Annotated in this window: 48 protein-coding genes and 6 tRNA genes (2 of these 54 cut by a window edge); 28 read left to right on the top strand and 26 right to left on the bottom strand. The window is 65.4% G+C overall.

From position 1 onward, the window contains the following. The 7 genes from ABGX75_RS03885 to betI form a co-directional block, all read right to left on the bottom strand. Positions 1–594: the 5' end (the start) of an acyl-CoA dehydrogenase gene (locus tag ABGX75_RS03885; RefSeq protein ID WP_347410948.1), read on the bottom strand. It extends 1,854 nt beyond the left edge of the window; 594 of the gene's 2,448 nt are visible here — the first part of the coding sequence; its start codon is at positions 592–594; its stop codon lies beyond the left edge, outside the window. A gap of 130 nt (positions 595–724) precedes the next feature. Next, positions 725–3,823, bottom strand: a complete 3,099-nt coding sequence (locus ABGX75_RS03880) for an efflux RND transporter permease subunit (protein WP_179152070.1) — start codon at positions 3,821–3,823, stop codon at positions 725–727. After that, complete coding sequence (locus tag ABGX75_RS03875; protein WP_347410949.1) at positions 3,820–6,948, bottom strand: efflux RND transporter permease subunit; 3,129 nt, start codon at positions 6,946–6,948, stop codon at positions 3,820–3,822. Before ABGX75_RS03875 ends, ABGX75_RS03880 begins: the two co-directional genes overlap by 4 nt. Beyond that, a complete protein-coding gene (locus tag ABGX75_RS03870; RefSeq protein ID WP_347410950.1) occupies positions 6,945–8,159 on the bottom strand; it encodes an efflux RND transporter periplasmic adaptor subunit in 1,215 nt (404 codons plus the stop codon). The genes ABGX75_RS03875 and ABGX75_RS03870 overlap by 4 nt, the downstream gene beginning before the upstream one ends. A gap of 243 nt (positions 8,160–8,402) precedes the next feature. Next, positions 8,403–10,085 (bottom strand): choline dehydrogenase, encoded by a 1,683-nt coding sequence (betA, locus tag ABGX75_RS03865; RefSeq protein WP_347410951.1) that lies wholly within the window; start codon positions 10,083–10,085, stop codon positions 8,403–8,405. A 78-nt stretch (positions 10,086–10,163) separates the two neighbouring features. Next, on the bottom strand, positions 10,164–11,648 hold the full coding sequence (betB, locus tag ABGX75_RS03860; protein ID WP_035410069.1) for a betaine-aldehyde dehydrogenase: 1,485 nt from the start codon (positions 11,646–11,648) through the stop codon (positions 10,164–10,166). Between the two features lie 41 nt (positions 11,649–11,689). Beyond that, positions 11,690–12,298, bottom strand: coding sequence for a transcriptional regulator BetI (gene betI, locus ABGX75_RS03855; RefSeq protein ID WP_179152067.1), 609 nt, complete (start codon positions 12,296–12,298; stop codon positions 11,690–11,692). A gap of 229 nt (positions 12,299–12,527) precedes the next feature. On the opposite strand from betI, the gene ABGX75_RS03850 reads away from it, so the two are divergent. The 5 genes from ABGX75_RS03850 to ABGX75_RS03830 all read left to right on the top strand — a co-directional run bounded on the left by ABGX75_RS03850 (position 12,528) and on the right by ABGX75_RS03830 (position 14,172). Then, the gene (locus ABGX75_RS03850; protein WP_035410066.1) at positions 12,528–13,478 is read left to right on the top strand and encodes a choline ABC transporter substrate-binding protein; all 951 of its coding nucleotides are present in this window, start codon (positions 12,528–12,530) and stop codon (positions 13,476–13,478) included. Positions 13,479–13,573: 95 nt separating this feature from the next. Further along, positions 13,574–13,650 (top strand) — tRNA-Met (locus ABGX75_RS03845). Between the two features lie 244 nt (positions 13,651–13,894). Further along, positions 13,895–13,970, top strand: a tRNA-Asn gene (locus ABGX75_RS03840). Positions 13,971–13,992: 22 nt separating this feature from the next. After that, a tRNA-Asn gene (locus ABGX75_RS03835) sits at positions 13,993–14,068 on the top strand. 28 nt (positions 14,069–14,096) lie between these two features. Further along, positions 14,097–14,172, top strand: a tRNA-Asn gene (locus ABGX75_RS03830). Here the strand turns inward: ABGX75_RS03830 and ligB are convergent. Both ligB and ABGX75_RS03820 read right to left on the bottom strand, forming a co-directional pair. After that, positions 14,131–15,912: an NAD-dependent DNA ligase LigB gene (gene ligB / locus ABGX75_RS03825; RefSeq protein WP_347411444.1), complete on the bottom strand. Its 1,782-nt coding sequence runs from the start codon at positions 15,910–15,912 to the stop codon at positions 14,131–14,133. The two genes, ABGX75_RS03830 and ligB, sit on opposite strands and share 42 nt — an antisense overlap. 303 nt (positions 15,913–16,215) lie before the next feature. Then, positions 16,216–18,312 (bottom strand): carboxy terminal-processing peptidase, encoded by a 2,097-nt coding sequence (locus tag ABGX75_RS03820; protein WP_224114463.1) that lies wholly within the window; start codon positions 18,310–18,312, stop codon positions 16,216–16,218. Positions 18,313–18,606: 294 nt separating this feature from the next. Here ABGX75_RS03820 and ABGX75_RS03815 point away from each other — a divergent pair, with 294 nt between their 5' ends. Then, on the top strand, positions 18,607–19,905 hold the full coding sequence (locus ABGX75_RS03815) for a M18 family aminopeptidase (protein WP_035410057.1): 1,299 nt from the start codon (positions 18,607–18,609) through the stop codon (positions 19,903–19,905). Between the two features lie 108 nt (positions 19,906–20,013). On the opposite strand, the gene ABGX75_RS03810 is transcribed toward ABGX75_RS03815, so the two are convergent. The 9 genes from ABGX75_RS03810 to ABGX75_RS03770 form a co-directional block, all read right to left on the bottom strand. Further along, positions 20,014–20,090, bottom strand: a tRNA-Met gene (locus ABGX75_RS03810). An 87-nt stretch (positions 20,091–20,177) separates the two neighbouring features. After that, positions 20,178–21,269 carry a redox-regulated ATPase YchF gene (ychF, locus tag ABGX75_RS03805; protein WP_347410952.1) on the bottom strand — a complete coding sequence of 364 codons (1,092 nt, stop codon included), beginning with the start codon at positions 21,267–21,269 and terminating at the stop codon, positions 20,178–20,180. 113 nt (positions 21,270–21,382) lie between these two features. Continuing rightward, positions 21,383–21,967: an aminoacyl-tRNA hydrolase gene (pth, locus tag ABGX75_RS03800; protein ID WP_011506821.1), complete on the bottom strand. Its 585-nt coding sequence runs from the start codon at positions 21,965–21,967 to the stop codon at positions 21,383–21,385. Positions 21,968–21,988: 21 nt separating this feature from the next. Further along, positions 21,989–22,636, bottom strand: coding sequence for a 50S ribosomal protein L25/general stress protein Ctc (locus ABGX75_RS03795; RefSeq protein WP_011506822.1), 648 nt, complete (start codon positions 22,634–22,636; stop codon positions 21,989–21,991). Between the two features lie 139 nt (positions 22,637–22,775). Continuing rightward, entirely contained in the window at positions 22,776–23,717 is a 942-nt protein-coding gene (locus ABGX75_RS03790) for a ribose-phosphate pyrophosphokinase (RefSeq protein ID WP_011506823.1), read from the bottom strand. A gap of 63 nt (positions 23,718–23,780) precedes the next feature. Next, positions 23,781–23,856: transfer RNA gene (locus tag ABGX75_RS03785), tRNA-Gln, on the bottom strand. Positions 23,857–23,903: 47 nt separating this feature from the next. Next, positions 23,904–24,800, bottom strand: a complete 897-nt coding sequence (gene ispE, locus ABGX75_RS03780; protein ID WP_035410048.1) for a 4-(cytidine 5'-diphospho)-2-C-methyl-D-erythritol kinase — start codon at positions 24,798–24,800, stop codon at positions 23,904–23,906. Next, positions 24,800–25,444 (bottom strand): lipoprotein insertase outer membrane protein LolB, encoded by a 645-nt coding sequence (gene lolB / locus ABGX75_RS03775; protein ID WP_035410046.1) that lies wholly within the window; start codon positions 25,442–25,444, stop codon positions 24,800–24,802. The genes ispE and lolB overlap by 1 nt, the downstream gene beginning before the upstream one ends. After that, the gene (locus tag ABGX75_RS03770; protein ID WP_258305814.1) at positions 25,441–27,207 is read right to left on the bottom strand and encodes a tetratricopeptide repeat protein; all 1,767 of its coding nucleotides are present in this window, start codon (positions 27,205–27,207) and stop codon (positions 25,441–25,443) included. The genes lolB and ABGX75_RS03770 overlap by 4 nt, the downstream gene beginning before the upstream one ends. Before the next feature lie 256 nt (positions 27,208–27,463). Between ABGX75_RS03770 and hemA the strand changes: the two genes are divergently transcribed. The 6 genes from hemA to ABGX75_RS03740 all read left to right on the top strand — a co-directional run bounded on the left by hemA (position 27,464) and on the right by ABGX75_RS03740 (position 32,977). Next, positions 27,464–28,738, top strand: coding sequence for a glutamyl-tRNA reductase (gene hemA, locus ABGX75_RS03765; protein ID WP_011506827.1), 1,275 nt, complete (start codon positions 27,464–27,466; stop codon positions 28,736–28,738). Next, a complete protein-coding gene (gene prfA, locus ABGX75_RS03760) occupies positions 28,735–29,820 on the top strand; it encodes a peptide chain release factor 1 (RefSeq protein ID WP_110061936.1) in 1,086 nt (361 codons plus the stop codon). Before hemA ends, prfA begins: the two co-directional genes overlap by 4 nt. Beyond that, the gene (prmC, locus tag ABGX75_RS03755) at positions 29,820–30,680 is read left to right on the top strand and encodes a peptide chain release factor N(5)-glutamine methyltransferase (protein ID WP_347410953.1); all 861 of its coding nucleotides are present in this window, start codon (positions 29,820–29,822) and stop codon (positions 30,678–30,680) included. Before prfA ends, prmC begins: the two co-directional genes overlap by 1 nt. A 186-nt stretch (positions 30,681–30,866) precedes the next feature. Then, positions 30,867–31,364 carry an Lrp/AsnC ligand binding domain-containing protein gene (locus tag ABGX75_RS03750; protein WP_011506830.1) on the top strand — a complete coding sequence of 166 codons (498 nt, stop codon included), beginning with the start codon at positions 30,867–30,869 and terminating at the stop codon, positions 31,362–31,364. Positions 31,365–31,415: 51 nt separating this feature from the next. Next, positions 31,416–32,186, top strand: coding sequence for a HesA/MoeB/ThiF family protein (locus ABGX75_RS03745; protein ID WP_035411460.1), 771 nt, complete (start codon positions 31,416–31,418; stop codon positions 32,184–32,186). A gap of 245 nt (positions 32,187–32,431) precedes the next feature. After that, on the top strand, positions 32,432–32,977 hold the full coding sequence (locus ABGX75_RS03740) for a glycine zipper 2TM domain-containing protein (protein ID WP_347410954.1): 546 nt from the start codon (positions 32,432–32,434) through the stop codon (positions 32,975–32,977). Positions 32,978–33,090: 113 nt separating this feature from the next. On the opposite strand, the gene ABGX75_RS03735 is transcribed toward ABGX75_RS03740, so the two are convergent. Further along, on the bottom strand, positions 33,091–34,350 hold the full coding sequence (locus tag ABGX75_RS03735) for a 6-phosphofructokinase (protein ID WP_011506833.1): 1,260 nt from the start codon (positions 34,348–34,350) through the stop codon (positions 33,091–33,093). A 142-nt stretch (positions 34,351–34,492) separates the two neighbouring features. Between ABGX75_RS03735 and mpl the strand changes: the two genes are divergently transcribed. From mpl to ABGX75_RS03720, 3 genes are read left to right on the top strand one after another with little or no spacing between them, the layout of a single operon-like run. Continuing rightward, positions 34,493–35,863 (top strand): UDP-N-acetylmuramate:L-alanyl-gamma-D-glutamyl-meso-diaminopimelate ligase, encoded by a 1,371-nt coding sequence (gene mpl / locus ABGX75_RS03730; protein ID WP_301968431.1) that lies wholly within the window; start codon positions 34,493–34,495, stop codon positions 35,861–35,863. Then, complete coding sequence (locus ABGX75_RS03725; protein WP_011506835.1) at positions 35,853–36,479, top strand: flavin prenyltransferase UbiX; 627 nt, start codon at positions 35,853–35,855, stop codon at positions 36,477–36,479. The genes mpl and ABGX75_RS03725 overlap by 11 nt, the downstream gene beginning before the upstream one ends. Continuing rightward, a complete protein-coding gene (locus ABGX75_RS03720) occupies positions 36,476–37,099 on the top strand; it encodes a LysE family translocator (protein ID WP_347410955.1) in 624 nt (207 codons plus the stop codon). Before ABGX75_RS03725 ends, ABGX75_RS03720 begins: the two co-directional genes overlap by 4 nt. A gap of 28 nt (positions 37,100–37,127) precedes the next feature. On the opposite strand, the gene ABGX75_RS03715 is transcribed toward ABGX75_RS03720, so the two are convergent. Genes ABGX75_RS03715 through ABGX75_RS03705 form a run of 3 tightly spaced genes read right to left on the bottom strand, consistent with a single transcriptional unit; the run spans position 37,128 to position 40,334 of the window. Next, positions 37,128–38,537, bottom strand: a complete 1,410-nt coding sequence (locus ABGX75_RS03715; RefSeq protein WP_011506837.1) for a bifunctional DedA family/phosphatase PAP2 family protein — start codon at positions 38,535–38,537, stop codon at positions 37,128–37,130. Beyond that, positions 38,534–39,469 carry a diguanylate cyclase gene (locus ABGX75_RS03710; RefSeq protein ID WP_128690526.1) on the bottom strand — a complete coding sequence of 312 codons (936 nt, stop codon included), beginning with the start codon at positions 39,467–39,469 and terminating at the stop codon, positions 38,534–38,536. Before ABGX75_RS03710 ends, ABGX75_RS03715 begins: the two co-directional genes overlap by 4 nt. Beyond that, complete coding sequence (locus tag ABGX75_RS03705) at positions 39,462–40,334, bottom strand: hypothetical protein (RefSeq protein ID WP_128690527.1); 873 nt, start codon at positions 40,332–40,334, stop codon at positions 39,462–39,464. Before ABGX75_RS03705 ends, ABGX75_RS03710 begins: the two co-directional genes overlap by 8 nt. Positions 40,335–40,460: 126 nt before the next feature. On the opposite strand from ABGX75_RS03705, the gene ABGX75_RS03700 reads away from it, so the two are divergent. The 11 genes from ABGX75_RS03700 (at position 40,461) to lipB (ending at position 50,710) form a co-directional block, all read left to right on the top strand. Continuing rightward, positions 40,461–41,747, top strand: coding sequence for a glutamate-5-semialdehyde dehydrogenase (locus tag ABGX75_RS03700; protein WP_347410956.1), 1,287 nt, complete (start codon positions 40,461–40,463; stop codon positions 41,745–41,747). Continuing rightward, positions 41,734–42,393 (top strand): nicotinate-nucleotide adenylyltransferase, encoded by a 660-nt coding sequence (gene nadD, locus ABGX75_RS03695; RefSeq protein WP_301968437.1) that lies wholly within the window; start codon positions 41,734–41,736, stop codon positions 42,391–42,393. The genes ABGX75_RS03700 and nadD overlap by 14 nt, the downstream gene beginning before the upstream one ends. Before the next feature lie 127 nt (positions 42,394–42,520). Beyond that, positions 42,521–42,892 (top strand): ribosome silencing factor, encoded by a 372-nt coding sequence (rsfS, locus tag ABGX75_RS03690; protein WP_011506842.1) that lies wholly within the window; start codon positions 42,521–42,523, stop codon positions 42,890–42,892. Beyond that, positions 42,889–43,356, top strand: coding sequence for a 23S rRNA (pseudouridine(1915)-N(3))-methyltransferase RlmH (gene rlmH, locus ABGX75_RS03685; protein WP_084075544.1), 468 nt, complete (start codon positions 42,889–42,891; stop codon positions 43,354–43,356). The genes rsfS and rlmH overlap by 4 nt, the downstream gene beginning before the upstream one ends. A gap of 63 nt (positions 43,357–43,419) precedes the next feature. Further along, complete coding sequence (gene mrdA, locus ABGX75_RS03680; protein WP_011506844.1) at positions 43,420–45,321, top strand: penicillin-binding protein 2; 1,902 nt, start codon at positions 43,420–43,422, stop codon at positions 45,319–45,321. A gap of 34 nt (positions 45,322–45,355) precedes the next feature. Then, positions 45,356–46,453, top strand: a complete 1,098-nt coding sequence (rodA, locus tag ABGX75_RS03675) for a rod shape-determining protein RodA (protein ID WP_083831090.1) — start codon at positions 45,356–45,358, stop codon at positions 46,451–46,453. 70 nt (positions 46,454–46,523) lie between these two features. Further along, positions 46,524–47,546: a lytic murein transglycosylase B gene (mltB, locus tag ABGX75_RS03670; RefSeq protein ID WP_256985080.1), complete on the top strand. Its 1,023-nt coding sequence runs from the start codon at positions 46,524–46,526 to the stop codon at positions 47,544–47,546. Next, entirely contained in the window at positions 47,543–48,415 is an 873-nt protein-coding gene (locus tag ABGX75_RS03665; protein ID WP_011506847.1) for a septal ring lytic transglycosylase RlpA family protein, read from the top strand. The genes mltB and ABGX75_RS03665 overlap by 4 nt, the downstream gene beginning before the upstream one ends. Positions 48,416–48,562: 147 nt before the next feature. Then, a complete protein-coding gene (locus ABGX75_RS03660) occupies positions 48,563–49,642 on the top strand; it encodes a D-alanyl-D-alanine carboxypeptidase family protein (RefSeq protein WP_011506848.1) in 1,080 nt (359 codons plus the stop codon). Positions 49,643–49,751: 109 nt separating this feature from the next. Next, entirely contained in the window at positions 49,752–50,048 is a 297-nt protein-coding gene (locus ABGX75_RS03655) for a DUF493 domain-containing protein (protein ID WP_011506849.1), read from the top strand. Continuing rightward, entirely contained in the window at positions 50,048–50,710 is a 663-nt protein-coding gene (gene lipB, locus ABGX75_RS03650; RefSeq protein ID WP_301968439.1) for a lipoyl(octanoyl) transferase LipB, read from the top strand. Before ABGX75_RS03655 ends, lipB begins: the two co-directional genes overlap by 1 nt. A gap of 94 nt (positions 50,711–50,804) precedes the next feature. Here lipB and lipA read toward each other — a convergent pair whose 3' ends face one another. From lipA to ABGX75_RS03635, 3 genes are all read right to left on the bottom strand, one after another. Then, positions 50,805–51,854: a lipoyl synthase gene (gene lipA, locus ABGX75_RS03645; protein ID WP_035409999.1), complete on the bottom strand. Its 1,050-nt coding sequence runs from the start codon at positions 51,852–51,854 to the stop codon at positions 50,805–50,807. Between the two features lie 195 nt (positions 51,855–52,049). Continuing rightward, entirely contained in the window at positions 52,050–53,072 is a 1,023-nt protein-coding gene (locus ABGX75_RS03640) for a zinc-binding alcohol dehydrogenase family protein (RefSeq protein ID WP_347410957.1), read from the bottom strand. Between the two features lie 87 nt (positions 53,073–53,159). Continuing rightward, entirely contained in the window at positions 53,160–54,134 is a 975-nt protein-coding gene (locus tag ABGX75_RS03635) for a LysR family transcriptional regulator (protein WP_011506853.1), read from the bottom strand. Positions 54,135–54,307: 173 nt separating this feature from the next. Between ABGX75_RS03635 and ABGX75_RS03630 the strand changes: the two genes are divergently transcribed. Both ABGX75_RS03630 and oadA read left to right on the top strand, forming a co-directional pair. After that, entirely contained in the window at positions 54,308–55,723 is a 1,416-nt protein-coding gene (locus ABGX75_RS03630) for an acetyl-CoA carboxylase biotin carboxylase subunit (protein WP_011506854.1), read from the top strand. Positions 55,724–55,734: 11 nt separating this feature from the next. After that, complete coding sequence (oadA, locus tag ABGX75_RS03625; protein ID WP_347410958.1) at positions 55,735–57,549, top strand: sodium-extruding oxaloacetate decarboxylase subunit alpha; 1,815 nt, start codon at positions 55,735–55,737, stop codon at positions 57,547–57,549. An 84-nt stretch (positions 57,550–57,633) separates the two neighbouring features. On the opposite strand, the gene ABGX75_RS03620 is transcribed toward oadA, so the two are convergent. After that, positions 57,634–57,671 carry the end of a DUF3141 domain-containing protein gene (locus tag ABGX75_RS03620; RefSeq protein ID WP_224114472.1) on the bottom strand. The gene runs 2,134 nt beyond the window's last position, so 38 of the gene's 2,172 nt are visible here — the last part of the coding sequence; the start codon falls outside the window, past its right edge; it ends in the stop codon at positions 57,634–57,636.

Genomic DNA, 57,671 nt, shown 5'->3' with positions numbered 1-57,671 from the left:
CAGCGTCTCGTTGACCGCCAGCTTCTGCAGCACGGCCGACTGGGCCTTGGCGGAGAATTCCAGCCCGCCGTAACGCTTGGGAATGATCATGCCGAAGAATCCCTCGCGCTTGAGGTATTCCCACAGCTCGGGGGGCAGGTCGGCGCGCTCGCGGGCGATCTCCCAGGCGTTGCACATGCCGGCGGCCACCGAGCACTGGTGATCGACGAAGGCACGTTCTTCCTCGCTCAGGCCGGCGTTGCGAAAGTCCAGCAGACGTTGCCACTGCGGACGGCCCGAGAACAACTCGCCATCCCAGGCCACGCTACCGGCTTCCAGCGCGGTGCGCTCGGTTTCCGAGACCTTGGGGGCGGCCTTGTCGAACGCGGCGAACAGCCGCGGGGTCAGCCAGCGGCGACGTAGCGTGGGCAATCCGCATGCCGCGACGGCGGCGGCGCCCAGCCACAGCAGGATGCCGACCGTCACCGCGCCGAAGACGACGCCGATGAGGCCGAGGACCGCCAGCACCCCGAGCGCCGGCAAGGCGCCCGCCTCGCGACGCATGACCCACACGAGGCCTGCCAGTGCCACGATGATGAGCAGTAGTTCCAACATGCGGACTCTCCCTGAATGAATTCTAACGAGCGTTTGAATTCAGCCTAGCGCACTCATCGCGTCGCGACTAGTCATCCAAGGTGGAAGATGATGCAGCGCTGCCCGCCCAAGACAGTCAGCGCTGCCCGACTCATGCCGGTGGCGCCTCGTTTGGCGTCGCGTCGAGGCGAGCGGGCCGCAGGCGACGATGCAGCCGGTCGAGGTAGAGGTAGACCACGGGAGTGGTGTAGAGCGTGAGCACCTGGCTGAGGATCAGACCACCGATGATGGTGATGCCCAGCGGCGCACGCAGGGCGGCGTTCTCGTCGGTGCCCAGCAGCAGTGGCACCGCGCCCAGGATGGCGGCCAGCGTGGTCATCATGATCGGACGAAAGCGGACCAGTGCCGCTTCGCGTACCGCCTCGAGCGCGTCGAGGCCGCGTTCGCGCTCGGCGCTCACCGCGAAGTCGACCAGCATGATGGCGTTTTTCTTGACCACGCCGATCAGCAGGATGATGCCGATCAGGGCGATGAGCGTGAACGGGGTATCCAGCAGCATCAGCGCGAGCAGGGCGCCGACCCCTGCCGAGGGCAGCGTCGACAGAATCGTCAGCGGGTGGATGTAGCTTTCGTAGAGAATCCCCAGCACCAGGTAGACGGTGACCAGCGCGGCCAGTATCAGCCACGGCATGGCTTGCATGCCGCTCTGGAAGGTCGCCGCGCTGCCTTCGAAATCCACCTGCAGTGCGGTCGGGGGGCGCAGGTCGTTCACCGCCTGACGGATCCGCTCGGTCGCTTCGCCCAGGGAAACGCCTTCCGCCAGATTGAACGACACCGTGGACGAGGCGAACTGGCCCTGATGATTGACGCTGACCGGGCTGGTGCTTTGCTCGAGGTGGCTGAACGCCGACACGGGGATCGAGTCGCCGGCTTCGTTGATGACATGCAGGCGCGAGATGGCTTCCGGCGCCTGACGATGGTCGGCATCCACCTCGAGAATCACGTAGCGCTGGTTGTCGGCATCGTAAAGGCTGGCGATGCTGCGCTGGGCGAAGGCGTTGCCGAGCAGGGTGTCCACGTCCTGCATGTCGACGCCCAGCCGGCGGGCGGTATCGCGATCGACGACCAGCTCTACGGCCTGTCCCTCGCCCTGGTTGTCGCTGTCGACCCCGGTCAGGCCCTCGAGACCGCGCAGGGTATCGCCGATCCGTCGCGACCAGGTATCGAGCAGTTCGAGATCGTCGCTCTTGAGCGTGATCTCGTACTGCGTGCCCGTGTTCTGGCGACCGCCGATGCGGATGTCCTGGAGGGCCATCATCGAGGTGCTGACCCCGGGCAGGTCGCCCACCGAGGCCGCCAGGCGATTGCCGACCGCCTGCGTGCCCTGCGTGTGCCCGTCTTTCAGCGTGACGAAGAGCGTGGCGGAGGCACCGCCGCCGCGCCCGCCCATGAAGCCCAGCACACTGTGGACCTCGGGCGCGCTGGCCAGGCGTTCGCGAATGGTGCGCAACTTGTCCGACATGGCATCGAACGACAGGCTCTGGTCGCCGCGTACGAAACCGATCAGCCGACCGGTGTCCTGCTGGGGAATGAACCCCTTGTCCACGACGGCGTAGAGATAACCATTGAGCACGATGACGCCGACCAGCGAGAGAAGCGTCAGCCGGCGGTGACGCAGAGCGACATCCAGGCTGCGGTCGTAGAGGCGCTGGGCGCCTCGTCCGCAAGCGAGCAGGGCTCGCTCCCACCCCGGTGTGCGGCGCCGACGAACGGGACGCAACCAGCGCGCGCAGAGCATGGGGGTCAATGTCAGCGAGACGACCAGCGAGACCAGTACCGCCAGGGACAGCGTCATGGCGAACTCGAAGAACATGCGTCCGATGAACCCGCCCAAGAAGAGCAGCGGCACGAAGACCGCGACCAGCGACACGCTCATCGAGGTCACCGTGAAGCCGACTTCGCGCGCCCCTTGCAGCGCGGCACGCAAGGGCGGCATGTCGCGCTCGATGTGGCGGGCGATGTTTTCGACCACCACGATGGCATCGTCGACCAGAAAGCCGATCGACACGATCAAGGCCATCAACGACAGCGTGTCCAGCGAGAAGCCCATGACATGCATCATCGCGAAGGTGCCGATCAGCGAGACCGGAATCGCCAGGCTGGGAATCAAGGTGGCACGGGCATTGCGCAGGAACAGGAACACCACCAGCACCACCAGCGCGATGGCCAGCATCAGCGTGAGCTGGGTTTCGTGCAGCGAGGCACGAATGCCCGGTGCCCGATCGAGCTGCACGCTCAGCGACGCGCTCTGCGGCAACTGGCTTTCGAGCGTCGCCATGCGCTCGCGAATGCCGGCGATGGTCTCGATGACATTGGCGCCACTGCTGGCGCTGATCACCAGGAGCACGGCGGGCTGGTCGTTCTGGAAGCCGACGTTGTAGCGGTCCTCCACGCCGTCCTCGAGGTCGGCGACGTCCCCCAGGTGCATGACGGCGCCATCTTCGCCACGGGCCACGACGAGATCCTCGAAGGCCGCGGCGCGCATGAGCTGCGAGTCGGTGTCGACCTCCCAGCGGCTGGCAGGCGAGGCCACGAAGCCCGTGGGCGTGCTGGTGGTGGCGCTGCGGATCGCATTGGCCACGGCCGTCAGCGAGACGCCGGCATGCTCGAGGCGACGCGGGTCGAGCGACACGCGTACCGCCGGCGAGGAACTGCCGCCGACATTGACGTCACCGACACCGGGCACCTGCAGGATCGGCGGGGCGATGCGCTCGTCGGCGAGCCGGTAGAGCTCGCTGGTGGGCAAGGTGTCCGACGTCACCGAGAGAATCATGATCGGCGCCGCCGCCGGGTTCATCTTGCGGTAGCTGGGACGGCTGGTCATGCCGCTGGGCAGCAGAGGCTGGGCATTGTTGATGGCGGCCTGCACCTCGCGTGCGGCGACGTTGATGTCCTTGTCGAGATCGAATTGCACGATGATGCGCGTCGACCCGTCGGAGCTGCTCGAGGTCATCTGCGAGATGCCCGCGATGCGGCCCAGCGAACGCTCCAGCGGCGTGGCCACGGTGGACGCCATGGTTTCCGGATTGGCACCGGAAAGGTTGGCGCTGACCACGATGGTGGGGAACGACACGTTGGGCAGCGGCGCCACGGGCAGTCGCTGGTACGCCAGCAGGCCCAGCAGCACGATGCCCAGGGCCAGCAGCGTGGTGGCGACCGGACGTCTCACGAAGGGGCTGGAAACGCTCAAGAGCTCGCTCCGTGCGTGCGTTCGCGGCGTTGCCGGCGGTCGTGCCAGCGCTCGGCGAGCCGGTCGAAGAAGAGGTAGATCACGGGCGTGGTGAACAGCGTCAGCAACTGGCTGAGCAACAGTCCGCCGACCATGGTCATGCCCAGCGGCCGCCGCAGCTCGGCGCCGTAGCCGCTGGCCAGCATCAGCGGCAATGCCCCGAGCAGGGCGGCGAAGGTGGTCATCATGATCGGCCGGAAACGCAGCAATGCGGCGCTATGAATGGCGCGTGCGGCGGACATGCCTTGCTCGCGCTGCGCCTCGAGCGCGAAGTCGATCATCATGATGGCGTTTTTCTTGACGATGCCGATCAGCAGGATGATGCCGATCACGGCGACCATGCCCAGGGCACTTTGGCTGAGCATGAGGGCGAGCAGCGCGCCGATGGCCGCCGATGGCAGGGTGGAAAGAATCGTCAGCGGATGGATGTAGCTTTCGTAGAGCACGCCGAGCACGATGTACATGGTCACGATGGCCGCGGCGATCAGCCATAGCGTGTCGCGCGTCGAGGTGGTGAACGCCAGGGCCGTACCGCGGAAATCGAGCTGGGTATCGGCGGCCAGCACGTCGTCACGGGCGGCTTCCACGGCGGCGAAAGCCTCGGACAGCGAATGCTCCGCGGCCGGTGCGAATGACATCAGCGCCGAGGGGAACTGGTTGAGCCGCTGGCGCGACAGGGCGGTGGGGGCTTCCTCGACGCTGACCAGACTCGACAGGGGAATCATGGCGTCATCGCTGCCGCTCACGTAGAGCCGCTCCAGAGCCTCGGGCCCCTCGGCGTTGGCCTGCGTGGCGCCCAGCACGACGCGGTACTGGTTGGATTGCGTGAAGATGGTCGAGATCAGGCGCTGGCCGAAGGCATCGTAGAGTGCGTCGTCGATGTCGGCCACCGATACGCCCAGGCGACTGGCGCGTTCCCGGTCGATACTGACCTCGAGCTTGCGTCCCGCGTTTTGCAGGTCGGTGGCGACATGGGCGATGGCCGGCGAATCCTGGAGACGCTCGGTCATGGCGGTGACGTCCTTGGCCAGCCGTTCGCGGTCGCCTTGCGTCAGGGCGAACTGGTAAGGGTAGCGGCTGACGGTGTCCTCCAGCGTCAGGTCCTGTACCGGCGTCAGAGCCAGGTCGATCCCGGGAACATCCGCGGCGGCGTCGTCAAGCCGCGCGATGATGGCGTCGAGGCTGGCATCGCGTGCCCCGAGATCGACCAGGTCGATTTGCAGGCGCCCGCCGTTGAGGGTGGTGTTGGTGCCGTCGATACCCACGCTAGAGGCGATGTTGGCCACTGCGGGGTCGTCCATCAGACGCGCGGCCAGCGCCTGCTGACGGGCCGCCATGGCCTGGTATGACGTCGACTGGGTGGCCGTGGTGACCCCGCGCAGCGTACCGGTATCCTGGACCGGAAAGAGTTGCTTGGGCACCAGCCAGAAGAGCACCGCCGTCAGCGCGAACGTGCCCAGGGCAACCCATAGCGTGGCACGCTGGTGGCGCAGTACCGCGTCCAGGGCGCGTTCATAGCCCCGGGTGAGCCGGCCGAAGAGCCCTTGCCGGCTGCGGACCAGCGCTTCGTCATCCAGGAGCGGTCGCTCGGCGTCGACCGCGTCGTCATGCGAGCGCAGCCAGCGCGCGCACAGCATCGGCGTCAGGGTCAGGGAGACGAATGCCGAAATGACGATGGAGATCGCCAGCGTCATGGCGAATTCGCGAAACAGCACGCCGACCACGCCGCTCATGAACAGCAGCGGGATCAGAACCGCGAGCAGCGATACCGTCAACGAGAGAATGGTGAACGCGATCTGGCGCGAGCCCTTGAGGGCGGCTTGCAGCGGGGGTTCGCCGCGTTCGAGGTAGCGCGTGATGTTCTCCAGGACCACGATGGCATCGTCGATGACGAACCCGGTGGCGATGGTCAGTGCCATCAGCGTGAGGTTGTTGAGACTGAAGCCCGCCAGGTACATGGCCCCGAAGGTGCCCACCAGCGACAGCGGCACGGCGAGACTGGGAATCAGGGTCGCCGGCAGATTGCGCAGGAAGAGGAAGGTCACCATGATGACCAGCCCGACGGCCAGGATCAGTTCGAACTGGACGTCCTCCACGGCGGCGCGGATCGTGGTGGTCCGGTCGCTGAGAATCTCCACGTCGACGCTGCCCGGCAGGCTGGCCGATAGCGTGGGCAGCGCGCGTTCGATGTCATCGACCACGCCGACGACGTTGGCACCCGGTTGGCGCAGGACATCGATCAGGATCGCGCCCTTGCCGTTGGCCCAGGCGCCCAGCTGCGCGTTTTCCGCCCCATCGTCGATGCTGGCCACATCGCTCAGACGCAGGGGCGCGCCGTTCTCGTACTTGAGGATCAGATCGCGATAGCCCGCCGCCGAGGTCAACTGGTCGTTGGCATCGATGCTGTAGGCGCGATATGGCCCGTAGATGGTGCCCTTGGCCTGATTGACGTTGGCGCTTTCCACGGCATTGCGCACGTCGGCCAGGTCGAGGCCATGCGCGGCGAGTCGGCGTGCGTCCACGTCGATGCGCACCGCAGGGCGGTTGCCCCCGGCCAGGCGGACTTCACCGACGCCGCCGATCTGGGCGAGTTTCTGTGCCAGGCGGGTATCGACCAGATCATGCACCTCGGTCAGCGGCAGACTGTCGGAGGTCACGGCGAGTGTCAGCACTGGCGTGTCGGCGGGGTTGACCTTGCTGTAGCTCGGTGGCCGGGGAAGGTCATCCGGGAGCAAGGTGTCGGCCTGATTGAGCGCGGCCTGGACTTCCTGCTCGGCGACGCCGAGGTCGCTGTCGAGCCCGAAGCGCAGGGTGATCAACGACGCGCCGCCGGTGCTGGTGGAGCTCATGGCATCGAGGCCGGCGATTTCGCCGAGCTCGTCTTCCAGCGGTGCGGTGACGTGGGACAGCATGACGTCCGGGCCGGCGCCGGGATAGAGCGTGGTGACCTGAATGGTCGGGAAGTCGACCTCGGGAAGCGACGAGATGCTCAACAGGCGATAGGCAAGCGCGCCCGCAATCAGGATGGCCAGCATCACCAGCGAGGTGGCGACCGGACGCAGGATGAACAGACGCGATGGGTTCATGATGCGTCCCGAGCCGCCGCGTCGGCGTCGCCGGTCGCCGTGTCGCGGGATTCACCGGGCAGGGCATCGCTGACCACGCGGACCGCGGCACCGTCGCTCAGGTTGTCGATGCCGTCCACCACCACGCGCTCGCCCGCCGCCACGCCACTGACCAGTGCGCTGCGATGATTCTCGCTGGCGCTCACCTCGACATCGCGCCGGCTGACCGTATCGTCGTCGTTGACGACGTAGACGAACAGGCCGTCCTGGCCGGTCTGTACCGCCGGTTCGGGCACGATGACACGGTCATGCAGCGTGCGCACCGTCAGGCGCACATCGACGAATGCACTGGGATAGAGACGGCCCCTGTCGTTGTCGAAGCGGGCCCGGAGCCGCACGGTGCCGGTGGCGGTGTCGACCTGACTGTCGAGACTGGTCAGTCGGCCCTCGAGTCGTTCGCCACCCACCGTGGTCGCCGTGACCGTGGGCGCGTCCCCGGCGTCGAGCTGCTCGCGCAGGGTGGGAACGTACTGGCTGGGCAGCGAGAACACCACGGAAATGGGATCGAGCTGGACGAGCGTGGCGATGGGGTCGTCGTCGCCGCTGGCGACCAGGTTGCCGGGATCGACGTTGCGGATGCCGATGATACCGTCGCTGGGAGCGGTGATGCGGGTGTACTCCAGCTGTACCTGAGCGCTGTCGATATTGGCCTTGTCGCTGGCGACGGCGCCTTCGTACTGGCGTACCAGCTGGCGCTGCTGCTCGAGTTCCTGGCGGGCCACGGCCTGACGCTCAATCAGGGTCTGATAACGTTCGAGATCGTCGCGTGCCGAGGCCAGCTGGGCCTGATCCTGAACCAGCTGTCCCTGGGCGGCGGCCAGTTGTGCCTGGTAGTCGCGCGGGTCGATGGTGGCCAGCAGCTGGCCCTGCTCGACGTGTTCGCCTTCCTCGAATGCCACCTCCAGCAGTTCGCCTTCCACACGCGGGCGTATGGCCACGCTCGCCAGCGAGCGCACCGTGCCCAGCGCCCCGACCGTGACCGCGAGGTCGCCGCGCTGGGCGGCGATGGCGGCCACGGCCGTGCCGCCGTTGCGCGCTGCGTCTGCCGGTGGCTCGCTCTGGGGGTCGCTGCGCCGCCAATCGGCCACCCACCACACAGCGAGCGCGACCAGCACGACGACCAGCAGGAGGCCCCAGAAACGGCGGGAGTGACGAGCAGGCGAGTGTGACATGGCGAGGGTTCGATCCTTTTGCAGTGGCGTGGCGGTGTCCGGGGCAGTCCGCGCGCAGACGGAGGAACGGCGAATACCGCATTATTGACCGCATTGTAACGAGAGGTTCCCCCGGGCGACGAGTTCGGGCGAACGATGTACGGAGCCTAAGCGGCTGATGGGCAAGAAATAAGGAAGGATAGTGCAAGACACCCGATGCCGAGGCATCGGGTGTGGGGACAGCGGTTCACGGCGCGGAAGGCGTCACGCCCGACGGCGGGCCGGCGCACCGTTGGCCACGTAGTAGTCGACCTTGGCCGGCGGCAGCGGATCGCGACCGCGAACCTTGTCGGCCATCTTTTCGGCGATCATGATCGTCGGCGCATTGAGGTTGCCGGTGGCGATCACGGGCATGATCGAGGCATCGATGACACGCAGTCCTTCGAGGCCATGCACGCGTCCCGCACCATCGACCACCGCCATCGCGTCATCGGCACTGCCCATCTTGCAGGAGCCGGCGGGGTGATAGGCGGTCTCGGCATGCTGGCGCACGAACTCGTCGAGCTCGGCGTCGCTTTGCACATTCGGCCCCGGCGAGATTTCGCGGCCGCGATACTCGTCCATCGTCGGCTGCTCGATGATCTCGCGCGTGATGCGAATGGCGTCGCGGAATTCCTGCCAATCCTTGTCGTGGGACATGTAGTTGAACAGGATGCTCGGCGCGGCCTTGGGGTCGCGCGATGTCAGGCGAATGCGACCGCGGCTCATGGAGCGCATGGAGCCGACGTGGGCCTGGAAGCCGTGGGCCTGCACCGCGCTCTTGCCGTTATAGCTGATGGCGATCGGCAAGAAGTGGTACTGCAGGTTGGGCCACTCTTCCTGGTCGTTGGTACGAATGAAGCCGGCCGCCTCGAACTGGTTGCTGGCGCCGACGCCCTTGCCGAAAAACAGCCACTCGGCACCGATCTTGGGCTGGTTGTACCACTTGAGCGCCGGGTACAGCGAAATGGGCTTCTTGCACTCGTACTGAATGTACATCTCCAGGTGATCCTGGAGGTTTTCGCCGACGCCCGGCAGCGCGTGCACCACGGGGATGTCGAATTCCTTGAGATGCTCGGGATTGCCCACGCCGGAACGCTGCAGGATCTGCGGCGAGGCGATGGCGCCCGCGCACAGCAGCACTTCGCGGCGTGCGCGAACACGCTGGGCCTGTCCCTTGCGCTCGTAGCTCACGCCGACGGCGCGCTTGCCCTCGAATTCGATGACATCGGTCGTGGCGTGCGTCTCGATGGTCAGGTTGGGGCGTTGCTTGGCGATATCCAGATAGCCGCGCGCCGTGGAGGCACGACGCCCGTTGGGCGTCGTCGTGCGGTCCATGGGGCCGAAGCCTTCCTGCTGATAGCCGTTGACGTCCTCGGTGGCCGGATAGCCGGCCTCGATGCCTGCGCGGATGAAGGCGCCGTAGAGCTCGTTGTTGCCTTCCTTGGGCGTGGCCACCGACACCGGGCCGTCACCGCCGTGATAATCGTTGGGGCCGATGTCGCGGGTCTCGGCGCGCTTGAAGTAGGGCAGGCACTGCAGGTAGTTCCAGTCCTCCAGGCCCGGTATCTTGGCCCAGTTGTCGTAATCCAGCGCGTTGCCGCGCAAGTAGCACATGCCGTTGATCAACGACGACCCGCCCAGGCCCTTGCCGCGTCCGCACTCCATGCGGCGATTGTTCATGTAGGGTTCGGGGTCGGTCTCGAACGCCCAGTTGTAGCGCTTGCCCTGCAGGGGGTAGGCCAGCGCCGCCGGCATCTGCGTGCGGAAGTCGAAGCGGTAGTCGGGACCGCCGGCCTCGAGCAGCAGGACCTGGACGTCCGGATTCTCGGTCAGGCGAGTGGCGAGTACGTTGCCGGCGGAACCGGCCCCGATGATGATGTAGTCGTATTCACGAGCCTGTGTCATGAGCGGCCCTCCTTCACGTGGTCGAACGAAAGACAGGAATGCATCCGTGGCCGGCTGGCACCGGCCACGGACGTTGCATCAGAACACGGCGGGGAAGGGCCCCATTTCGATCTGTACCGATTTGATCTGCGTGTACTGATCGAGCGACGAGAGACCGTTTTCACGGCCGATGCCCGACTCCTTGTAGCCGCCCACCGGCATTTCCGCCGGCGAATCGCCCCAGGTATTGATCCAGCAGATGCCGGCCTGCAGACGATGAATGACGCGATGCGCGCGGTTCAGGCTTTCGCTGAACAGGCCGGCGGCAAGGCCGTAGGAAGTGTCGTTGGAGCGCCGGATCACTTCTTCTTCATCGTCGAAGGTCAGGATCGACATCACCGGTCCGAAGATTTCCTCGCGCACGATGCGCATGTCGTCGCGGCAATCGGTGAAGACCGTCGGCGCGGCCCACGCACCCTTGGACCAGTCGATGCCCGCGGCATTGCCCTGGTTCCAGCGACCGCCGCCCACCAGCAGTCGAGCGCCTTCCTGGCTGCCCAGGTCGATATAGCTCTGGACCTTCTCGAGATGCTCGAAGCTGACCAGCGGACCGAAGTTGACCGCCGGATCCAGCGGATCGCCGGCCTTGATGCGTTCGACGCGCTCCTTGATCTTGGCCTCGAAGTCCGCCTGCACCGAGCGCTGCACGAAGACGCGAGTGCCGTTGGTGCAGACCTGACCGCTGGAGTAGAAGTTGGCCATCATCGCGGCGTCGGCGGCACGTTCCAGGTCGGCATCCTCGAAGACGATCAACGGCGACTTGCCGCCCAGCTCCATGGTGACTTCCTTGAGCGTCGATCCCGCGGCGGCGGCCATGACCTTCTTGCCGGTTCCGACTTCACCGGTGAAGGTGATCTTGTCGATGTCGGCATGGTTGGTGAGCATCTGACCGACGCGTCCGTCGCCCTGCACGACATTGAACACGCCATCCGGCAGGCCGGCTTCGGTCAGGATCTCTGCCAGCTTCATGGTGGTCAGCGGGGTGACCTCGCTGGGCTTGAACACCACGGCGTTGCCCGCCGCCAGCGCCGGCGCGGACTTCCAGCAGGCGATCTGGATGGGATAGTTCCAGGCCCCGATGGCACCGATGACGCCCAGCGGTTCGCGGCGCGTGTAGAAGAACGAATCTTCGCGCAGCGGGACCTGGGTGCCTTCGATGGAGGGCGCCAGATTGGCATAGTATTCCAGCGAGTCGGTACCGGTGACGATGTCCACGGCTTGCGTTTCGCTGATCGGCTTGCCGGTATCCAGCGTTTCCAGGCGCGCCAGTTCGTCGTTGCGCTCGCGGAGCAGGGCGACGGCGCGATGCAGGATACGGCTACGCTCCATGCCGCTCATGGCCGCCCAGACGCGCTGCCCCTCGCGGGCCGAGGCGACGGCGCGGTCGACATCGGCCTGTGCGGCCTGCTGGACGCTGGCCAGCACGCTGCCGTCGACCGGATTGATCGTGTCGAAGGTCTCGCCCGACGTCGCGTCGACGAGTCGTCCACCGATATAGAGCTTCTGTGTCTCGAAAGTGGCCATGGGGCCTCCCGCATCGTGAAAGTGAAAAATGGGCATGCCGCTCAGGCATCGGTCGGCGCATGACTAGTGGACCGAGCGAGCTGCTCTTCTACATAGTCATAGGCCAGTTGCCGGGCGCGGTCGACGTCGATGCCTTGCGGCGCCAAGGCACCGCGCAGCCAAAGTCCGTCGATCATCGCGGCCAGACCGCGCGCCGCCTGCTGCGCTTCGGGTCGCGGCAGGCAGCGTCGAAAATGGTGGCAGAGGTTTGAATACAGCCATCGGTCGTTGACGCGTTGCAGGCGCTGCAGATCGGGGCGGTGCATGCTGACCGACCAGAACGCCAGCCACGTTTTCATGACGGTCTTGTTGACCTGGCTGCGGTCGAAGTTGCCGTCGATGATGGCACGAATGTGCTCACGCGGGCTTTCGACACCTTGTGCCCGGCGTCGGGCGACGGCGTCACCGAGATCCCAGAGAATCTGGCGCATGGCCGATTCCAGCAGCCCGTCCTTGCCGCCGAAATAATGGCTGATGATGCCAGCCGATACCCCGGCACGCTTGGCGATACGAGCGATCGTGGCATCCGCCAGGCCGACGTCGTCGATGGTCTCCAGTGTCGCCTGGATGAGCTGACGGCGACGTATTGGCTGCATACCGAGTTTGGGCACCTGGCTTTCTCCTCTGCTGACGGGTGTGGCGGCCGTGCATGTGCCACCCGGCGTCCACCTCATTATGGAATGTTTTTATTGAACGTTCAATCAATAAAAAAGCTGCTATCTTTTCCTATGGTAAATGAAATCCATAGTGGAAAAGAATTGCCGAATTCATTTAGCATAAAAATACGTTATTGAATCGTCATTCAATGACTATATCAACATCAACGCAAGGGAGAATCGCATGTCTAACAAGACGTCTTTGATCGCGCTGCTGGGCGCCACTACATTGCTTTCACCCCTGGCCATGGCAAATACGCCGGAAAGCTGCCAGCCGGTACGCTTCGCCGAAGTCGGCTGGACCGACATCACCGCCACCACCGCCTTGACCCGTGAGGTGCTCGAGGGTCTCGGTTACGAGACGACATCCGACACCGTCTCTGTGCCGGTGGCCTACGCCGGGATGAAGAACGGCGACTTCGACGTGTTCCTGGGCAACTGGATGCCGTCGATGGCCTCGATCAGCGACGAGTATATCGACAAGGGACAGGTGGATCGTCTCGGCGCCAACCTGGAGGGGGCCAAGTACACCCTGGCGGTGCCGCAGTACGTCTACGATGCCGGCGTGACCTCGGTCGAAGACCTGGACGCGCATGCGGACAAGTTCGATAGCCGCCTGTACGGCATCGAAGCGGGCAACGACGGCAATCAGATCATCCAGCAGATGATCGATGACGATGCCTTCGGGCTGGGCGACTGGAGCCTGATCGACTCGTCCGAATCGGGCATGCTCGCCGAACTCAACTCCCGCACCCAGAGCGAGGAATGGATGGTGTTCCTGGGGTGGGAGCCGCACCCGATGAACACCAACTACGAGATGGCCTATCTGGAAGGCGCCGATGACTACTTCGGTCCCAACCTCGGCGGCGCGACCGTGTATACCAACACGCGTGCCGGGTACGCAGAGGCCTGCGGTAACGTGGGCGAGCTGCTCAACAACCTGAGCTTCACGCTGTCCATGGAAAACGAGATCATGGGCGCCATCATGGACGACGGCGAGGATCCGCGCGATGCGGCGCGCACCTGGCTGCAGAACAACCCGTCCGTCCTCGACGAGTGGCTCCAGGGCGTGACCACCGTCGAAGGCGAGCCCGGGCTGGCGGCCGTGAAGAAAGCGCTGGACATCGACAGCTGATCGAGGCGTCTCGCCCATTGCCATGGGCTTGCCAACGGGCAAGCCCATGTGCATAATTCGCTCCCGTCGCGAAGCCGTTTAGCGCAGCGACACGTGGCTACGTAGCTCAGTTGGTTAGAGCACATCACTCATAATGATGGGGTCCCCTGTTCGAGTCAGGGCGTAGCCACCACTTCCTTCCTTTCGCGGTTTTCCTCCCCGGTGTCATTTTTCGTCAGGCGTCGTTCCGCATTCCTCTGGATTGCGTCCCTGGATGGCACTCCTCGACTGTCTTCGTCGTGCATGACGCATGTGCAGACCATTGTTTCGCAACGGGATTGTTCGAGGCTTGCGGCGTCTTTTCCGGGAAGGAATTCACTTTCAGCCTTGACGCTGGCGATCGAATCCGTATACTACGCCGCGTGCTCCGGCATCGTTCCCCGATAGCTCAGTTGGTAGAGCAAATGACTGTTAATCATTGGGTCGCAGGTTCGAGTCCTGCTCGGGGAGCCAAACCGGATCGCGCACTCGGCGATCCCCGATAGCTCAGTTGGTAGAGCAAATGACTGTTAATCATTGGGTCGCAGGTTCGAGTCCTGCTCGGGGAGCCAACTTCCCGCCGAGTCACATCACGAATGTTCCCCGATAGCTCAGTTGGTAGAGCAAATGACTGTTAATCATTGGGTCGCAGGTTCGAGTCCTGCTCGGGGAGCCAAGTGGTGCCATTGGCCTGCTTGACATCGACCCTCCGTACGTCTCCTTTCTGCTCGTCCCTTGCGTTTGCCCTGTGTCGTTTCTGAAGCGTTCTCGTGCTTTTCAGTGACGCCAGCCAGCGCCGAATGTCCGTGTCTCGAAAAAAGCGCGTCAGCTGCATGGCACGTGTTTCGCCGATCCCTGAATAGTCACGCCAGTCCGATGGCGCGAGAGTGCCGAGTCCGGCCAGGCCGTATCGCTCGAGGGCATCGGTCAGTGCCTGTCGAGGCACGGCGGGAACGCCCAGGGCACGTAACCAGCGCACCGTAGAGCGCGTGTCGGCGAGGGCGAAATGCCGCTGCCAGGCCCGGGCGGTCTTCTTGCCTACGCCGGGCAAGGCTTCAAGGGCTGCGGTATCGAGCGTTCGCCAGTCCAGAAGCCCCTTGACCAGGCCGGCATCCACCAGCTGATTCCATGTCGCGGGACCGATGCCGGGAAAGTCCAGCCCCTCGTCGCCGCCCAGCCACTCGAGACGCGCGAGGAATTGATCGCGACATGCGGGCGTGAACCGCAGACAGGAAAGGCGATCGTATTGGTCTGCCTCGGGAGCGTCGACCTGCGGTCGCGGCCGAGTACGGACCACGACCTCTTGCAGTTGCGGGATGGTGAGTCCGGCCAGGCGCAGGCGTACTTGATCGCCGGGGCGGACGTCCGTGCGTCGCCAGTGCGCCAGGGATCCGAGGCTGACGCGGGTCACGCGCTTGTCCCCCAGGAGGACCGGTTCCAGCTCGGCGACGACCGCGATGCGCCCGGTGCGACCGACCGAGAATTCGAGGGCATCGACACGCGCGAGCGCCTTGCGCGCAGGGTACTTCCAAGCCATTGCCCAGTCCGGCGGCGAGGCCTGCCAGTCGCTTCCCGGTGGTCGGTCTCCGCGCTTGACGACGACGCCATCGGTCGCGAAGGGCAGGGCATGGCGGTACCAGCGTTGGCGCCAGGCGGCGATATCTTCCGCCGTGGCGACCCCATGCGTCATCTCGGCGACGTCGCCGAATCCCCAGCCAGTCAGCGTCTCCAGGCGTTCGGGCATGGAGTCGGGTCCGTTGGGCCATGCCCAGACGAACAGGCCGATCGTGCTGCCTTCACGATCCGTCAAGGTGTCGCGTGCCATCAGGCCGGCGATTCGCGCGCGTGCACCGTCGGTGCCGTCGCGCGATTGCCGGTGTGCCGTGCGTCTGGCGTAGAGCTCGCCTTGCAGTATGACCAGCGGCGGGGCATCTGCCGGCAGGTGCGAGGGAATCGCCGCGATATGCAGCGCCTTGGTGTACCAATCCTGGCCAGAGACGCCATCGCCGCGGCTGATGGCGGCTGCCAGCCGGCCATACCGATAGACCAGAGTCACGGCGACGCCGTCGACCTTGGGCTGCACCCACAGCGGGTGATCGCCCTGACGCTCGACCCAGCCGGCAACGGCGTCGCGGTCGGGCAGTTTGGCGATACCGGTCTGTGCGACCGGATGATGCTTCGCCCCCGTGGGTTCGTGCGTGTTGACAGATGGCTTCGCGAGCGAGGGGAAGCACTCCGCCCAATGCGCGAGCCGGCGTTTTGCGCTGTCGTAGGTGCCGTCGTCGACCAGACGCTGTCCCTGTCGGTAGTAGGCGCGATCCCAGCGTGCGATCCGAGCGTCGAGGGCCTGGTAGTCGTTCTGCATGGCCTCGGGCGTCATCTGGGGGCAGGGTGGCGCGCTCGCCCAGCCGGGCATGGCGAGGGTGCTCAGGCCGACCAGCAGACACGCTCTCAGCCAGGCTGCGGTTCGGAGTGGCGCGGGACGCATGCCTGAACCGTCAATCCACGAAGGTCGTCGCGACATGTCGAGACATCCAATTATTAGGTTTTTCTTATTTAACTGGAATCGAGGCTCCAGGCCAAGCCCGGGAGGGGCCTGTTCAAAAAAATGCCGCCGGCGAGCGCCGGCGGCAGGAGAGTACAATGAGACAGGTTCTGAAATAGGTTCTGAAACAGGTTCGGGCGTCCGCGCGCTGGCGGCCGGACCGAACCAGGCGGGTCAGGCCGCGTCCTGCAGGTGGGCATAATCCAGCAGGATCTCCGCTGCCTCGACGACCTGGGCGCGGTCGACCGGTTCGTCGTCTTCTGCTGACGCGTCATCCGACTCCGGAGCATCCTCCGCCGAAGACGCCTCGGCACTTTCGCGGGCATCGATCCACTCGTCCAGCGGTTCGAGGCCCAGCGCGCGCCGGCGCTGGTTTTCCAGCGACAGCTGCTCGGCTTCCTGGGCCTCCATCTCGCGTTGGCGCTGTTCCCGGTTCAGGCTGATGCTGGTCTGCTGTTCCTGAAGGCGCTTGGCGAGCCTGGCTTCACGCTCGAGATAGACGAAGTTGGGGTTCTGCTGAACGCGCGCCTCGTGCTTGTCACGCAGGGTGGCGAGATAGCGCTGGGGCGTGCCGTACTGACGGTATTGCACGGCACGCACCTGATCCCAGGGCAGGGCGTTGTCGAGCGCGCTTTCCCCGATGTCGTCCTTGCCGATCAGGCTGGGGAAGGCGATGTCGGGTTCGACGCCGCGCAGCTGGGTGCTTTCACCGGTGATACGGTAGAACTTGGCGCGGGTCAGCTTGATCTGACCATGGCTGAGGTCATTGAGCGTCTGCACGGTACCCTTGCCGAAGGTCTGGCTGCCGACGACCAGGCCGCGACCGTAATCCTGGATCGCGCCGGCGAAGATTTCCGAAGCGGAAGCCGAGAGCCGATTGACCAGGACGCTGAGCGGCCCGTCGTAATGCGTGCCGCTGTCCGAGTCGCCATACAGGTTGATGCGGCCACGGGCGTCGCGAACCTGTACCGTGGGACCGCGATCGATGAACAGGCCGACCAGGGAATTGGCTTCCTGCAAGGCGCCGCCGCCGTTGTTGCGCAGATCCAGCACGATGCCTTCGACGTTCTCCGCCTTGAGCTTGTCGATTTCCTTGGCGACGTCCCGCGTGCTGCTGCGGTAGTCGCTGTCGCCGGCCTGCCAGGCATCGAAGTCGACGTAGAAGGTGGGGACGTCGATGACGCCGATCTTGTGCTCCTGGCCGTCGCGGGTCACGGTCACGACCTCGCTGCTGGCGGCCTGGTCCTCCAGTTTGACAGTGTCGCGCGTGATGCGCACGGTATGCGTACGTGTCACGTCCACGGCCTTGGCGGGAATGACGTCGAGGCGCACGGTGGAGCCCTTGGGGCCGCGGATCAGGTCGACGACTTCGTCGAGGCGCATGCCCACGACATTGACCATTTCGCCGTCCTCGCCTTGTCCGACCGCGACGATACGGTCCGCGGGCTGCAGGGCGTCGCTCTTGTCCGCGGGGCCGCCCGGCACCAGGCTGGAAACCTTGACGTACTCGCCTTCGCTTTGCAGCAGGGCCCCGATGCCCTCCAGCGAGAGCTTCATCTGGATGTCGAACGATTCGCTCTGGCTCGGAGACAGATACTCGGTGTGCGGATCGATGGTGCCGGTGACGGCGCTCAGGAACAGCACCAGCACGTCTTCGGCGTTGGTCTGCTCGACGCGCGACAACTGATTTTCATACCGCTCGCGCAGGGTCTCGGCGATGTCCGTATCGCCTTCGTCGTCCGGGGCGCTCAGGGACTGGGTCAGGGCGGCATTCTTCAGGCGCTTTTCCCATAGCCGATCGAGCGCGTCCTGGTGCTTGGCCCAGGCTTCGTTCTCGCGGTCCAGCGCCAGCCGCTCGTTGCCTCGGTAGTCGTAGTCGATGCCGTCTTCCAGGCGGTCGATCAACCATTCGAGGCGTGCTTCCAGGCGCTCCTGATAACGGGCGTAAAGTTCGTAGACGCGCTCCAGTTCACCGTTGTCGAGCGCTTCGTCGAAGCGGGTCTCGAGGTCCTGAAAGTCGTCGATGTCCCGCGACAACAAATAGGCACGTTGTGGGTCCAGTACATCGAGATAACGCTGAAACGCTCTCGACGACCACTCATCATCCAGGTTGATATCGGCGTAATGTCCATATCGCAGCGATTCAGCGACTTCCGCCGCTGCTTGCCGCTGTTCGTCGGTAGGTGTCGGGCCCTCGGCCAAGGCCGGGGTACACACCACCAGCAACAGTGACAAGATCGCCGCGCGCCGAGCGGCTGCAAACAGACTCATCAATCAAGCACTCCCGGTTTCATGTACACTCTCGTTCGTTCCTAGGACCTGTTGACGTTTCAGCGCGAAAGGGCCGGGCCAGTTTTGCACGATGCTGCGTTATTCGTCGTTCATTTGGAATGACCAAACTACGCTCCTCACGCCTTGCCCCGCACAAAAACTGGCTCCGGCGCGGCCGTGCATGAAATGTCAACAGGCCCTAGATTGCCGGCTCTTTGAGTTGAGTTTTCTCAGACCGGACTGGCATTGTAGCAGTCTGTATCATCCGTCACAGACACTTCTCCGAGGAACGCCATGGCTCACGCCCCCACCCTTGACCGTTTACTGCATTTTCTCGAGCGCTCGCCCACACCCTGGCATGCCGTCGACAACATGGCCCGGCGGCTCGAACAGGCGGGGTATCGGCGACTCGAGGAAACCGAGGCGTGGCAATTGGCGCCCGGTGATCGTTTCTACGTCACGCGCAACGCGTCGTCATTGATTGCCATGCAGGTGCCGACGGATCCCTTGAGCGGGCTGCGCATGATCGGGGCGCATACCGACAGCCCGGGGTTGCGGTTGAAACCCCAACCCGTGGTGGCCAAGAAGGATTGGCTGCAGTTGAGCGTCGAGGTCTACGGCGGTGCGCTGCTGGCGCCATGGTTCGACCGCGATCTGGGGCTGGCCGGGCGTATCCATGTACGACGCGAGGATGGACGCTTGCAGGGCGTATTATTGCATGTCGATCGTCCCGTCGCGATCATCCCCAGCCTGGCCATCCACCTGGATCGCGAGGCCAACAACGGGCGTGCCCTGAATGCCCAGACGCAGATGCTGCCGGTCGTGCTGCAAGGTGGTGGCGAAGCCGATCTCGAGCGCTGGCTCAAGCGCTGGCTGTACGAACAGCATGGGCTGGAGAACATTCAGTTGATGGATTACGAGCTCTCGCTTTACGACATGCAGCGGCCGTCGCGTGTCGGGATCGAGGGGGAACTGATCGCCAGTGCGCGCCTCGACAATCTGCTGTCGTGCTTCACCGGTATCGAGGCCTTGCTGGCCGGCGACGGGCGACAGGGGGCGCTCTTCGTCGCCAACGATCACGAAGAAGTGGGCAGTGCCAGTGCGTGCGGCGCCCAGGGCCCCTTCCTGGGAGACGTGCTGCGTCGCGTGCATGCGCAACTGGGCGAGGGCGGCGAAGACGGCTGGGTGCGTCTGATCCAGGGCTCGCGCATGATTTCCTGCGACAACGCCCATGCCGTGCACCCCAACTTTCCCGAGAAACACGACGAACACCACGGCCCGGCGATCAATGGCGGGCCTGTGATCAAGGTGAACGCCAACCAGCGCTATGCCACCAACAGCGCGACAGCGGCCATGTTCCGGGATATCTGTCGCGAGGCAGGAACACCCGTGCAGACCTTCGTGACGCGTGCCGACATGGGCTGCGGCAGCACCATCGGGCCCATCACCGCCACCGAACTCGGGGTGCCGACGCTGGATGTGGGTATCCCGCAGTGGGGCATGCACTCGATTCGTGAAACCGCCGGCAGCCGCGATGCCGATTACTTGATCCGCGCGCTGACGGCCTTCGTCAATCGCACTGAGCTGGACTAGCCGAAGAGAGCGGCGCCCGGCCGAGGACGGGCGCCCGGGGCAGTCTCGCCGGGTCTTCCAGATGAAAAAAGCCCGTCGACACAGGTGTCGACGGGCTTTTTCGTATCTTGGTGGCTACGCCCTGACTCGAACAGGGGACCCCATCATTATGAGTGATGTGCTCTAACCAACTGAGCTACGTAGCCGTTCAATGCGGGCGTATACTACGCATAACTCCCTGATGTGTCAACTGTATCGTCGACACGAACGCATGATCCGCCGCGTGGCGTCACCTAGACGTTGAAACGGAAGTGCACGACATCGCCGTCGGCGACCACGTAATCCTTGCCTTCCAGACGCCATTTGCCCGCGTCCTTGGCGCCTTGCTCGCCCCCCAGGGCCACGAAGTCTTCGTAGCCGACCACCTCGGCACGAATGAAGCCCTTCTGGAAGTCGGTGTGGATCGCGCCGGCGGCTTCCGGGGCGGTGGCACCTTGCTTGACGGTCCAGGCGCGGACTTCCTTCACGCCGGCGGTGAAGTAGGTCTGCAGGCCGAGCAGGTCATAGCCGGCGCGGATGACGCGGTCCAGGCCGGGCTCTTCCATGCCCATCTCCTCGAGGAAGACGCTGCGTTCTTCTTCGTCGAGCTCGGCGATTTCGGCCTCGATCTGGTTGCACACCGGGACCACCACGGCGCCTTCCTCGCGCGCGATGTCATTGACCACGTCGAGGTAGGGGTTGTCGTCGAACCCGTCTTCGTTGACGTTGGCGATGTACATGGTGGGCTTCAGGGTCAAGAAGCCGAAGCTCTTGAGCTGGCGCTTCTCGTCCGCGTCGAGGCCGAAGCTGCGCAGCGGCTGGCCCTCGGCGAGGTGCGGCTGGATGCGGTCGAGAATGGCCTTGGTGGCCATGGCGTCCTTGTCGCCGCCCTTGACCACGCGCGCCAGACGCTGGATGGCACGTTCCACGGTATCCAGGTCGGCCAGGGCAAGCTCCAGATTGATGGTCTCGATATCGGCGCGCGGATCGACCTGATTGGCGACGTGGATGACGTTGTCATTGTCGAAGCAGCGCACGACATGCGCGATCGCCTGGGTTTCGCGGATATTGGCCAGGAACTGGTTGCCCAGGCCTTCCCCCTTGGATGCCCCGGCGACCAGGCCGGCGATATCCACGAATTCCATGGTCGTCGGGATCACCTTTTCCGGCTTGACGATCGCCGCGAGCTTGTCCAGACGCGGGTCCGGCATGGGCACGATGCCCACGTTGGGTTCGATGGTGCAGAAAGGAAAGTTTTCGGCGTCGATTCCCGATTTGGTCAAGGCATTGAACAGCGTGGATTTGCCGACATTGGGAAGGCCGACGATACCGCAATTGAAACCCATGGGATCTTCCTGAATCGTATGCGAGAAGGCGTGATGAACGTGGCCTGCATTCTACCCGGCAGACGGGCGTTGGGCCATGGGCGAGACGAGGTCGCCGCGAAAGGCGGGTGCGATCAGGCGTTGAAGCTGTGCAAGCGGTTCATGGCGCCTGCCCAGTTACCGTCGAGAACGTCGGGGAGGGTCCGCAGGCATTCGTCGATGGCGGCATCGATGGCGGCGCGTTCCGCCTTGCCGGGGCGTCCCAGAACGTAATTGACCACTTGCTTGGCCGAGCCGGGATGGCCGATGCCGATGCGCAAGCGATGGAAGGACTTGTCGTTGCCCAGCGCGCTGACGGTATCGCGCAGGCCGTTGTGACCGCCGTGGCCACCGCCGTGCTTGTAGCGTGCCGTGCCGGGAGCGATATCCAGCTCGTCGTGGGCGATGAGCAGTTCGTCGGGCGTGAGCTTGAAGAACTGACAAAGCGCGGCGACAGCCTTGCCGCTGCGGTTCATGTAGGTGCTGGGCACCAGCAAGTGAACGTCGTGACCGGCGTAGCGAACCTTGGCGTACTGACCAAGGAACTTGCGCTCGGCACGCAGCGGCGTCAGGCTGTCCCGCGCCAGGGCCTCGACGACCCAGGCGCCCGCATTGTGTCGCGTGGCATCATATTCGGTGCCTGGATTGCCCAGGCCGATAATCGCTTTGACGTCACTCATGCGGGCACCTGGGAAGACCGATTACTCGGACTTCTCGCCGTCTTCGTCGGTGGCTTCTTCGCCGCCTTCCTCGTCACCCTCGGTGCCGGTGTCGGCACGGGTCACGCTGACCACGCCGAAGTCGTGTTCCTCGCCATGGCTCAAGGCCACGAGGGAAACGCCTTCCGGCAGCGGCAGGTCGGACAGGTGCAGCGTCTCGCCCAGACCCAGGTTGGTGACGTCGACTTCGAGGTATTCGGGCAGCTTGCCGGGCAGGCAGCTGATCTCGACGTCGTTGGCCAGCACGTGCAGCACGCCGTCTTCATCCTTGACGCCCTTGCAGGCTTCTTCACCGTTGATGTGAAGCGGGACGTTCATGGTGATTTCGTGCGTGGCATCGACGCGCATGAAGTCGGCATGCGTCACCAGCGCCTTGTACGGGTGGCGCTGGATGTCGCGAATGATGACCTGTTCCGACTGGCCTTCGAGGTCGATGTTGATCACCGACGAGAAGAAGGCTTCATCCTCGATGGCCTTGTAGAAGGCGGACTTTTCGAGGGTGATCGGTTGCGGCGTCTTGCTGCCACCGTAGATGATGGCGGCGACTTTCTTGTTCTCACGACGCAGGCGGCGGCTCGCACCTTTCCCCAGGTCGTGACGAACCTCGGCGGATAGAGTGAATTGGGACATTGATTGTCACCTCATAGGTTATGTAAGGAAATCGGCACCGCCCGCGACCAGGCGATGCCGTTTCCGTGAGGGCCTCGCGGCCCGCGTATCCGTGCACGTTCCCGGTGACGCATCACCACCTTTTCAGTGATGCATCGCCTCAGTGGAACATGGCACTGACGGATTCTTCGTTGCTGACGCGGCGGATGGCCTCCGCGATCAGACCGGCGACCGAGAGCTGGCGAATGCGACCGCTGCGGGACGCTGTCTCGGAAAGCGGAATGGTATCGGCCACGACGAGTTCGTCAAGTACCGAACCGACGATATTGTCGACGGCGGGACCCGAGAGAATGGGGTGCGTGGCGTAGGCCACGACACGCCGCGCACCATGACCCTTGAGCGCTTCGGCGGCCTTGCACAGCGTGCCGGCGGTATCGACCATGTCGTCGACCACCACGCAGGTGCGGTCCTGAATGTCGCCGATGATGTGCATGACCTGGGCCTGGTTGGCCTGCGGGCGACGCTTGTCGATGATCGCCAGGTCGGCGTTGAGCTGCTTGGCAATGGCGCGGGCACGCACCACGCCGCCGACGTCGGGGGAGACCACCACCAGGTCGTCGTAATTCTGGCGCTCGATGTCGTCGAGCAGGATCGGCGATCCATAGACGTTGTCGACGGGCACGTCGAAAAAGCCCTGAATCTGATCGGCGTGGAGGTCCATGGTCATGACGCGGTCGACGCCGGCCTTGACCATCATGTCGGCGACCAGCTTGGCCGAGATCGGGACGCGCGCGGAGCGCACGCGGCGGTCCTGGCGAGCATAGCCGAAATACGGCACGACGGCGGTGATTCGCGTGGCGGAGGCACGACGCAGTGCATCCACCATGAGAATCAGTTCCATCAAGTTGTCGTTGGTCGGTGCGCAGGTGGACTGCAGTACGAAGACGTCCTTGCCGCGAACGTTTTCGTTGATCTCGACCGCGATTTCACCATCGCTGAATTGACCGACGGTTGCATGGCCCAGCCGGTTGTCGAGGCTTTCGGCCACCTTGCGGGCGAGTTCGGGATTGGCATTTCCCGCGAACACCATCAATTTAGACACGCGCAGCCACCTTTGGAGTCTTGGAGGATCTCGGAGTGGAATTCGTCGGGCGCCCTGAAGAATTGGCTGGGGTACCAGGATTTGAACCTGGGAATGCCGGTACCAGAAACCGGTGCCTTAACCACTTGGCTATACCCCAGCAACCATCGACTCGTTTCGTTATCCACATAGAACACGATGCCGATTTCAGGCGTCCCCGTATTGGCTCATGGGTGACCATTCGTCGTGAATGCCCAGAGCGTCATGGAGGGGAGAAGTGTTGCAGCCGCGTGCCTTGAACGCATGCCAGTGGCTGCCAACACGGCGCAAAATCCTATCGGCTTGCCGTTCGCTCGTCAAGGGACAGAAAAGGCAACTGCCCGTTCCCGTGAGCATGGCCGGACCGAAGGCCGATAACCAGTCGAGCGCATGTGCGACGTCCGGCGAGAGGCGTCGCACCACGGCTTCGCAGTCATTGCGCCAGGCGCGCCCCTGTTCGGCTCCCCCTCGCAGTGCGCGCGCCATACTAATCGGCGGGGTGTCGCGTGTCAATTCGGGGTGCCCGAACACGGCGGGCGTGGCGATTTCCTCGCCCGGGTGTATGACCACGAACCAGGGGGTGTCGAGCGTCACCGGCGTAAGGCGTTCGCCGATACCTTCGGCCCAGGCGCTGTGCCCGCGCACGAAGACCGGCACGTCGGCGCCGAGCGTGAGACCCAGCTCGGCGAGACGGGGCAGCCCCAGGTCGAGCGACCACAAGCGGTCGAGCGCGAGCAGGGTGGTGGCCGCGTCGGAGCTGCCGCCGCCCAGGCCGCCTCCCATGGGGAGCCGTTTGTCGAGGTGAATGTCCACGCCCTGATGCGTGCCGCTTGCGTGCTGCAGCAGGCGGGCGGCGCGCACGATGAGGTTGGCGTCGTGGTCGACGCCCGCGATGGCCGGGGCCAGGTGAATGGCGCCGTCATCGCGGGGGCTGAAGTGCAGCATGTCGCTCCGGTCGAGAAACTGGAACAGTGTCTGCAGCTCGTGGTAGCCGTCGGCACGGCGGCCCACGATATGCAGCATGCGATTGAGCTTGGCGGGCGCCGGCAGGCTGAGGCGTTGCATCATGTATCGCTCAGCAGCTGCCACTGGTTGGCGACCAGAGTGGCGCGCAGCTCGCCGTAGGTCATGACCAGCCGGCGCGGCATCCACAGCGTGTCGGCGCGTGTCCAGTCCCGATATTCGATCGTCCATCCGAACTGACGCAACTGCTGCGGGAAGCCTTGTTCATCGTGCTCGATGCGCTCGCCGCCCTCGGGGGCGGGAAGGCCGCGTACCCAGTAGTCGAGCGCCGAGATGGGCAGCGACCAGCCCAGTTGATGCTCCATGAGGGCTTCCGGTGTCTCGGCCTCGAAACGTCCTTCACCATTGGTCAGCGTCACCGCGCCGGGGCGCCCCGTGAGCAGGGTGCGGCCGGCGCCGAAGGGGCCGCTGATCAGGATGCGGTACGTGTCCGGGCGCTGTTGCCAGTCGATATTGGCGCTTTCGGAACCTTCATTGGTACGAAGCCCGACCTTGCCCGCGAGACTCCAGGCGTCGAGTGTCTGCAGGCGCTCGATCTGCGCCTCCCAGTCGCCGCGGTCACGCGACTGATCGGGACTGGGCGCCTGGCTGGCACAGCCCGCCAGCAAGGCGACGAGCACGAGGCCCAGCCAGACACGGGCGGAGGCAATGGCGGCGCAAGGGTGCGGTGACGAGACGTGCTTCATGAGTCGGCTTCCTTGTCGTGAGGCGAATCGGCGGCATCCGGTGCCGTGTCGTCCGGCGCGAGTTCAGGCTGGCGACGCAACAGCTCGTCGATGAGCGGATGCGGAGAAAAACGGCGCTGTGCTTCCTCTATCAGGTCGCGCGCGTCATTGCGTTGCCCGGTAGCAGCGAGCACCTCGGCGAGATGCGCGGCGATTTCCTGATCGGGCTGGCCGCGATAGGCCTCGCGCAGATAGGGCAGGGCGTCGGCGGCACGACCGAGATGAAAGTAGACCCAGCCGAGGCTGTCGAGGATCGCGGGGCTGTCGGGCTCGAGGCGATGTGCCTTTTCGATGAGCGGCAGGGCGTCGCGGTGGCGCCCCATGTCGTTGCTCAGGGTATAGCCGAGCGCATTGAGTGCCTCGGCATTGTCCGGTTCACGCTCGATGATTGCCCGCAGATCGGCCTCCATGGCCTGCAGGTCGCCCTGGCGATAGGCGCGCATGGCGCGCTGAAAGCGAAGCTCGGTGGCGTCGGGCGTCTTGGCGATGGCCTCGTCGAGAAGACGGTCGGCGCGTTCCTGCCGACCCTGGGCATCGAGCACGTCCAGCTCGAGGCGCAACAAGGGAACGCGCTGATCGGGATGACGGAGGCGCTCGATGCGCAGGAAGGCGCTGGCGTCCTGGGGGCGGTCGTCGGCGACCAGCATCCTGGCGGCCTGAGCGCGCGCTTCGATGAAGCCATCGCCGCTGGGTACCTGGCGGTAATAAAGAAGCGCGTTGTCGGTCTCGCCGGCGCGCTCGGCGATGCTGCCCAGCATCAGGTAAGCGGCGGGCGGGGTGTCGTCGCGGTCGAGCAGCGGCAGCAGAAGGCGCCGTGCGCCATCGGGTTGCGCGGCGTCGAGATACATCTGGGCGAGAGCCAGGCGCAAGGAGGCGGTATCGTCGTGACGTGCCAGCAGGCGTTCGACATCGTCGTGGGCGGCGGCGATCTCGCCGTCGGCCAGGCGTGCCTGAACCAGCGTCAGTCGCAAGCGGCTGTCGTCGGGAAACTGGCGCAGCCCCTGGCTGGCATAACGACGTGCGTTGCTCAATGCGCCACGGTGCAGGGCAATCGTGCTGCGGGTCAGCCATACGTCGGCGGGCGCGTCGGCGTTGTCCGACAGGCGCGCGAGCCGGGCGTCGGCTGCCTGGATGTCGCCCTGCGCCGCCTCGAGTTGTGCCGTGGCCAGCTGAGCGTCGAGATGGTCGGGATGCTCGTCGATGAAGTCGTGCAGGTCTGCCAGCAGCGGTGCCAGATCGGCATCGTCCTCGATGGCCAGTTCTGCCAGGGCGGCGAGTTCGGCGTCGGGCTCCCGAGCGGCGATGCGCAGGCGTTGCGCCAGAGCGGTTTCCCAGTCGCCGCGTTGCACCGCCAGGCTGGCCAGCACGTAGTGCGGGGTGGTGGCATCGTCGGCGAGCCGTTGCCAGCGCAGCGCGGCCTGTTCCAGCAGGGCGCTGTCATTGGCATAACGCGCCGCGAGCGTGGCGCGTTCGGCCAGGGCGACGGAGCCGTAGCGTTCGTTGACCTCCAGGTAACCCCGAGCCGCTCGGCGGTAGTCGCCACGCTGGCCGGCGATTTCGGCCAGCAACAGTGTCGAGAGCCCTTCGGCGTCGAAGCCGCGAGCCACCGGTGGGGCGTTTTCCATGGGGTCTTCGAGCGGGATGGCGCCGGGCGTGGTCGCCGCGTGCTGGCAGCCCGTCAGCAGCAACGCCAGGGTGGTGGCCAGAGTCAAGCGTGTGCGCATGCCATCCTCGAGTTTGCATCGGAAAGCATCAGCATACCGGCTCGGCCAGGCGGGGCAAAGCGCTTCGGCCGGGAACCCGGCCGCTCGCGACATCTTGTCCCGGCATGCCCAAATGTCTTACGCCTATGCTAGGATATCGATCCTGCAGCGCATTGGGCGGGGCTGGTATTCCGGCTTCGTCGCCCCCACATTGTCCGCCGCGCCCGAACGCAAAGGCCGGACGCTGCCGATAGACCGATGTGATGACCGTGATTTCATGACGCTTCTCGCCCTGGGGATCAACCACAAGACCGCGACCATCGAGGTTCGCGAGCAGGTCGCCTTTACGCCGGCCGAGCTGGCGGGCGCGTTGGCCGAACTCAAGTCGCTGCCCGGTGTCAACGAAGCGGCAGTACTGTCGACGTGCAACCGCACCGAGCTTTATTGCGTGACCGACTCGCAAGGGGAGCGCGAGGTGCTCGATTGGCTGGGGCGCTTCCACGCGCTGCCGCCGGAAACCTTGATGCAAAGCGCCTACCACTACCTCGATGGCGAGGCGGCGCGGCACCTGATGCGTGTCGCGGCGGGCCTCGACTCCATGGTGCTGGGCGAGCCGCAGATCCTGGGGCAGCTCAAGGAAGCCTATCAGCTCGCGCGTGACAACGCGGGGCTGGGGGGCGAACTGGAGCGCCTGTTCCAGCACACCTTTTCCGTCGCCAAGCAGGTACGCAGCGAGACTGGCATCGGCGAAAACCCGGTGTCGGTGGCCTATGCCGCCGTCAGCCTGGCCAGCCACATCTTCGATGACTTCGGCCGCGCCCGTGCGCTGCTGATCGGCGCCGGCGAGACCATCGAGCTGGTGGCCCGGCACCTGCGCGAAGCGGGTATCCGGGGGCTGACCGTGGCCAATCGTACCCGCGAGCGTGCCGAGCTCCTGGCCCACGAAGTCGATGCCGAGGCGATTTCCCTGGGCGAGATTCCCCAGGCCCTGGCGCATGCCGACATCATCATCTCCTCGACGGCGAGCCCGCTGCCGATCCTGGGCAAGGGCATGGTCGAAAGTGCCCTGAAGAAGCGTCGTCATCGCCCCATGTTCATGGTCGACATCGCCGTCCCTCGCGATATCGAGTCCCAGGTGGGCGAGCTGGATGATGTCTTCCTGTACAGCGTCGACGACTTGCAGGAAGTGATCGAGGAAAACCGCAAGCAACGCGCCGTGGCCGCCGCCCAGGCCGAGTCCCTGATCGAGCATGGCATTCAGCACTGGCAGCACGAGCGCCGCGTGCGGGGTGCCGGGGATCTGATCCGGCGCTACCGCGAGCAGGGCGAGGCGCTGCGCGAGGAGGCCGAGCGTCAGGCACTGGCGCAGCTCGCGCGCGGCGAGGATCCCGAAAAGGTCTTGCAGCGCCTGTCACGTCAATTGACCAACAAGTTGCTGCATGGTCCCACCCTGCGCTTGCGTGAAGCGTCGGGCGAGGCACGACACGATATTCTCAAGGCGGCCGATACCCTGTTGATCGACCCGGCCGCATCGACACAGGACTCTGCATGAAAGCGACTCTGCGCACACGTCTCGATGGCTTCCAGGAACGCTTCGAAGAACTCGCCGCCTTGCTGGCCGAGCCCGACGTGATCGCTGATCAGGCGCGCTTTCGCGATTATTCACGCGAGTACGCCGAACTCGAGCCGCTGATCGAGGCGTGGCGCAGCTATCGGCGCACCGAGGACGACCTCGAGGCCGCCGAGCAGATGCGCGAGGACAGCGATCCCGAGATGCGCGAGCTGGCGGAGGAAGAATGGCGGGAGGCGCAGGCGCGTCTCGAGGCGCTGGATGCGGACGTCAAGCGCCTGCTGGTGCCCAGGGACCCCGACGATGCCAGCAACGTCTTCCTCGAGATTCGCGCCGGCACCGGCGGTGACGAGGCAGCCCTGTTCGCCGGGGACCTGTTTCGCATGTATTCGCGATATGCCGAAAAAGTCGGCTGGCGCATCGAGGTGATCAATGCCAGTCATGGCGAGCAGGGCGGCTACAAGGAACTGATCGCGCGCGTACGCGGTGACAATGTCTATGCGCGTCTCAAGTTCGAGTCGGGCGCGCACCGCGTGCAGCGGGTGCCGGCCACCGAGTCCCAGGGGCGCATTCATACCTCGGCGTGCACCGTGGCGGTGATGGCCGAGGCCTCCGCCGTCGGTGAGGTGGAACTCAACAGCAACGATCTGCGCGTGGATACCTTTCGCTCCAGCGGGGCCGGCGGTCAGCACGTCAATACCACCGATTCGGCGATTCGCATCACGCACCTGCCGAGCGGACTGGTGGTGGAGTGCCAGGAAGAACGCAGCCAGCACAAGAACCGGGCCAAGGCGATGGCGCTGCTGGCGGCTCGCCTCAAGCAGTCCGCGGTGGACGCACAGCGCCAGCAGCAGGCCGATACGCGGCGTTCGCTGGTGGGCTCGGGGGACCGCAGCGAGCGCATCCGTACCTACAACTTCCCTCAGGGGCGCATTACCGACCATCGCATCAACCTGACGCTCTACAAGCTCGGCGACGTGATGGCGGGTGAGCTCGCCGAGGTGATCGATCCCTTGATCCACGAGTACCAGGCCGAGCAACTGTCGGCCCTGCAGGCCTCGTGATGACCTTCGATGCCTTGCTGGCACGCGCGACGATGCGGCTGCAGGCCTCGGGGAGCCCCACGCCGCGTCTGGACGCGGAGGTGCTGATGATGCATGCCGCGGATGGCACGCGAGCCTGGCTGTATACCTGGGGCGACCGCGAGATTGCGCCTCCGGCATGGGCCCGGTTCGACGCCCTGATCGCGGCGCGGTCGCTGGGGCATCCCGTGGCGCACCTGACCGGGGAGCGTGAATTCTGGGGGCTCGTGCTGCGTGTCGACGACACGACGCTCATTCCGCGCCCCGACACCGAATGCCTGGTCGAAGCGCTGCTGGCTCGCATGCCGCATGCCACCGGGCGCGCGCTCGATCTGGGCACGGGATCGGGTGCCATCGCGCTGGCGCTCGCCTCGGAGCGACCGGCGTGGCATGTCGTCGGGGTCGACAAGGTACCCGGCGCCGTACGCCTGGCGACGGCCAATGCGGAGCGCCTGGCACTGAGCAACGCCACCTTCCTGGTCAGCGACTGGTTCTCTGCCCTCGGCAACGAGACGTTCGACGTGATCGCGGCCAACCCGCCCTATATCGCCGAGGACGACCCGCATCTCGCCCAGGGCGACGTGCGTTTCGAGCCCCGCTCGGCCCTGGTGGCGGAAGACGCCGGGCTTGCCGACCTGTGTCACCTCGCGCTGACCGCGCGGGCCCATCTCGCTGGGGGCGGCTGGCTGGCCATGGAGCACGGCATGACGCAGGCGGCGCGGGTGCGCGAGATCCTGACGAGTGCCGGTTATCGCGATGTCGCCAGTGTCGCGGACCTCGGGGCCCGCGAGCGCGTCACTCTGGGGCGTGCGCCCGATGCGGCGGGGCACGGCGCTCGTTGATTCGACGCACGTGGGGACAGACTCGATGCGCGTGGAGGAAGGCGCGGCGCGTCTGGAGGCGCGGGCGGCGAATGTGGTAGTAATACGCCTCGCACTCGACGGTGCCGACGCCTGGCGGCCGCTTGATGCCGCCGGTGCCGTCGCGGGTATTTCCTTTGCCATTCAACGTCTCGGAACAACAATATAATGAAAGCCAAGACCCGATCGCTCGATCGCATCGATCTCAACATTTTGCGCTGCCTGCAGGACAACGCCCGCATTTCCTACGTCGATCTGGCCTCCCGGGTGGGCCTGTCGACCACGCCCTGCCTGGAGCGTGTAAAGCGTCTGGAAAAGGCCGGCATCATCCGTGGCTACAAGGCACTGCTGGATCCCAAGGCCCTCAAGGCCAACCTGCTCGTGTTCGTCGAGATCAGCCTGGAAACGCAGTCGCCGGCGGTATTCGACGAGTTCCGCCGGGCCGTGGCCAAGCTGCCGCAGATTCAAGAATGCCACCTGGTCTCCGGCCAGTTCGATTACATCCTCAAGTGCCGCATTCCCGAGATGTCGGCCTATCGCCAGTTGCTGGGCGACGTGGTGCTGACGCTGCCCGGTGTCAAGGAGTCCAAGAGCTACGTGGTGATGGAAGAAGTCAAGGAAGAGGTCTCGCTGCATGTGCCCGATATCGAGCGGCTCGATACATGACGGCGCCCCCGGGCGCTGCGCGCGACTAAGGTGATGAATGTCATGACGGAAATGGACGATACCGCGCTGCTGCGCTATAGCCGCCAGATCATGCTCGAGCAGTTCGATGTGGCGGGGCAGCAGCGCCTGCTGGCGGGGCATGCCTTGATCGTCGGCGCGGGAGGGCTGGGCTCGCCCGTGGCGCTGTATCTCGCTGCCGCCGGGGTGGGGCGCCTGTCCATCGCCGACGACGATGTGGTGGAATTGTCCAATCTGCAGCGTCAAATCGCCCACGACGAGCGTGATCTGGGCCGTGGCAAGGCCGAGTCGGCGGCGGTCTCGGCGCGGCGGCTCAATGCGGCCTGCCAGGTGGACGTCATTGCCTCGCGGCTTGCGGGGGAGGCGCTGCAGCGTGCGGTGACGGAGGCGGACGTCGTGCTCGACTGCACCGACGGCTTCGCCAGCCGCCATGCCATCAACCGTGCCTGTGTCGCCACGCGAACGCCGCTGGTATCCGGCGCGGCGATTCGCTTCTCGGGTCAGCTGGCGGTCTTCGATGCGCGTGATGCGGCCTCGCCCTGTTATGCCTGCCTTTACGGCGAGGACGGTGACGACGAAGCGCTGCGCTGCGCCGAAAACGGCGTGATCGCCCCTCTGGTGGGCATCATCGGCACCTTTCAGGCGCTCGAGGCGATCAAGCTTCTCGCCGGCGTCGGTGAGTCGCATCGCGGCCTGGCCACGTTCGATGGCCTGAGCGGAGAGTGGCGACGCTTCAATGTCGGTCGCGACCCGGCGTGTCCCGTTTGCGGCCCTGGCCCGCACGGCGCGTCTGCCACGTCCTGATCCCTGAAAAGGAAGGTGCCGTCGCCGGATGGCAACGGCATGACGCCAATTTCGCAGACAATGTGAAAACGCTGTTCTATAACCCTTTCGGGCTCCCGCTGGACGTTAACTTCGGGTAACATTTCTTTCGTCTCAGTCATGCATCGCTTGCCGAGTGGACGCGACAGCCAGGCGCCCGGGCACCAGGCCACCGACAGGAGGTCGGCGGGGTGCCCGTGGCTCGCGTGAATACAAGGAGGCAAGAGATGAACAAGCCCATCATCATTGGCAGTGCCATTGCCGCACTGGGGATCGCCGGCGGCGTCGCGATCGGCGCCTACCAGCAGGGAAATGCCGGCCCCGAGTATGCCGACATCGTCGATGTCGCGCCCATCGTCGAAACGCAGCAGGTGCCCCGTGAGGTCTGCCGCGACGTGACCGTCACCAAGCGGCGCCCCGTGCAGGACGAGCATCAGCTGGCCGGGTCGGCCATTGGCGGCCTGGTGGGTGGCGTGGTCGGCAATCAGTTCGGCGGGGGAAGCGGCAAGACGCTGGCGACCGTGGCCGGTGCACTCGGCGGCGGCTATGCCGGCAACAAAGTGCAGGAGCGCCTGCAGGACGGCGATACCTACACGACCACGCAACGGCGGTGCGAAACCGTCAACGACACGCAGAACGAAACGGTGGGCTTCAAGGTTCGGTATCGGGTGGACGGCCAGTCGCACGAGGTCAGGCTCGACGAAAAGCCCGATGGCGAGCGTGTGCCGCTGCGTGATGGCACGCCGCGCTGGGACGAGGTGACCTCATCGTGAGGCATTGCCGGCTTGCCCATCGAGCCCACCACTAGACATGCCTCGCCAGGCAAGACGACGACGCCCCGGCATGATCCATGCCGGGGCGTCGTCCTGGAGGGGCGTGTCTGTCTTCAGAGCTCGAAGGCGGGCAGCTTGCGCGGCACCTTGACCTTGTCGAGCTTGGCCACCTTGGGCAGGCCGTTTTCGAACGGCGGGAAATCCTCGCCCTGGATCAGCGGTGACAGATAGCGGCGGCCCGCCTCCGTGATGCCGAAGCCGTCCTCGCGGATGTAGTCGCGGGGCATGAACTTCTCCTTGTTGGCCACTTCGGCCAGCGGCGCCGCATCGATGCGCCATTCGTAGGGCGTCTCGCTGACGCGCTTGATGGTCGGCATCATGGCATTCCTGCCTTCCAGGGCCAGCTCGACGGCCTTCTGCCCCACCGCATAGGCCTGCTCGACGTCGGTTCTGGAGGCCAGATGGCGTGCGGCACGCTGCAGGTAGTCGGCCACCGCCCAGTGGTACTTGTAGCCCAGGTCCTGCTTGATCATGCCGGCGAGCGTCGGTGCCACGCCGCCCAGCTGACGGTGGCCGAAGGCGTCGGTATTGCCGGCGTCGGCGAGGAAGGTGCCGTCTTCGTAACGGGCGCCCTCGGAGACCACGATGACGCAATAGCCGTACTTCTTGACGGCCTCGTCGACGCGCTGCATGACTCGGGCGCGCTGGAAGGGGAGCTCGGGGAAGATGACCAGGTGAGGGGGCTCGCCTTCGCCGTTGCCCGCCAGGGCGCCGGCTGCGGCGATCCAGCCCGCATGACGGCCCATCACTTCGAGCACGAACACCTTGGTGGAAGTGGCGCACATGGAAGCGATATCCAGCGCCGCTTCGCGGGTCGAGGTGGCGATGTACTTGGCCACGCTGCCGAAGCCGGGAGAGTTGTCGGTGATCGGCAGGTCGTTGTCGACGGTCTTGGGAACGTGAATCGCGGTCAGCGGGTAGCCCATCTTTTCCGAGAGCTGCGACACCTTGAGGCAGGTATCGGCGCTGTCGCCGCCGCCGTTGTAGAAGAAGTAGCGGATGTCATGCGCCTTGAACACCTCGATGAGGCGCTCGTATTGCGCGCGGTGCGTCTCGATGTCCTTGAGCTTGTAGCGGCAGGAACCGAACGCGCCGCCCGGCGTATGGCGCAGTGCGGCAATCGCCTCGTCGCTTTCCTGGGAAACGTCGATGAGATCCTCGGTCAGGGCGCCGATGATGCCGTTGTGGCCGGCGTAGACCTTGCCGATCTTGTCCGAATGGCGACGACAGGTCTCGATGACGCCGCAGGCGCTGGCGTTGATGACGGCGGTGACGCCACCGGACTGGGCGTAAAAGGCATTGTGCTGGGCCATGGGACTTGTGGTGCTCCTGGGTCTGGGCGCATGAATGAGCGAATGATAGCCGACATCGACGGTCGATGCCTATGCCAGGGCGCTCGGCTGGTGGGTCGCGCGGCGCCATGCTAGGCTCGCCGCATCATGGCAGGAGGCTCAGATGCACGTCCATATTCTAGGGGTTTGCGGTACGTTCATGGGGAGTCTGGCGCGGTTGGCCAAGGCGCTCGGACATCAGGTCAGCGGTTCGGACGCCAACGTCTATCCGCCGATGAGCACTCAGCTCGAAGAGGCGGGCATCGCCCTTTGCGAGGGCTATGCCGCCGACAACCTGATGCCGCGTCCCGATCTCGTGATCATCGGCAATGCATTGTCGCGCGGCAACCCCGAGGTGGAGGCCGTGCTCAATGCCAAATTGCCCTACGTCTCGGGACCGCAGTGGCTGGCCGAGCAGGTGCTGCCGGGCCGGCGCGTGGTGGCGGTGGCCGGCACTCACGGCAAGACCACGACCGCCAGTCTGCTGACGTGGATTCTGGAGGCGGCCGGCCAGGCGCCGGGGTTCTTGATCGGCGGGGTGCCGCGCAATCTGGGCGTGTCCTCGCGACTGGGAGAGCCCGGGGCGCCGTTCGTGGTCGAGGCCGATGAGTACGACACGGCCTTCTTCGACAAGCGTTCCAAGTTCGTCCACTACCGCCCGGATATCGCGGTGCTGGGCAATCTCGAGTTCGATCACGCGGACATCTTTCCCGACCTGGCCGCCATCGAGCGTCAGTTCCACCATCTGGTGCGTACCGTCCCCGGTGAAGGACAACTGGTGGTGGCGGCGGGCGAGCCCGCCCTCGAGCGCGTGCTGGCGCAAGGCTGCTGGAGCCCCGTCGTGCGTTTCGGTGCCAGCGACGACGCCTCATGGCAGTGGCGGCTGGAAAGCGCCGATGGCCGTCGCTTCGCGGTGCGTCATGGCGAGCGCGTCGCGCACGTCGACTGGGCGCTGAGCGGGCGTCACAACGTCGCCAACGCGGTGGCGGCCCTGGCTGCGGCGTCGGCCTGCGGTGTCGCCCTCGAGGCAGGGGCGGCGGCGCTGGCACGCTTCGAATCGCCGCGCCGACGCCAGGAGGTGCGAGGCGAGGTCGGCGGCATTCAGGTCATCGACGACTTCGCCCATCATCCCACGGCCATCGCCGCCACGCTCGAGGGGCTGGCAGCGGCGACCGACGCGGGGCGGCTGCTGGCGGTGATCGAACCGCGTTCCAATACGATGCGTCTGGGCAGCATGCGCGAGCGCTTGCCGGACAGCGTGGCGGCGGCGGACCGCGTCTGGTGGTATCGGCCACCGGAGGTCGAATGGTCGCTGGAGGCGCTTGCGGCGGCCTGTCCGGTGCCGGCGACGGTGAGCGACGAGATGCCGGCCCTGGTCGAGGCCATCGTGGCCGAGGCGCGTCCGGGAGACCGGATCGTGGTGATGTCGAACGGGGCGTTCGGCGGTATCCACGAAAAGTTGCTGGCGGCACTGGAGGCCCGGCATGGCGGATGAAGCAATGTTCGAGGCGCCTGTCACCGTGGCGTTGACGGGGGCATCCGGGGCGCAGTACGGGCTGCGTCTCATCGACTGCCTGGTGGCGGCGCGGCATCAGGTGCTGGTGCTGATCTCCAAGGCCGCGCACATGGTCATCGCCACCGAAACCGACGAGAGCTTGCCGTCGAACCCCGAGCGCTTGAGCGAGGCGCTGCGGGAGCGAAGCGGTGCCGCGCCGGGCCAGATTCGCTGCTTTGCCCGGGAGGACTGGATGGCGCCCGTGGCCTCGGGGTCCGGTGCGCCCAGTGCCATGGTGATCTGCCCCTGTTCGACGGGAACGCTCTCGGCGGTCGCCACCGGCGCGAGCAACAACCTGATCGAGCGCGCCGCGGACGTGGCGCTCAAGGAACGGCGTCAGCTCATCCTCGTCCCGCGCGAGACGCCGTTCTCGGCCATTCATCTCGAGCACATGCTGACGCTGACCCGGATGGGCGCGGTGATACTCCCCGCGGCCCCCGGGTTCTACCACCGCCCACAGACGCTCGACGACATGATCGACTTCATCGTGGCGCGCATTCTCAATCAACTGGGCATTGCGCATGCTCTGATGCCGCGCTGGGGAGAAGCCACATGATCAGCCTGTCGTTGCTTTCGGTCTTCGTGCCGACGTTTTTCATGGTGTCGTTGACCCCGGGCATGTGCATGACGCTTTCCATGACGCTGGGCATGACGATCGGGGTGCGGCGCGCCTTGTGGATGATGCTCGGCGAGCTGGTGGGCGTTGGCCTGGTGGCGGTCTCGGCGGTGGTCGGGGTCGCCACCTTGATGCTTCGCTACCCGGAAGTGTTCGCCATGTTCAAGTGGGTCGGCGGCGCCTATCTGATCTATCTCGGTGTCATGATGTGGCGTTCCAAAGGGCGCCTGGCGATCCCCGAGGCGAGTGACGCGGTGCCCGATGTATCGCGGGTCCAGTTGATCGTTCAGGGGTTCGTGACGGCGGTCGCCAATCCCAAGGGATGGGCATTCTTCATCGCCTTGCTGCCGCCCTTTCTGGAATCCGGCCGTCCGCTGGCGCCCCAGCTGGTCGCGCTGGTCGGCGTGATCCTGACCCTGGAGCTGACCTGTCTGCTGATCTATGCCGGCGGCGGGCGCACGGCCAGCCGCTTCCTGCGCCGCAGCGGCAATGTCCAGTTGCTGAACCGCATTGCCGGCAGCTTGATGGTCGGGGTCGGTATCTGGCTGGCGCTGGGCTGAGTGTTCCGGTGCACGCGGGCATCAGGCATCACACATAGGGCAGCCAGATGACGCGTACCGTCAGCAGCAGCAGCGAGGCCCCCGCCAGCCACGGCCATGGGCAGGACGTGAGCGGTGCGCGCACGAAGCGCTGATAGCTCAATCGCGTCAAGGCACAGACCACCAGGCCCAGCAGGGCGCCGCCGATCAGGTCGCTGACCCAGTGCACGCCCAGAATCAGGCGCGACAGCGCCATGGGCAGACAGACCAGGATGGCGCCCCAGTAGGCCCACAGGCGCTGCCTGCCGGGGAGTGCCTCGGCGATGAAGGCCGCCGTCAGGCCCAGCAGTACCACACTGGTGGACGTGTGTGCGCTGGGGTAGGAGAACGAGCCGACGAGATAGTCGGGCGTCTCGGGGCGCGGCCGGGCGGCCAGGTACTTGAACAGCGTGTTGGCGACTCCGATGCCGCCCAGTGCCGCGGTGATGTGAAAGAAGGCGGCAAAACGCCGGGCGACGAGCAGCCAGAGCAGCCACGGCAGGCTGAGCGCGGTCACGCCCAGGGCGTCGCCGCTGAGCGCCATGAAGGCGCTGACGTCGCCTGGCCAGCCGTCGGCCAGCGGGGCCAGCAGTGCGTGCAGCTGTCGGTCCATGGGCAGGGAGGTGTCGGGGTGCTCGAGTACCCAGAGCGTCCAGCCACACAGGGCGATCAGGCTGCCGATCAACAGCGCCAGAGAGGCCAGGGGAATTTCGTTGCGCGGATGGGCGGCGCTCAACGTGAGCCAGACGCGCCGCCGCCAAGGGCGTGTGCGCGATGCCTGCGCCAGTCGCCTGTAGAGCTGTCCCTCGCGACCGAGCTGGTGACGCAGCCAGGAAAAGCCCACGCCCAGCACGGTCAGGAGAATGGCCAACATCAGTAGCCAGCGTTCGCTGCTGGGCGGCAGGTCGATCAAGCGATCCCAAGAGTGGCCCAGCAGGTACCCCGGCAACAGGTAGGCGGGCGCCCACAGCAGGGCCGAGCCGATATTGACTGCCGCGAAGCGCCATGTCGACATGTGCATCATGCCGGCAACCAGCGGCACGATGGGCCTTACCGGACCGACGAAGCGTCCGATGAGAATCGAAAGGTCGCCATACCGCTTGAAGAACGTGATGCCTCTCGCCAGCCATTCCGGGTGTCGCGAGAACGGCCACAGGCGCGGCACGCGTTCGCGCTGTCGGCGCCCCAGCCAGAAGCTCAGGCCATCGCCCACCGCCGCGCCCACGAAGGCGGCCGCCAGCAGCAGCGGCAGCGAGAGATGCTGATGGCCAGCCAGCGATGCGGCGGCGGTGAGCAGCACGATGCCCGGCACCAGTAATCCGATCACGGCCAGCGATTCGCACAGCGCGACGAGCAGGACGATGGAGAGCAGCAACGAGGGGGATGGCGAAAGTTGGTACAGCCACTCGGTCGGGTTCAAGTATCGGGCTCCAGCAAGTTGAGGCCGCGTGAAATCAGGCGCTGCTCGAAGCGTTCGGCGCTCTCGTCATCGGCCAGTTGGCAAATGCGGATCTGGGCTTGAATCGCCCCGATCTCGGCCAGTCGCGTCTCGCCGAGTGCCTGCATCAAGCGCTCCCGGACGATGAGTGCCCCCGCCTCGCCGGCATTGGCCAGCAGGAGCCAGAAGACGTTGTGCTGATGCTGGCCGAGTGCATCGCCGCGTCGCGAGCTGCGCTGCACGACACGGCAGAAGGTCATCAACAGCGTGTCCCGCGTGGTTTGGCCGAACTGCTCGTCGGCCATGTCCACCTGCGGCAGATGAATGACCAGCGCACTCAGCGATTGGTTCAATGCCCGGGCCCGTTCGACCTCGGCGACGAGCCGTTCACTGAGGGTGTCGCGCGAAATGATGCCGCTTCGTGTATCGAGATGATCGGTGGACTTCAGGAATCGGGACTGCTGCATGTACCACCCGAGCGGCAGGATCGAGATGACCACGAGCGTGACGTAGTGCGTGCCGCTGACAGGCGCAGGCAATGCGATACCGATCAGCAGCAGCCACAGCGGTGCGAGCAGCACGTTGAGCAGCAGAGCGGCGCCGGGAGGCAGCAGCAGGGTGGTGAGTATCGGCGGAACGCCCATCCAGAGGCCGATCGAGGTGCCGAGATAGGGAGCTTCCACGGCGATGGCCAGGTAGCCGCTGATCAGCACGATATAGGCAGAGCCCCGCTGCAGGTAGCGTCTTTGCGTCAGCAAGGCGGCGCCGGCCACCAGCGCGGCCAGGATGGCGGCGGGCAGGATGCGTGCGTAGTGTCCCATCAGGTAATGCCACAGCGTCAGGCTGAGCAGCAGCAGGGTGCCGCAGCCATATGCCAGGGTCTGGAAACGTGCCGGGAAGCGTCGCTCAGGCATGATCGGACTCCTCTTCGCGAGCCAGAGACAGGCTGTCCGTCTGCATGGCCAGCGCGTGACCGAGCGTCAGCGGGTCGAGATCGGGTGTCACCGCGGCCACGCGCATCCGACATTCCATGGGGAGTGCCGCGATGAGCGCGTCACGCCGCTGCACGGCATGCTGGGCATCGGGCGATACCAGCAGCACGCCGAAGGTATGGGGATTCACGCGGTAACAGCCCTCGAAGGCGCGGGTCAGGGCAGGAAGGCACTCGCCGAGACGTTCCCGGGCACCGTACCCACGTTGCCGTGGACGCATGACGAGCAATTCGACATGCACGTTCTCGCGCTGGCGCCGCGACCACTCGACCTCGATGTCCTGACGCAAGCGGCTGAGCGACCAAAGGGCCTTTCCCGGCGCCAGCCGATGGCGATTCTCCAGCTCCTGGCGCAGGTGCGTGTGTTCGGCGGCCCGCGCCAGGCCCAGGAGCATCAGCCCGCTCAGCAGCATGCCGCTGAGAAAGGACTGGGGGACGGCCAGGGTCGACTGGACCTGCCACCAGCCGAAGGCTGCCATCACCAGCAGGCAGGCACGCAGCGCCCGGGGCTGCGGTGGCAGCAGCAGCATCGGCCACACCCACAGGCCGATGGCATAGTCGAGGGGCGCGCGCCACAGGAGTCCCGCCAACTGCAGGGCGCAGCAGGGCACCACCAGGCGCCAGACGCGCGGTGTCAGACTGTGCCAGGCAAGGAGTGCCAGGAGCACGCTGGAGGGGGCCAGCAAGGCTTGCGCGATGGGGTCCGATTCCTGCCAGACGATCACGGCCAGCAGCCCCGCGCCCAGTAGGAAAAGCCCTGCCAGGGGAGTTTTGTATTTGCGCTGCATGGTGCCGTATAGTGATTCCTTTCCCAACGGTGCCGGCAGTATAGCCGCTGTTCACCTGTCGTCATGCTCCGGAAAGCGCTGCAAAACACGTGCTTCCCACCGTATACCTAGGAGAAGACTGCCCGCATGGCCCTTGAAACTTCCGCTCCCGAGATCGCCGACGTCGAGGCCTACATGCGCGCGCTGGGCGAGCGGGCGCGTGATGCGTCGCGCATGCTGGCGCGAGCCACGACGGCGCAAAAGAACCGAGCCCTGCACGCCATGGCCGAGGCCCTGGACGCCGCCCGAGAGACACTCGAGACGGCCAATCGCCGCGACCTCGAGGCAGGGCGTGCCAATGGCCTCGACGAGGCGCTGCTGGACCGCCTCGCGCTCACCCCCGCGCGCATCGATGCGATGATCGAGGGGTTGCGCCAGGTGGCCGCCTTGCCCGATCCCGTCGGCGAGATTCGCGACATGCGTTATCTCCCCTCCGGCATTCAGGTCGGCAAGATGCGCGTGGCACTCGGCGTGGTCGGCATCGTCTACGAATCGCGTCCCAATGTCACGGTGGATGCGGCCAGTCTATGCCTCAAGTCCGGTAATGCCACCATCTTGCGTGGTGGTTCGGAGGCGATTCAATCCAACCGTGCGATCGCCGACTGCATTCGTCAGGGCTTGGCGGCGGCGGATCTCGACGCTGCCTGCGTGCAGGTGGTGGCGACCACGGATCGCGCGGCCGTGGGAGCGCTGATCGCCATGCCCGAGTACGTGGATGTGATCGTGCCGCGTGGCGGCAAGGGGTTGATCGAGCGCATCTCGCGCGACGCCAGGGTCCCGGTGATCAAGCATCTCGACGGCGTATGCCATGTCTACGTCGACAGGGCGGCCGATGATGCCAAGGCCGTGGTGATCGCCGACAACGCCAAGACGCAACGTTATTCGCCCTGCAACACCATGGAAACCCTGCTGGTGCATGGCGACGCCGCCCCGCGGGTGCTGCCCGAGCTGGCTCGGCTCTATGCGAGCAAGGGCGTCGAGCTGCGCGCCTGCGAACGGGCGCGAGCCTGGCTGGCCGATGCCGTGGCTGCCACCGAGGATGACTGGCATGCCGAATACCTGGCGCCGATTCTGGCGGTACGCGTGGTCGACTCCCTGGAGGAGGCGATCGCGCATATCAATACCTACGGCTCGCACCACACCGATGCCATCGTGACCGAGAGCGTGACCGATGCCCGGCGCTTCCTCGCCGAGGTGGATTCCAGCTCGGTCATGGTCAACGCCTCGACGCGTTTCGCCGACGGCTTCGAGTATGGCCTGGGGGCCGAGATCGGCATCTCCACCGACAAGCTGCATGCCCGCGGCCCGGTCGGACTCGAAGGCCTCACCAGCGAAAAGTACATCGTGTACGGCGACGGCCATGTGCGCAGCTGAGGCGCGTCCGGCCCGGGTGGCCATGCTCGGCGGAACCTTCGACCCTGTGCACATGGGGCATCTGCGAAGCGCCGTCGAGCTGCGCGAAGCACTCGAGCTGGATCGGGTTCACATGGTGCCGGCACGCGTGCCTCCTCACCGTGCGACGCCGGGCGTGAGTGCCGAGCGGCGCGCGGCCTTGCTGGCGCTTGGCATCGGCGATACGCCCGGTCTGGCGGTGGATGACCGCGAGATCGCCCGGGACGGGCCGTCCTATTCCGCCGACACCCTGGCGTCGCTGCGCGAAGAGCTGGGACCGCAGGCACGCCTGGTCATGGCGCTGGGCCACGATGCCTACCTGAATCTGGCCGAATGGCACGAGCCCCAGCGGCTGTTCGATCTGGCGCACATCGTGGTCATCGACCGACCCGATCACGACCGTCCTCTGGCGCCGGCCTTGCAGGAACTGGTGGCGGGGCGCGAGGTGTCGGATGTCGAGGCCCTGATGCAGGCGCCAGCCGGATCCCTGCTGGCGCTGCGTCTGCCCACGCGCATGGCCATCTCGGCCACGTCGATACGCGAGCGGCTGCGCCGTGGCGACAGCATCCGCTATCTAGTGCCCGAGGCCGTGGAGCGCGATCTCCTGGCGCGCGGGCTTTACGCTTGACAATGCGCCGTCGCGGCGGCCCTCGGGACGCCGACACGGCTTTTTATCGTGAGCCCTGGCGGTTTGGTGGCAGCGCGGTAGAATGCGACCTTGCCCAAGCAGGGCGACGACACATGAACGAGGAGCTATGCAGACCGAAGCACTCAAAACGCTGGTAATGAACACGCTCGAGGAACTCAAGGCACGCGATGTTGCCGAACTCGACGTTGCTTCGCTGACCAGCGTCACCGATACCATGATCGTAGCCAGCGGTACGTCGAGCCGACACGTGGGGGCCTTGGCCGAGAGCGTGGTCGAGTCCGTCAAGGAAGCCGGCTATCGTCCCCTGGGGGTCGAGGGGCGCCAGGGCAGCGACTGGGTCCTGGTCGATCTGGGCGAACTCGTGGTGCATGTCATGCTGCCCGAGACGCGTCAGTTGTACGATCTCGAACGTTTGTGGTCCGACCTTCCCAGCGATGGGGCGGTTGCCGAGGAGGCGCTGGGCGGGGTGCGTGGATGAAACTCCGCGTTCTGGCCGTTGGAACGCGCATGCCCGACTGGGTGACACGAGGCGTCGACGAGTATCTCAAGCGGCTGCCGCGGGATTTCAGCGTCGAGATCGTCGAGATCGCGCCCGGCAAACGCGGCAAGAATGCCGACGTGGCCCGGGCGATCCAGGGCGAGGGCAATGCCATGCTGGCCAAGCTGCGCGATCAGGAGCGTGTCATCGCGCTGGCCGTCGACGGGCAACACTGGAGTACCGAGCGCCTCGCCGCCAATGCCGATCATTGGCGGCAGGACGGGCGCGATGTGGCACTGCTGGTGGGCGGGCCGGACGGGCTCGACCCCCGCTTGCTGTCGCGCGCCGAACAGCGCTGGTCGCTATCGGCACTGACGCTGCCGCATCCGCTGGTGCGCATTCTATTGGCCGAGCAGCTGTATCGTGCTTGGACCTTGCTGGCCGGGCACCCTTATCACCGATGAGCATCCAGGCCATGACGTGCCGGGGTGAATGCCTTCCACCTTCCCGCTTGTTATCGGGGACCCATGCGTAAACGTCGCGACGCAATCAAGGATACCGAACGCGAGGTCCGGGTCTTCCGTGGCCGCTCGTTCCTGGCCGCCGTGCTCGTGCTGTTGATGGCCGGCGGACTCGGTGCCCGCCTGTTCTACCTTCAGGTCGTCGAACACGAGGTGTTCACCACCCGCTCGGAGAACAACCGCGTCCGGGTCGAGCCGCTGCCCCCGACCCGGGGCTTGATCTACGACCGTCAGGGCAAGCTGGTGGCGGAGAATCGGCCGACCTATAACCTCACCATCGTGCGCGAGCGAGTCGACGATCTCGACGCCACCCTCGAGCGACTGGTCGATGTCCTGGGGCTGGACGAAGATCAGGTCGCGGCGTTCCGCAAACGCTCGCGCCAGCGTCAGCGGCCGTATCAACCGGCCTTGCTGATGAGCGATCTCAGCGAGCGCCAGATTGCCCACCTGGCCGTCAATCGCTACCGGCTTCCGGGTGTCGAGGTCGAGGCGCAATGGCTGCGCTATTATCCCGACCCCAAGATCATGTCGCACGTGCTGGGCTACGTGGGGCGAATCAACGAGCAGGAGCTCGCATCGCTGGACGGTGGCAACTACGCGGGTACGCACTATATCGGCAAGACCGGGATCGAGAAGCAGTACGAAGCCGCCCTGCACGGGCAGGCCGGCTTGCGCAAGGTGGAGACCAACGCGCGCGGGCGCGTGCTTCGCGAGCTCGAGCGTACACCGCCGCAACCGGGCAAGGACCTGACGCTGACCATCGATACGCGCCTGCAGCAGCTGGCGTACGATCTGCTGGACGGCCGGCGCGGGTCCATCGTCGCCATTCAGCCCCAGACGGGCGATATCCTGGCGATGGTGTCGGCGCCGGGGTTCGACTCGAACAAGTTCGTGACCGGCATTTCCTACAAGGACTATCAAGCCCTGCAGCAGGACCTCGACCTGCCGTTGTTCAACCGGGCCGTACGCGGCCACTATCCACCGGGCTCCACGATCAAGCCGTTCGAAGCGCTGGCGGCATTGCAGCACGGCGTGGTGACACCGGACGAGGTCATCTACGATCCCGGCTACTACAAGCTGCCCAACGACTCTCGCCATTACCGCAACTGGCTGCGCTGGGGGCATGGCCGAGTCGATCTGGAGCGTGCCCTGGCCGTGTCCAACAATACGTACTTCTACACCATGGCGCATCGCCTCGGGATCGACGCGTTATCCAGCTTCATGCACAAGTTCGGCTTCGGCGAAGTCAACTCGCTGGACGTGCAGGGCGCCTCGGCGGGTACCGTGCCGTCGCGTGAATGGAAACGCGCGAAGTACGATCAGCCCTGGTACCCCGGGGAAACGCTCTCGGCCGGTATCGGCCAGGGGTATTGGATGGTCACGCCCCTGCAGCTCGCCACCGCCGAGGCGACCCTGGCCAATCGCGGGCACTGGGTGCGTCCGCATCTTGCCAAGCGTGTCGGCGAGACCACGGTCGAGCCGCCTTTCGAGAACACCAGGCAGGACGTGGAGCTCGACAAGGATGCCTGGTGGGACGACGTGTTCAGCGGCATGCAGAAAGTGGTCAGCGGTCGTGAAGGGACCGCGCGCCACATCGGCAAGGGGCTGAAGTATGAAATGGCCGGCAAGTCGGGGACGGCGCAGGTGTTTTCGCTGGGGCAAAACCAGAAATACGATGCCGATGAACTCAGGGAGCGCCTGCGGGACCATGCCCTGTTCACGGCGTTCGCCCCGGTGGACGATCCCCAGATCGCCATTGCCGTGATCGTCGAGAACGCGGGGGGCGGCAGTTCGCACGCCGCCGGACTGGCCCGTGCGCTGGCGGACGAGTGGCTTTTGCCCGATGACGAGAACACCCACCAGGCCGAGAAACTGATCGAGGAGGACGTCGAAGTTGAAGGGACTTGAGTGGCGTCGATTCAGTCCGGCATCGTCCGATGGCATGGGGCGCAAGCGTTCGTTGTGGTCGCGCCTGCATCTCGACCCCTGGCTGCTGCTGCTGCTGCTGACCTTGATGGGGGCGGGACTGGTCGTCCTGTACAGCGCCAGCGGCATGAGTCCGGCGGTCACCATGGGACAGGGCATGCGCTTCGGGGTTGCCTTGCTGGCCATGTTCATGGTCGCCCAGTTTTCGCCGGGCACCCTGTACCGCTGGACGCCGTTGGCCTATTGCACGGGCGTGGCGATGCTGCTGGCGGTGGAGATCATGGGCGATATCGGCATGGGGGCGCAGCGTTGGCTGGAAATCCCCGGCGTGATCCGCTTTCAGCCGTCGGAATTGATGAAGCTGGCGGTCCCCATGATGGTCGCGGCTTATCTCTGCAAGCGCCCGCTGCCGCCCAATACCCGCGATTTGCTGGTGTGCGGCTTCATCATCGGCTTCCCGGTGATGCTGATCATGCGTCAGCCCGACCTGGGAACGTCGCTGCTGGTGGCGTGTGCCGCGGTCTTCGTCATTTTCCTCGCCGGGCTGTCGTGGCGAGTGATCGCCTTGCTGGGGGCACTGGCGGCGTCGGCCTTGCCGCTTTTGTGGTTCAACATGCATGAATATCAGCGCCAGCGCGTGCTGACGTTCCTGAATCCGGAAAGCGATCCGCTGGGCGCGGGCTGGAACATCATCCAGTCGAAGACCGCCATCGGCAGTGGCGGGGTCTTCGGCAAGGGATGGGGACTGGGGACACAGTCCCAGCTGGAGTTCCTGCCCGAACGTCACACCGACTTCATCGTTGCCGTGCTCGGGGAAGAGTGGGGGCTGATCGGCATGCTGGTCTTCCTGGCGCTCTATGTCCTGATCGTGGGGCGCGGACTGTTTCTCGCCAATACCGCGCAGAACACCTATGGACGCCTGGTGGGGGGCAGCATCGTGCTGACGTTTTTCATCTACGTCTTCGTCAATATCGGCATGGTCAGCGGCATTCTGCCCGTCGTCGGAGTGCCGTTGCCGCTGGTCAGTTTCGGGGGGACGTCCAGCGTGACCTTGCTGATCGGTTTCGGTATCCTCATGTCCGTTCACAGCCACCGGCGGTTGCTGCCGCGCTAGGCATGCCAAGACACGCAAGGATAGCGACCACATACCAGGGCCAAGGAGCCTGTGCCTGATGAAGCGGAACATGACACGCGCCCAGCGAAAAAAATTCGGCCCGCTACTGGCGGCGATGTTCCTGGGGCTGTGCGGAGGCGCGGCGCAGGCGGCACCGGATTTCGATCCCGCCTCGCATGAGAACATTCGTCAATGGCTCGATGGGGTGGCCCGGCAAGGCCTGGCACGCGACGAGGTGACGCGGGCGCTGCAGCATGCACGCTTCCGGCAGAACGTGCTGGATGCCATGCAGGGAGCCGCGGAGCGTCGGCTGAGCTGGCACGAGTACCGCGATATCTTCGTGCAGCCCAGGCGCGTTCAGGAAGGGGTGGCATTCATCGAGGCGCATCGCGAGGCGTTTGCGCGCGCCGAGCGCGAATTCGGCGTCCCGCCGGCCTACATCGCCGCCATCATCGGCGTCGAGACGCGCTATGGGCAGCACAAGGGCGACCACCGCGTGCTCGACTCCCTGGCCACCCTGGCGTTCCATCATCCCTCGCGTGGCGACTTCTTCCAGGGCGAGCTCGCGGCCTTTCTCGAGATCACGCTCGAGCAGGACATCTCGCCGCAAATGCCCAAGGGATCCTATGCCGGGGCCATGGGCTATCCGCAGTTCATTCCCACGAGCTACCAGGCCTATGCGGTCGATTTCGACGGCGACGGTCGCCGCGATCTCTGGGAAGATCCCGTGGATGCGATCGGCAGCGTGGGCAATTACTTCGCCGAACATGGCTGGCGGCGCGACGCCCCCGTGGTGACGCCGGCCGAGGGACCGGCGACGCCCCCCGACGGCATTGACTTCAACGCCACCCGGGCGCCTTATCTCGAGGCGTCGCGGCTGGCCTCGGCCGGCATCGTGCCGCGCGACGGCGCGTCGGTGGACGGGAGCGTGGTGCCCCTGTCGCTGGAGCTGGCCGATGGCAGCTACCGGTATGCCCTGGGGCATCGCAATTTCTATGTCATCACGCGTTACAACCACAGCCATCTGTACGCCATGGCGGTACACGATCTCGCCGAACGCATCCAGGCGGCGCTCGACGGAGACCCGGCATGAAGTGGGGCGGGGCGCTGCTCTGCATGCTGGTCCTCTTGCTGGCTGGCTGCGCCAGCGAGGGAGGCGGTCGCTACGCCCAGCAGCGCGACGCCTATCCGGATGCACCGCCGGACGTGTCCCAGGTGCCGGACGCGGTGCCCAAGGTCGAGCCGCGAGCCAAGAGCGGCAATCGCTCCACCTACGAAGTGTGGGGCAAGACCTACCATGTGCTGTCCGACCCAAGCGGCTACGAAGCGGAAGGGGAGGCGTCATGGTACGGCACGAAGTTCCAGGGCTATGACACTGCCAGCGGTGAGCCCTATGACATGTACAAGATGTCGGCGGCACACCGCACGCTGCCCTTGCCGACCTACGCCCGGGTCACCAATCTCGACAACGGTCGTGACGTCATCGTGCGCATCAACGATCGCGGTCCGTTCCATGGCGATCGGTTGATCGACCTTTCCTATGCGGCGGCGGCGCGTCTGAAGATTCTCGGTGGCGGCACGGGGCACGTTCGTGTCGAGGCCATTGACCCCAGGCAATGGGCCGAGCAGCATGAGCGTACCGGATCGTCGCGCCCGGCATCGCAGGCTGCGCCTTCCACCAAGGACGAGGCCGTCGCGCAGACATCGTCGCCCGCCGCCGAGTCATCAGCGCGCGAGGCACGTTACGTTCAGGTGGCGGCCTTCGGGTCCGCGACGAATGCCAGGGCGCTCGAGGCGCGCCTGAAAGATCGTCTGTCGCGCCCGGTGCGCGTGCGCAAGGAAGCGTCGTTGTACCGGGTCCAGGTCGGGCCGGTTCGCGATGCAGCACATATCGATTCCATCCAGGCGGCACTGCAAGAGGCGGGTTTCGACCAGTCGTTTGTGGTGTCCGCTGCCGAGTAACCCCGCTTAGCGAGAAATGTTGTCATGAGAGTGTTCGCTCAATCGTCACTGTTACGCGTTGTTCTACTGGTCACGCTATGTATCGGCGTCCTCGCGCCAACGGCACATGCCCAGAATCCACCGGAACCGTCGCCGGTGCCATCTTCCATGGTACCGTCCGCGCCGGAGCTGGCGGCGTCGGCATGGGTATTGATGGACGCCGATAGCGGCAAGATCCTGGTCGAGCACAATGCCGACAAGGAACTGCCGCCGGCCAGTCTCACCAAGATGATGACGGCCTATATCGTCGAGCGCGAAATCGATGCCGGCAACATCAGTGGCGACGACGAGGCCACGATCAGCGAAAACGCCTGGCGGACCGGCGGCTCGCGGATGTTTCTCAATCCGGGCAGCAAGGTGAGCATCGACAATCTGCTCCGGGGCGTGGTGATCCAGTCGGGTAACGATGCCAGCGTGGCGCTGGCCGAGCATATCGCGGGCAGCGAGGACGCCTTTGCCGATCTCATGAATCAGCAGGCGGCGCGGATGAAGCTCGAGCACACGCATTTCATGAACCCCACCGGGCTGCCCCACGAGGAACACTACTCCTCGGCGCACGATCTGGCGGTCATCGCTCAGCACATCATCAAGGACTACCCCGACCATTACGAGGTCTATTCCGAAAAGTACTTCACCTGGAACGACATTCGCCAGCCGAACCGCAACCGCCTGCTATGGCGCGACCCGAACGTCGATGGCTTGAAGACGGGGCACACCGAGGCCGCCGGCTATTGCCTGGTCGCGTCCGCCAAGAAGGACGGTACGCGCCTGGTGGCCGTGGTCATGGGAACCGACTCCGATGAAGCGCGGGCCCAGGAAACCCAGAAGCTGCTGAGCTACGGGTTCCGCTTCTTCGAGACGCAACGTCTCTACGAAAGCGGCGCCGTGCTCAATACGCCCCGCATCTGGGGAGGCGAGAAGGACGAATTGCGTCTGGGCGTCGCCGACGATGTCTACTTGACCGTGCCCCGTGGGCGCAGCGACGAGCTGAGCGCTCAGCTCGACATTCGCGAAACCATCGAGGCGCCGGTGAGCGCGGGCGATCGCCTGGGAACCTTGAAGATCGTGCTGGACGGCGAGGTGCTCGACGAGCGGCCGCTGGTGGCACTGGAGTCGATCGACGAGGGCGGCTTCTTCAAGCGGATCTGGGATAGCGTGCTGCAGTTCGTGAACGGCTTCTTCGACTGATCCGGCGGTGGAGGGTGGCGTCGGGTCGGCGCCGCCCTTGGTCGTCGCGGTAAGGTTGAGTAGAATACTCGGACATATCATGCCGAGCCCATACGAGGCCGTTCTACCCATGCAACAGACTTCGCCTACCGAGCAAGGGGCGTCGCAGGACGCACCCAAAATCGAGTTTCCCTGTCAGTATCCCATCAAGATCGTCGGTGACGCGGCGCCCGATTTCAAGGCCGCCGTGCTGGATATCGTCGAGCAGCATGCGCCGGGGTTCGACCGCAGCAGCGTGCGCATGGTCGATAGTCGCAACGGTCGTTTTCAATCCGTGCGCGTGGTCATCCGGGCCACGGGGCATGAGCAGCTCAATGCATTGTTCCATTCGCTCAAGGCGACTGGGCGCGTGCACATGGTGATGTGATGGCCGCCGAGCGCGGGCTTCCCCCGATCGAGTTGCATCGCCTTGGGCGGCGCCCCTATGTGCCGGTATGGCAGGCCATGCGCGAGTTCACCGACACGCGCGATGCCGACAGCCCCGATCAGTTCTGGCTGGTCGAACACGACCCGGTGTTCACCCAGGGGCAGGCGGGCAAGGCCGAGCACCTGCTCATGCCCGGGGACATCCCCGTGGTGGCTACCGATCGAGGCGGGCAGGTGACCTATCATGGGCCGGGGCAGGTGGTGTTGTATCCGCTGATCGATGTGCGTCGTGGCAAGCTGGGAGTGCGCGAGCTGGTCAGCGCGCTCGAGCAGGCGGTCATCGACTTGCTGGCCGCGCATGGCGTCGCGGCCCGGGCGCGCCCCGATGCGCCCGGGGTCTACGTGGGCGAGACCAAGATCGCCTCGCTGGGGCTGCGCATTCGTCGCGGCGCCAGCTTTCATGGCGTGGCGCTCAACGTCGATGGCGACCTGTCCCCCTTCCAGCGTATCAACCCCTGCGGCCATGCCGGCATGGCGATGACACGTCTCGCCGATCTCGTCGACGATTGTCCGGGCTGCGAGGCCGTGGCACTCGAACTGGCCGAATGCCTGGCCCGGCAACTCGGCCGTCGACTGACGCCGATGGATACCGTGCCCGCCTGACCGCGCCGTGCGCAGCCTTCAACGACACGGCCCGCAGTGGACTGGTACCACTGCGGGCCGTTCGCGTTGCCGATGCTGTCGGAGGTGGCGTGCGTCAGCCGATGTTGACGGCGGCGATGCGGTCGGGGTCCGAGGCCTGACCGGGCACTGTGGCGGGTTCCGCCAGGCCCAGGTTGTTCTTCTCGAACACGCGATCCGCGCGATAGCTGGAGCGCACCAGCGGGCCGGAGGGCACTTCCATGAAGCCCTTGGCCAGGCCTTGCTGGCGATAGTGCTCGAATTCCTCGGGGGTGACCCAGCGTTCCACCGGCAGGTGATTGCGTGTCGGCTGCAGATACTGCCCCAGGGTGACGATATCGACGCCGATCTCGCGCAGGTCGTCGAAGGTCTGCAGGATCTCCTCCTCGGTCTCGCCGAGCCCCAGCATCAGGCTGGTCTTGGTGATCACCTCGGGGCGATGGCGCTTGGCATGCGCCAGGACATCGAGCGTCTTGCGGTAGCCGGCGCGCGGGTCGCGAACCCGGCCGGTCAGGCGTTCCACGGTCTCGACGTTCTGGGCGAACACCTCCAGGCCGGAGTCGACGACTTCCTCGATGGCACTGGGCACGCCATCGAAGTCCGGCGTCAGGGCTTCCACCGCGACCTGGGGGGTGCGCGCCTTGATTGCGCGGATGCAGGCGGCGTAGTGGCCGGCACCGCCGTCGGGCAGGTCGTCGCGGTCCACCGAGGTCAGCACGATGTAGCGCAAACCCATCAGTTCCACCGATTCCGCGGTGTTCGCCGGCTCTTCGTGATCCAGCCAGCCGCGCGGATTGCCGGTGTCGACGGCACAGAAACGGCAGGCACGGGTGCAGACCGATCCCATCAGCATGATGGTGGCGGTACCGTTGCTCCAGCATTCTCCCATGTTGGGGCAATGGGATTCGGCGCAGACGGTGCTGAGCCGATGTTCCTTGACGTTGCGCTTGACGGCCTCGAAACGCTCGCCGCCGGGCATCTGGACGCGTAGCCACTGAGGCTTGCGACCGCCCACGCCGCCTTCGGAGGGCTCGCGTGACTTCATGCCGTCCTTGATGGCGGCGATGCCTTGATCGTTGCGATATTTCTTGCCGCTGGTGATGCGCTGGGAAGGGGTATCACTCATTAGCGTGAGCCTCTCTGCAAGCCGGCCGACGGCGCCGAGGCGGCGCGACCACGGCATCATCGGAAAGGGGGCCGGGCGGCGTTTTCCGGGTAGCCTGGCACGGCATGACGATGCGTGTATTCATGCACCAAAGATACCACACAAGGCGTCATTCTGGACAGTTCGACCGGCCGCGCGGCCGGTCGAACCTGGGCGTCAGGCGGCGGGCATGGCACCGAGTACGAGCTTGCCGGTGGTGTGTCCGGTCTCTAGGCGCCGGTGCGCCTCGCCGAGGTTGGCCGGCGTCAGCGGACCGACGATGTCGCTGAGCGTGCTGCGCAGGCGGCCGGCGTCGAAATGCTCGGCCAGCGTCGCCAGGATCTGCCCCTGATGGGCGATATCGGCACCGTGCAGGGGCCGGGCGAACATGAATTCCCAGCTGAACGTCACTGCCTTGCCTTGCAGGGCATTGAGGTCGACGGGTTTCTGGGTCTCGGCGATGGCCACGATATGACCCAGGGGACGAATGAGCGACACCATGTTGTCCCAGTGATCGCCGATATCGTGGCAGTTGAAGATGTAGTCGACCTGCGCGTGGCCGGCCTGCTGCATGTTCGCCACGAGGTCGTGATGATCGACCACTTCGTGCGCGCCCATGCGCCGGCACCATTCGACGGACGTGTCGCGGGAAGCCGTGGCGATGACCTTGATGCCGGTGAGCTGCCGCGCCATCTGGATCGCGATCGAGCCGACGCCGCCGGCACCGTTGATGATCAGCAGGGTCTGCTCGCGATGGGTGTCATCGCCCCGAGATAGCTTGAGCTTGTCGAACAGGGCCTCCCAGGCGGTCAGGGACGTCAACGGCATGGCGGCCGCTTCCTCGACACTCAACTGCTGGGGGGCCTTGGCGGCCAGGCGGGCATCGACGAGCTGGTACTCGGCGTTGCAGCCGGGGCGTTCGACCTCGCCGGCATAGTAGACGCGATCTCCCGGTGCGAAGTGCTCGACGCCGGCGCCGACGCTTTCCACCCGGCCCACGGCGTCCCAGCCGAGCACATTGTGCTGGTCGCTGGGCAGGAAGGCACCCTGGCGTATCTTGGTGTCCACCGGGTTGACCGAGACGGCCTCGATGCGCACCAGCAGGTCCTGATCGCCGGGCGTGGGGGTCTCGCGCTGGCGAATCTCGAAGGCTTCTTCGGGGGCGGCCTGGGGCTGACCGGTCGTGGTGATCGCTTGCATGATTGACTCCGTGGAAAATCGAACGGGATGACGTTGCCCTCCTAGGTGAGGGCCGTCAGCGCTGGAGTCAAGGGCGGCAGTGGCGGATCAGGGCGTGCAGGCGAAGCTGGGGCCGGGCGCGGGGACCAGCGGTGCCTTGAAATGGGCGTTCAGCTCCGGCAGCAGCTCCCTGACGAAGCGCAGGAAGAGTTCGGTCACGGGCGTGGGATAGCGGTCCTTGGGATGCACGGTGCACCACGAACGGCGCAACGGAAAGCCCGGCAGCGTCGGTGAGGCCAGCAGTCCCGAGGCGAGTTCGAGCTGTACCGCCAGGCGCGGCAGCACGGCAACGCCAAGATGCGCCATGACGCCCTGCTTGATGGCTTCATTGGTGCCGAGCTCCAGCGTGTGGCGCAGCGAGACGCGCTCGCGGGCGACGAAGTCCTCGAAGGCGGTACGCGTTCCCGAACCGGGCTCGCGCATCAGCACGTAGTAGCGCGTGAAGTCCTCGAGCGTGGGCGCGTCGGCCGTCAGGAGCGGGTGGCCGGGCCACACCACGGGAATCATCTCGTTATCGAGGATCGGCATGAAGGCAAGATTGGCATCCTCGGGAACCATGCCCATGATCACCAGGTCGTCGCGGCGCTCGGCGAGACGCTCCAGGGCCTGGCCGCGATTGCAGACGCGCAGGCGCACCTGCACCTCCGGGTAGCGGGCGCGAAAGCGTGCCAGGATGTGGGGCACCACGTACTGTGCGGTGCTCACCGCGGCGAGATTGAGTTCGCCGCGGATGGTGCCCGCCAGTTCGGAGAGCTCCATCTGCAGGCTCGAGACCTGGCCGAAGATCGACTGTACCGAGGCGGCCAGCGCATCCGCGGCGGGCAGGACATGCAGCGTCTTGCCCGCATACTTGAACAGCGGCTGCTCGAGGGCCTGTTCGAGCTGGCGGATCTGGGCGCTGACCGCCGGCTGGGTCAGCCCGAGCTGTTCGGCCGCCCGCGAGTAGGACTGCTGGCGGTGCACGGCCTGGAAGACCTGCAGCTGGCGAAAGGTCAGACGATTGAGCAGATTGGGTCGCGACATGACGCCCCCGGCGTGGTCATAAGCTATTGCTTATAGCTTGGCAAAAAAATATCAATTTTTCTATTGGTCCTTCGGTGGGTAGCGTGAGAGGACGGATAACAAGCACGCTACGACCCAAACGGACGCCACGCTAATCGTCGATTAGCAGGGCGCCTGAAACCGGAGGGCAGACGGTGTTCAAGAAACTTCTCATCGCCAATCGTGGCGAAATCGCTGTACGCATTGTACGCGCCTGCGCCGAAATGGGCATCCGGTCGGTGGCGATCTACACCGAGCCCGACCGCTTCGCGCTGCACGTCAAGCGCGCCGACGAGGCGCATTTCGTGGGCGAAGACCCCTTGGCGGGGTACCTCGATCCGCGGCGCATCGTCGACCTGGCCCGCGAGACGGGCTGTGACGCGATCCACCCCGGCTATGGTTTCCTCTCGGAGAATGCCGATTTCGCACGCATCTGCGAAGACGCCGGCCTGGCCTTCGTGGGGCCGGACGCCAGCGTGATCGCGCGGATGGGCGACAAGACGGCGGCGCGCGCCGCGATGCGCGACGCCGGCGTGCCGGTGACGCCGGGCTCGGACGGCAATCTCGAGACCTGTGCCGAGGCCTTGGCACTGGCCGACACCATCGGCTATCCGGTCATGCTCAAGGCCACCTCCGGTGGCGGGGGGCGCGGCATTCGCCGTTGCGACACCCCGGCCCAGCTCGAGCAGGCCTGGGAGCGCGTGATTTCCGAAGCGACCAAGGCATTCGGCAGTGCCGACGTGTTCATGGAGAAATGCGTCGTCGAGCCGCATCACATCGAGGTGCAGATCCTTGCCGACAGCGTCGGTAACGTCATCCACCTCTTCGAGCGCGACTGCTCGATCCAGCGCCGCAATCAGAAGCTCATCGAGATCGCGCCCAGCCCTCAGCTGACGCCCGAACAACGGGCCTACGTCGGCGAGATGGCGGTTCGTGCGGCCAGCGCGGTTGGCTACGAAAACGCCGGTACCGTGGAGTTCCTCGTCAAGGGCAACGAGGTCTACTTCATGGAAATGAATACCCGAGTGCAAGTCGAGCACACCATTTCCGAGGCGATCACCGGCGTGGATATCGTGCGCGAGCAGCTGCGCATCGCCGCCGGCCTGAAGCTGGCCTACCGCCAGGAGGACATCCGTCATCACGGCTATGCGATCCAGTTCCGCATCAATGCCGAGGATCCCAAGAACGATTTCCTGCCGTCGTTCGGACGCATCACGCGTTATTACGCTCCCGGAGGGCCGGGGGTGCGCACCGATACCGCGATCTACACCGGCTATACGATCCCGCCGTATTTCGACTCCATGTGCTTGAAGCTGATCGTGTGGGGCATGAGCTGGGAAGAAACCCTCGATCGCGGCATCCGGGCCCTCAACGACATGCGTCTGCAAGGCGTCAAGACGACCGCGCCCTATTACCAGGAGATTCTGCGCCACCCCGATTTTCGCAGCGGGCATTTCGATACCGGTTTCGTGCCGGGACATCCCGAATTGCTCAATTACTCGGTCAAGCGCAATCCCGAGGAAGTCGCCCTGGCCATTGCCGCCGCCATCGCCGCCCACGCCGGTCTTTAAGGAGATACCTCATGAATGCCGTGTCATCTTCCCAGGTCAAAATCACCGATGTCGTGCTGCGCGACGGCCACCAGTCCTTGATCGCCACGCGCCTGCGCACCGAGGACATGCTGCCCGCCTGTGCCAAGCTGGATGCGATCGGCTATCACTCGCTCGAGGTATGGGGCGGTGCGACCTTCGATGCCTGCGTGCGCTTTCTCAAGGAAGATCCCTGGGAGCGCCTGCGCGCCTTCAAGGAGGCGATGCCCAACACGCCGCTGCAGATGTTGCTGCGCGGGCAGAACCTGCTGGGGTATCGGCATTACGCCGATGACGTCGTCGAGCGTTTCGTCGCCCGGTCGGCGGACAACGGCGTCGACGTCTTCCGCGTCTTCGATGCGCTCAACGACCTGCGCAACCTGGAAACCGCCATGCGTGCGGTCAAGGCCAGCGGCAAGCACGCCCAGGGCACGATCTGCTATACGGTGAGCCCGGTGCATACCCTGGCGATGTACGTGGATCAGGCCAAGCGACTGGTCGACATGGGCGCCGATTCGATCGCCATCAAGGACATGGCGGGGCTGCTGACGCCGTATGCCACGAGCGAGCTGGTGGCCGCCCTGGTCGAAGCCGTTGAGGTGCCGGTTCACCTGCATGCCCATGCCACCTCTGGATTGGCGCCGCTTTGCCATCTCAAGGCGGTCGAGGCGGGCTGCCGACACATCGATACCTGCATCTCGGCATTCGCCGGGGGGACCAGTCATCCCTCGACCGAATCCATGGTCGCCGCCTTCCAGGGCACCGAGTACGACAGCGGCCTGGACCTCGAGGCCCTCAAGGACATCGGTGACTATTTCCGCGGCGTGCGACAGAAGTATGCCGCCTTCGAAAGCGAGTTCACCCGCGAGGACGTCTCGGTACAGATCAACCAGGTACCGGGCGGCATGATGTCCAACCTCGCCAATCAGCTCAAGGAGCAGAACGCGCTTTCCAAGATCCGCGACGTGTTCGACGAGATTCCGCGGGTGCGCGCCGATCTCGGCTATCCGCCCCTGGTCACGCCGACCTCGCAGATCGTCGGTACCCAGGCCGTGATGAACGTTCTCACCGGCGAGCGCTACAAGACCATCACCAACGAAGTGAAGCGTTATCTGCAGGGTGGGTACGGCCATCCGCCGGCGGCGGTGGATGCCGACGTGCGCCGTCAGGCCATCGGCAACTCGCCGGTGGAGGAAGGGCGCCCCGCGGATCGGCTGTCTCCCGAGATGACGCGTCTGACGAAGGAGGTCGGCGAGCTGGCGGACAGCGAGGAAGACGTGCTGACCTTCGCCATGTTCCCCGAGCTGGGACGTGATTACCTCCAGGGACGGCGCGACGGTACGCTGGTCACGGAGCCGATACCCGCCGCCGCCGCCGGCGATGCCAATCGGCCGGTCACCGAAGGGGTGCCCACCGAATTCGTGATCGACGTGCACGGGGAGTCCTATGAAGTGCAGATCACCGGGGTCGGCGGCAACAGCGGTGGCAAGCGTCAGGTGTATCTGACGCTCGACGGCATGCCGGAGGAGGTCGTCTTCGAGGCCAAGGATGCCTTCGTCGGCGGCGAGACCTCGGGGCGTGCGCGTGCTTCGCAGCCCGGCCACGTCACCACTTCCATGCCCGGCAACATCGTCGATGTGCTGGTCGCCGAGGGTGACCGCGTCGAGGAAGGCCAGGCGGTCTTGATCACCGAGGCGATGAAGATGGAGACCGAGGTGCAGGCGCGGGTCTCGGGAACCGTCGAGGCGGTACACGTCGCCAAGGGCGACCGTGTCACGCCGGGCGAGGTACTGGTCGAGATCGCCTGATCCGCTGCCGCCGCGAGCGCTTCGCCCCGCCATCTGCGATGTTTCCCCGTCGGGAAGCATTCGCGGTGGCGGGGCGATGTCGTGCTAGGCCGCCGCTCGCGCAAAGAGGGCCTTGACGCGTG

It is taken from the genome of Chromohalobacter sp., from assembly GCF_039830575.1.
In the GTDB taxonomy this organism is placed as follows: Bacteria; Pseudomonadota; Gammaproteobacteria; order Pseudomonadales; family Halomonadaceae; genus Chromohalobacter; species Chromohalobacter israelensis.
This window is presented reverse-complemented; position numbering and strand designations above follow the sequence as displayed.

Coding starts and splice junctions, on each gene's coding strand:
- ABGX75_RS03875 (WP_347410949.1), bottom strand. CDS start 6,948: ATGAACCCATCGCGTCTGTTCATCCTGCGTCCGGTCGCCACCTCGCTG.
- ABGX75_RS03870 (WP_347410950.1), bottom strand. CDS start 8,159: ATGTCACACTCGCCTGCTCGTCACTCCCGCCGTTTCTGGGGCCTCCTG.
- betA (WP_347410951.1), bottom strand. CDS start 10,085: ATGACACAGGCTCGTGAATACGACTACATCATCATCGGGGCCGGTTCC.
- betB (WP_035410069.1), bottom strand. CDS start 11,648: ATGGCCACTTTCGAGACACAGAAGCTCTATATCGGTGGACGACTCGTC.
- ABGX75_RS03850 (WP_035410066.1), top strand. CDS start 12,528: ATGTCTAACAAGACGTCTTTGATCGCGCTGCTGGGCGCCACTACATTG.
- ligB (WP_347411444.1), bottom strand. CDS start 15,912: ATGCCCGGCTGGGCGAGCGCGCCACCCTGCCCCCAGATGACGCCCGAG.
- ABGX75_RS03820 (WP_224114463.1), bottom strand. CDS start 18,312: ATGAGTCTGTTTGCAGCCGCTCGGCGCGCGGCGATCTTGTCACTGTTG.
- ABGX75_RS03815 (WP_035410057.1), top strand. CDS start 18,607: ATGGCTCACGCCCCCACCCTTGACCGTTTACTGCATTTTCTCGAGCGC.
- ychF (WP_347410952.1), bottom strand. CDS start 21,269: ATGGGTTTCAATTGCGGTATCGTCGGCCTTCCCAATGTCGGCAAATCC.
- pth (WP_011506821.1), bottom strand. CDS start 21,967: ATGAGTGACGTCAAAGCGATTATCGGCCTGGGCAATCCAGGCACCGAA.
- ABGX75_RS03795 (WP_011506822.1), bottom strand. CDS start 22,636: ATGTCCCAATTCACTCTATCCGCCGAGGTTCGTCACGACCTGGGGAAA.
- ispE (WP_035410048.1), bottom strand. CDS start 24,800: ATGCAACGCCTCAGCCTGCCGGCGCCCGCCAAGCTCAATCGCATGCTG.
- lolB (WP_035410046.1), bottom strand. CDS start 25,444: ATGAAGCACGTCTCGTCACCGCACCCTTGCGCCGCCATTGCCTCCGCC.
- ABGX75_RS03770 (WP_258305814.1), bottom strand. CDS start 27,207: ATGCGCACACGCTTGACTCTGGCCACCACCCTGGCGTTGCTGCTGACG.
- hemA (WP_011506827.1), top strand. CDS start 27,464: ATGACGCTTCTCGCCCTGGGGATCAACCACAAGACCGCGACCATCGAG.
- prfA (WP_110061936.1), top strand. CDS start 28,735: ATGAAAGCGACTCTGCGCACACGTCTCGATGGCTTCCAGGAACGCTTC.
- prmC (WP_347410953.1), top strand. CDS start 29,820: ATGACCTTCGATGCCTTGCTGGCACGCGCGACGATGCGGCTGCAGGCC.
- ABGX75_RS03750 (WP_011506830.1), top strand. CDS start 30,867: ATGAAAGCCAAGACCCGATCGCTCGATCGCATCGATCTCAACATTTTG.
- ABGX75_RS03745 (WP_035411460.1), top strand. CDS start 31,416: ATGGACGATACCGCGCTGCTGCGCTATAGCCGCCAGATCATGCTCGAG.
- ABGX75_RS03740 (WP_347410954.1), top strand. CDS start 32,432: ATGAACAAGCCCATCATCATTGGCAGTGCCATTGCCGCACTGGGGATC.
- ABGX75_RS03735 (WP_011506833.1), bottom strand. CDS start 34,350: ATGGCCCAGCACAATGCCTTTTACGCCCAGTCCGGTGGCGTCACCGCC.
- mpl (WP_301968431.1), top strand. CDS start 34,493: ATGCACGTCCATATTCTAGGGGTTTGCGGTACGTTCATGGGGAGTCTG.
- ABGX75_RS03725 (WP_011506835.1), top strand. CDS start 35,853: ATGGCGGATGAAGCAATGTTCGAGGCGCCTGTCACCGTGGCGTTGACG.
- ABGX75_RS03720 (WP_347410955.1), top strand. CDS start 36,476: ATGATCAGCCTGTCGTTGCTTTCGGTCTTCGTGCCGACGTTTTTCATG.
- ABGX75_RS03710 (WP_128690526.1), bottom strand. CDS start 39,469: ATGCCTGAGCGACGCTTCCCGGCACGTTTCCAGACCCTGGCATATGGC.
- ABGX75_RS03705 (WP_128690527.1), bottom strand. CDS start 40,334: ATGCAGCGCAAATACAAAACTCCCCTGGCAGGGCTTTTCCTACTGGGC.
- ABGX75_RS03700 (WP_347410956.1), top strand. CDS start 40,461: ATGGCCCTTGAAACTTCCGCTCCCGAGATCGCCGACGTCGAGGCCTAC.
- nadD (WP_301968437.1), top strand. CDS start 41,734: ATGTGCGCAGCTGAGGCGCGTCCGGCCCGGGTGGCCATGCTCGGCGGA.
- rsfS (WP_011506842.1), top strand. CDS start 42,521: ATGCAGACCGAAGCACTCAAAACGCTGGTAATGAACACGCTCGAGGAA.
- rlmH (WP_084075544.1), top strand. CDS start 42,889: ATGAAACTCCGCGTTCTGGCCGTTGGAACGCGCATGCCCGACTGGGTG.
- mrdA (WP_011506844.1), top strand. CDS start 43,420: ATGCGTAAACGTCGCGACGCAATCAAGGATACCGAACGCGAGGTCCGG.
- rodA (WP_083831090.1), top strand. CDS start 45,356: ATGGGGCGCAAGCGTTCGTTGTGGTCGCGCCTGCATCTCGACCCCTGG.
- mltB (WP_256985080.1), top strand. CDS start 46,524: ATGACACGCGCCCAGCGAAAAAAATTCGGCCCGCTACTGGCGGCGATG.
- ABGX75_RS03665 (WP_011506847.1), top strand. CDS start 47,543: ATGAAGTGGGGCGGGGCGCTGCTCTGCATGCTGGTCCTCTTGCTGGCT.
- ABGX75_RS03660 (WP_011506848.1), top strand. CDS start 48,563: ATGGTACCGTCCGCGCCGGAGCTGGCGGCGTCGGCATGGGTATTGATG.
- ABGX75_RS03655 (WP_011506849.1), top strand. CDS start 49,752: ATGCAACAGACTTCGCCTACCGAGCAAGGGGCGTCGCAGGACGCACCC.
- lipB (WP_301968439.1), top strand. CDS start 50,048: ATGGCCGCCGAGCGCGGGCTTCCCCCGATCGAGTTGCATCGCCTTGGG.
- lipA (WP_035409999.1), bottom strand. CDS start 51,854: ATGAGTGATACCCCTTCCCAGCGCATCACCAGCGGCAAGAAATATCGC.
- ABGX75_RS03640 (WP_347410957.1), bottom strand. CDS start 53,072: ATGCAAGCGATCACCACGACCGGTCAGCCCCAGGCCGCCCCCGAAGAA.
- ABGX75_RS03635 (WP_011506853.1), bottom strand. CDS start 54,134: ATGTCGCGACCCAATCTGCTCAATCGTCTGACCTTTCGCCAGCTGCAG.
- oadA (WP_347410958.1), top strand. CDS start 55,735: ATGAATGCCGTGTCATCTTCCCAGGTCAAAATCACCGATGTCGTGCTG.